At 31.5% G+C, this 50,414-nt stretch carries 49 protein-coding genes, 1 rRNA gene and 1 pseudogene (1 of these 51 only partly in view); 38 read left to right on the forward strand and 13 right to left on the reverse strand.

The window, feature by feature from the left end; genetic code table 11:
• The 7 genes from BDW31_RS07010 to BDW31_RS07040 all read left to right on the forward strand — a co-directional run.
• Positions 1–37, forward strand: partial view of an NETI motif-containing protein gene (locus BDW31_RS07010; RefSeq protein WP_070631709.1) — the 3' portion only. 134 nt of this gene lie to the left of the window's left edge; only the last 37 of its 171 coding nucleotides appear in the window; the start codon falls outside the window, past its left edge; the stop codon is at positions 35–37.
• Positions 38–315: 278 nt separating this feature from the next.
• Entirely contained in the window at positions 316–1,611 is a 1,296-nt protein-coding gene (gene purB / locus BDW31_RS07015) for an adenylosuccinate lyase (RefSeq protein ID WP_037551163.1), read from the forward strand.
• A gap of 94 nt (positions 1,612–1,705) precedes the next feature.
• The gene (locus tag BDW31_RS07020) at positions 1,706–2,008 is read left to right on the forward strand and encodes a YerC/YecD family TrpR-related protein (RefSeq protein ID WP_011275350.1); all 303 of its coding nucleotides are present in this window, start codon (positions 1,706–1,708) and stop codon (positions 2,006–2,008) included.
• Between the two features lie 276 nt (positions 2,009–2,284).
• Complete coding sequence (gene pcrB, locus BDW31_RS07025) at positions 2,285–2,980, forward strand: heptaprenylglyceryl phosphate synthase (protein WP_037551162.1); 696 nt, start codon at positions 2,285–2,287, stop codon at positions 2,978–2,980.
• Positions 2,977–5,172 carry a DNA helicase PcrA gene (gene pcrA / locus BDW31_RS07030; RefSeq protein ID WP_110709434.1) on the forward strand — a complete coding sequence of 732 codons (2,196 nt, stop codon included), beginning with the start codon at positions 2,977–2,979 and terminating at the stop codon, positions 5,170–5,172. Before pcrB ends, pcrA begins: the two co-directional genes overlap by 4 nt.
• Positions 5,173–5,175: 3 nt before the next feature.
• Positions 5,176–7,179 carry an NAD-dependent DNA ligase LigA gene (gene ligA, locus BDW31_RS07035; protein WP_110709436.1) on the forward strand — a complete coding sequence of 668 codons (2,004 nt, stop codon included), beginning with the start codon at positions 5,176–5,178 and terminating at the stop codon, positions 7,177–7,179.
• Between the two features lie 12 nt (positions 7,180–7,191).
• Complete coding sequence (locus BDW31_RS07040; RefSeq protein WP_110709438.1) at positions 7,192–8,397, forward strand: CamS family sex pheromone protein; 1,206 nt, start codon at positions 7,192–7,194, stop codon at positions 8,395–8,397.
• A 59-nt stretch (positions 8,398–8,456) separates the two neighbouring features.
• Here the strand turns inward: BDW31_RS07040 and putP are convergent, their stop codons facing one another.
• On the reverse strand, positions 8,457–9,995 hold the full coding sequence (putP, locus tag BDW31_RS07045; protein WP_110709440.1) for a sodium/proline symporter PutP: 1,539 nt from the start codon (positions 9,993–9,995) through the stop codon (positions 8,457–8,459).
• A gap of 465 nt (positions 9,996–10,460) precedes the next feature.
• Here putP and gatC point away from each other — a divergent pair, with 465 nt between their 5' ends.
• The 7 genes from gatC (at position 10,461) to dinB (ending at position 18,238) form a co-directional block, all read left to right on the forward strand.
• Positions 10,461–10,763: an Asp-tRNA(Asn)/Glu-tRNA(Gln) amidotransferase subunit GatC gene (gene gatC, locus BDW31_RS07050; protein WP_037551155.1), complete on the forward strand. Its 303-nt coding sequence runs from the start codon at positions 10,461–10,463 to the stop codon at positions 10,761–10,763.
• 1 nt (position 10,764) lies between these two features.
• Positions 10,765–12,222, forward strand: coding sequence for an Asp-tRNA(Asn)/Glu-tRNA(Gln) amidotransferase subunit GatA (gatA, locus tag BDW31_RS07055; protein WP_037551153.1), 1,458 nt, complete (start codon positions 10,765–10,767; stop codon positions 12,220–12,222).
• A gap of 12 nt (positions 12,223–12,234) precedes the next feature.
• Positions 12,235–13,662, forward strand: a complete 1,428-nt coding sequence (gene gatB, locus BDW31_RS07060) for an Asp-tRNA(Asn)/Glu-tRNA(Gln) amidotransferase subunit GatB (RefSeq protein ID WP_053025090.1) — start codon at positions 12,235–12,237, stop codon at positions 13,660–13,662.
• Positions 13,663–13,910: 248 nt separating this feature from the next.
• Positions 13,911–14,903 (forward strand): diacylglycerol kinase, encoded by a 993-nt coding sequence (locus BDW31_RS07065; protein WP_037537988.1) that lies wholly within the window; start codon positions 13,911–13,913, stop codon positions 14,901–14,903.
• A 102-nt stretch (positions 14,904–15,005) separates the two neighbouring features.
• Complete coding sequence (rlmD, locus tag BDW31_RS07070; RefSeq protein ID WP_110709443.1) at positions 15,006–16,370, forward strand: 23S rRNA (uracil(1939)-C(5))-methyltransferase RlmD; 1,365 nt, start codon at positions 15,006–15,008, stop codon at positions 16,368–16,370.
• A gap of 127 nt (positions 16,371–16,497) precedes the next feature.
• A complete protein-coding gene (locus tag BDW31_RS07075; RefSeq protein ID WP_037551145.1) occupies positions 16,498–17,046 on the forward strand; it encodes a DUF3267 domain-containing protein in 549 nt (182 codons plus the stop codon).
• A 115-nt stretch (positions 17,047–17,161) separates the two neighbouring features.
• Positions 17,162–18,238, forward strand: coding sequence for a DNA polymerase IV (gene dinB, locus BDW31_RS07080; RefSeq protein WP_037551143.1), 1,077 nt, complete (start codon positions 17,162–17,164; stop codon positions 18,236–18,238).
• A gap of 55 nt (positions 18,239–18,293) precedes the next feature.
• Here the strand turns inward: dinB and BDW31_RS07085 are convergent, their stop codons facing one another.
• Both BDW31_RS07085 and ftnA read right to left on the reverse strand, forming a co-directional pair.
• Entirely contained in the window at positions 18,294–18,845 is a 552-nt protein-coding gene (locus BDW31_RS07085) for a 3'-5' exonuclease (protein ID WP_110709445.1), read from the reverse strand.
• A gap of 256 nt (positions 18,846–19,101) precedes the next feature.
• Positions 19,102–19,602 (reverse strand): H-type ferritin FtnA, encoded by a 501-nt coding sequence (ftnA, locus tag BDW31_RS07090; protein WP_011275365.1) that lies wholly within the window; start codon positions 19,600–19,602, stop codon positions 19,102–19,104.
• 195 nt (positions 19,603–19,797) lie between these two features.
• Between ftnA and murT the strand changes: the two genes are divergently transcribed.
• Entirely contained in the window at positions 19,798–21,108 is a 1,311-nt protein-coding gene (gene murT, locus BDW31_RS07095; RefSeq protein WP_110709447.1) for a lipid II isoglutaminyl synthase subunit MurT, read from the forward strand.
• A gap of 2 nt (positions 21,109–21,110) precedes the next feature.
• The gene (gene gatD / locus BDW31_RS07100) at positions 21,111–21,830 is read left to right on the forward strand and encodes a lipid II isoglutaminyl synthase subunit GatD (protein ID WP_016931023.1); all 720 of its coding nucleotides are present in this window, start codon (positions 21,111–21,113) and stop codon (positions 21,828–21,830) included.
• 64 nt (positions 21,831–21,894) lie between these two features.
• On the opposite strand, the gene BDW31_RS07105 is transcribed toward gatD, so the two are convergent.
• On the reverse strand, positions 21,895–22,884 hold the full coding sequence (locus BDW31_RS07105) for an FUSC family protein (protein ID WP_110709449.1): 990 nt from the start codon (positions 22,882–22,884) through the stop codon (positions 21,895–21,897).
• Positions 22,885–23,035: 151 nt separating this feature from the next.
• On the opposite strand from BDW31_RS07105, the gene map reads away from it, so the two are divergent.
• On the forward strand, positions 23,036–23,788 hold the full coding sequence (gene map / locus BDW31_RS07110) for a type I methionyl aminopeptidase (RefSeq protein ID WP_016931021.1): 753 nt from the start codon (positions 23,036–23,038) through the stop codon (positions 23,786–23,788).
• A gap of 115 nt (positions 23,789–23,903) precedes the next feature.
• Here the strand turns inward: map and BDW31_RS07115 are convergent, their stop codons facing one another.
• Positions 23,904–24,662 carry an SDR family oxidoreductase gene (locus BDW31_RS07115; protein WP_240566268.1) on the reverse strand — a complete coding sequence of 253 codons (759 nt, stop codon included), beginning with the start codon at positions 24,660–24,662 and terminating at the stop codon, positions 23,904–23,906.
• Between the two features lie 169 nt (positions 24,663–24,831).
• Positions 24,832–25,836, reverse strand: a pseudogene (locus tag BDW31_RS07120) (HoxN/HupN/NixA family nickel/cobalt transporter).
• A gap of 213 nt (positions 25,837–26,049) precedes the next feature.
• On the opposite strand from BDW31_RS07120, the gene BDW31_RS07125 reads away from it, so the two are divergent.
• From BDW31_RS07125 to vraR, 4 genes are read left to right on the forward strand one after another with little or no spacing between them, the layout of a single operon-like run.
• Positions 26,050–26,436, forward strand: coding sequence for a hypothetical protein (locus tag BDW31_RS07125; protein WP_110709451.1), 387 nt, complete (start codon positions 26,050–26,052; stop codon positions 26,434–26,436).
• A gap of 24 nt (positions 26,437–26,460) precedes the next feature.
• Positions 26,461–27,162 (forward strand): cell wall-active antibiotics response protein VraT, encoded by a 702-nt coding sequence (gene vraT, locus BDW31_RS07130; protein ID WP_011275374.1) that lies wholly within the window; start codon positions 26,461–26,463, stop codon positions 27,160–27,162.
• Positions 27,159–28,205, forward strand: coding sequence for a sensor histidine kinase VraS (vraS, locus tag BDW31_RS07135; protein ID WP_110709453.1), 1,047 nt, complete (start codon positions 27,159–27,161; stop codon positions 28,203–28,205). The genes vraT and vraS overlap by 4 nt, the downstream gene beginning before the upstream one ends.
• On the forward strand, positions 28,195–28,824 hold the full coding sequence (gene vraR / locus BDW31_RS07140) for a response regulator transcription factor VraR (RefSeq protein ID WP_037551137.1): 630 nt from the start codon (positions 28,195–28,197) through the stop codon (positions 28,822–28,824). Before vraS ends, vraR begins: the two co-directional genes overlap by 11 nt.
• Positions 28,825–28,886: 62 nt before the next feature.
• Here vraR and BDW31_RS07145 read toward each other — a convergent pair whose 3' ends face one another.
• From BDW31_RS07145 to BDW31_RS07155, 3 genes are all read right to left on the reverse strand, one after another.
• Complete coding sequence (locus BDW31_RS07145; protein WP_053026912.1) at positions 28,887–30,098, reverse strand: YihY/virulence factor BrkB family protein; 1,212 nt, start codon at positions 30,096–30,098, stop codon at positions 28,887–28,889.
• A 198-nt stretch (positions 30,099–30,296) separates the two neighbouring features.
• On the reverse strand, positions 30,297–30,581 hold the full coding sequence (locus BDW31_RS07150) for a YtxH domain-containing protein (protein ID WP_037551134.1): 285 nt from the start codon (positions 30,579–30,581) through the stop codon (positions 30,297–30,299).
• A gap of 5 nt (positions 30,582–30,586) precedes the next feature.
• Positions 30,587–31,051, reverse strand: coding sequence for a low molecular weight protein-tyrosine-phosphatase (locus BDW31_RS07155; RefSeq protein ID WP_037551133.1), 465 nt, complete (start codon positions 31,049–31,051; stop codon positions 30,587–30,589).
• Between the two features lie 141 nt (positions 31,052–31,192).
• On the opposite strand from BDW31_RS07155, the gene BDW31_RS07160 reads away from it, so the two are divergent.
• Genes BDW31_RS07160 through BDW31_RS07170 form a run of 3 tightly spaced genes read left to right on the forward strand, consistent with a single transcriptional unit; the run spans position 31,193 to position 33,229 of the window.
• Complete coding sequence (locus BDW31_RS07160; RefSeq protein ID WP_076689932.1) at positions 31,193–31,402, forward strand: DUF1128 domain-containing protein; 210 nt, start codon at positions 31,193–31,195, stop codon at positions 31,400–31,402.
• A 13-nt stretch (positions 31,403–31,415) separates the two neighbouring features.
• Positions 31,416–32,663, forward strand: coding sequence for an aminopeptidase (locus tag BDW31_RS07165; protein ID WP_037551132.1), 1,248 nt, complete (start codon positions 31,416–31,418; stop codon positions 32,661–32,663).
• Between the two features lie 32 nt (positions 32,664–32,695).
• Complete coding sequence (locus BDW31_RS07170) at positions 32,696–33,229, forward strand: acyl-CoA thioesterase (protein WP_070582094.1); 534 nt, start codon at positions 32,696–32,698, stop codon at positions 33,227–33,229.
• 132 nt (positions 33,230–33,361) lie between these two features.
• Here BDW31_RS07170 and yfkAB read toward each other — a convergent pair whose 3' ends face one another.
• Complete coding sequence (gene yfkAB, locus BDW31_RS07175; protein ID WP_180535414.1) at positions 33,362–34,501, reverse strand: radical SAM/CxCxxxxC motif protein YfkAB; 1,140 nt, start codon at positions 34,499–34,501, stop codon at positions 33,362–33,364.
• A gap of 153 nt (positions 34,502–34,654) precedes the next feature.
• On the opposite strand from yfkAB, the gene BDW31_RS07180 reads away from it, so the two are divergent.
• From BDW31_RS07180 to BDW31_RS07210, 7 genes are all read left to right on the forward strand, one after another.
• Positions 34,655–34,816 carry an SE1561 family protein gene (locus BDW31_RS07180; RefSeq protein ID WP_011275386.1) on the forward strand — a complete coding sequence of 54 codons (162 nt, stop codon included), beginning with the start codon at positions 34,655–34,657 and terminating at the stop codon, positions 34,814–34,816.
• An 89-nt stretch (positions 34,817–34,905) separates the two neighbouring features.
• Positions 34,906–35,424, forward strand: coding sequence for a type 1 glutamine amidotransferase domain-containing protein (locus tag BDW31_RS07185; protein ID WP_085060334.1), 519 nt, complete (start codon positions 34,906–34,908; stop codon positions 35,422–35,424).
• A gap of 289 nt (positions 35,425–35,713) precedes the next feature.
• On the forward strand, positions 35,714–36,526 hold the full coding sequence (gene sgtB, locus BDW31_RS07190) for a monofunctional peptidoglycan glycosyltransferase SgtB (RefSeq protein ID WP_037551125.1): 813 nt from the start codon (positions 35,714–35,716) through the stop codon (positions 36,524–36,526).
• 206 nt (positions 36,527–36,732) lie between these two features.
• Positions 36,733–37,536 carry a recombination regulator RecX gene (gene recX, locus BDW31_RS07195; RefSeq protein ID WP_037551123.1) on the forward strand — a complete coding sequence of 268 codons (804 nt, stop codon included), beginning with the start codon at positions 36,733–36,735 and terminating at the stop codon, positions 37,534–37,536.
• A complete protein-coding gene (locus tag BDW31_RS07200; RefSeq protein ID WP_053026914.1) occupies positions 37,529–37,843 on the forward strand; it encodes a YfhH family protein in 315 nt (104 codons plus the stop codon). Before recX ends, BDW31_RS07200 begins: the two co-directional genes overlap by 8 nt.
• Positions 37,844–37,858: 15 nt before the next feature.
• Positions 37,859–39,370, forward strand: coding sequence for an ATP-binding cassette domain-containing protein (locus tag BDW31_RS07205; protein WP_110709455.1), 1,512 nt, complete (start codon positions 37,859–37,861; stop codon positions 39,368–39,370).
• A 209-nt stretch (positions 39,371–39,579) separates the two neighbouring features.
• Complete coding sequence (locus tag BDW31_RS07210; RefSeq protein WP_258365734.1) at positions 39,580–40,170, forward strand: teichoic acid transporter; 591 nt, start codon at positions 39,580–39,582, stop codon at positions 40,168–40,170.
• Between the two features lie 56 nt (positions 40,171–40,226).
• Here BDW31_RS07210 and BDW31_RS07215 read toward each other — a convergent pair whose 3' ends face one another.
• Complete coding sequence (locus BDW31_RS07215; protein ID WP_037551119.1) at positions 40,227–41,204, reverse strand: metal-dependent hydrolase; 978 nt, start codon at positions 41,202–41,204, stop codon at positions 40,227–40,229.
• Between the two features lie 143 nt (positions 41,205–41,347).
• Here BDW31_RS07215 and mutY point away from each other — a divergent pair, with 143 nt between their 5' ends.
• The 3 genes from mutY (at position 41,348) to BDW31_RS07230 (ending at position 44,960) form a co-directional block, all read left to right on the forward strand.
• The gene (gene mutY / locus BDW31_RS07220; RefSeq protein WP_037551116.1) at positions 41,348–42,394 is read left to right on the forward strand and encodes an A/G-specific adenine glycosylase; all 1,047 of its coding nucleotides are present in this window, start codon (positions 41,348–41,350) and stop codon (positions 42,392–42,394) included.
• Between the two features lie 122 nt (positions 42,395–42,516).
• Positions 42,517–43,059 carry a nucleoside tri-diphosphate phosphatase gene (gene ntdP, locus BDW31_RS07225; RefSeq protein ID WP_011275396.1) on the forward strand — a complete coding sequence of 181 codons (543 nt, stop codon included), beginning with the start codon at positions 42,517–42,519 and terminating at the stop codon, positions 43,057–43,059.
• 164 nt (positions 43,060–43,223) lie between these two features.
• A complete protein-coding gene (locus tag BDW31_RS07230; protein ID WP_085060329.1) occupies positions 43,224–44,960 on the forward strand; it encodes an ABC transporter ATP-binding protein in 1,737 nt (578 codons plus the stop codon).
• A gap of 184 nt (positions 44,961–45,144) precedes the next feature.
• On the opposite strand, the gene BDW31_RS07235 is transcribed toward BDW31_RS07230, so the two are convergent.
• Positions 45,145–46,239 (reverse strand): FUSC family protein, encoded by a 1,095-nt coding sequence (locus BDW31_RS07235; protein ID WP_011275398.1) that lies wholly within the window; start codon positions 46,237–46,239, stop codon positions 45,145–45,147.
• Positions 46,240–46,394: 155 nt separating this feature from the next.
• Positions 46,395–47,684, reverse strand: a complete 1,290-nt coding sequence (locus BDW31_RS07240) for a glutamate-1-semialdehyde 2,1-aminomutase (RefSeq protein ID WP_110709459.1) — start codon at positions 47,682–47,684, stop codon at positions 46,395–46,397.
• A gap of 81 nt (positions 47,685–47,765) precedes the next feature.
• On the opposite strand from BDW31_RS07240, the gene bcp reads away from it, so the two are divergent.
• The 4 genes from bcp to BDW31_RS07260 all read left to right on the forward strand — a co-directional run.
• On the forward strand, positions 47,766–48,221 hold the full coding sequence (gene bcp, locus BDW31_RS07245; protein ID WP_037551109.1) for a thioredoxin-dependent thiol peroxidase: 456 nt from the start codon (positions 47,766–47,768) through the stop codon (positions 48,219–48,221).
• Between the two features lie 5 nt (positions 48,222–48,226).
• On the forward strand, positions 48,227–49,177 hold the full coding sequence (locus BDW31_RS07250; RefSeq protein WP_110709461.1) for an NAD(P)-dependent oxidoreductase: 951 nt from the start codon (positions 48,227–48,229) through the stop codon (positions 49,175–49,177).
• Positions 49,178–49,270: 93 nt separating this feature from the next.
• On the forward strand, positions 49,271–49,723 hold the full coding sequence (gene perR / locus BDW31_RS07255; protein ID WP_011275403.1) for a peroxide-responsive transcriptional repressor PerR: 453 nt from the start codon (positions 49,271–49,273) through the stop codon (positions 49,721–49,723).
• Positions 49,724–50,321: 598 nt separating this feature from the next.
• A 16S ribosomal RNA gene (locus BDW31_RS07260) occupies positions 50,322–50,414 on the forward strand; the annotation flags it as partial.

Genomic DNA, 50,414 nt, shown 5'->3' on the forward strand with positions numbered 1-50,414 from the left:
AAGACAGGATATTCAATTTGTTGGTAAAAAGCTTTGATTTAATAATGTGAATTACAACTCAAATTAATTTTATTAAGAGTGAAAAGAAGCTAAAGTACAACTTCTTTTTACTCTTTTTATTATCGGATTATTGTTAGATAAGTGTATTATTTAGATAAAATCCATTATACTAAGTTTGTAAAAAAAAAGATTTATACATTTGATTAATTATCTGTTAAAATAAAAATGAAGTTGTAAAAACGAACCTTTCCTAATATTTTACGTTTAATGTACAGTTTTAAAATATAAATTTATACATAGAATAGGAGTTTAGAAATGATTGATCGTTATTCAAGAGAAGAAATGGCAAATATTTGGACTGATCAAAATAGATATGAAGCTTGGTTAGAGGTTGAAATCTTGGCCTGTGAAGCTTGGAGTGAATTAGGCCACATTCCTAAAGAAGATGTAAAAAAAATTAGACAGAATGCTAAAGTAGATGTGAAACGTGCGCAAGAAATAGAACAAGAAACAAGACACGATGTTGTGGCATTTACTAGACAAGTATCGGAAACGTTAGGTGACGAACGTAAATGGGTTCACTATGGCTTAACTTCTACAGATGTTGTTGATACAGCGCTAAGTTATGTTATAAAGCAGGCCAACGAAATTATTGAGAAAGATATTGAACGTTTCATAAAAGTTTTAGAAGAGAAAGCTAAAAATTATAAATACACATTGATGATGGGACGTACACATGGTGTACATGCTGAACCGACTACATTTGGTGTTAAAATGGCATTATGGTATACAGAAATGAAACGTAATCTAAAGCGTTTCAAAGAGGTACGTAAAGAAATAGAAGTTGGTAAAATGAGTGGTGCAGTTGGTACATTTGCTAACATTCCTCCTGAAATAGAACAATATGTATGTGACCATTTAGGTATTGATACTGCACCCGTTTCTACTCAAACATTACAACGTGACCGTCATGCATACTATATCGCTACACTAGCACTGGTAGCTACATCTCTTGAAAAATTTGCGGTAGAGATACGCAATTTACAAAAAACAGAAACACGTGAAGTTGAAGAAGCGTTTGCAAAAGGTCAAAAAGGGTCATCAGCTATGCCTCATAAAAGAAATCCTATTGGTTCAGAAAATATAACAGGTATTTCAAGAGTGATTCGAGGTTACATTACAACGGCTTATGAAAATGTGCCTTTATGGCACGAACGTGATATTTCTCACTCTTCAGCTGAACGTATAATGTTACCAGATGTTACAATTGCTTTAGATTATGCTTTAAATAGATTCACTAATATTGTTGATAGACTAACTGTTTTTGAAGACAACATGAGAAATAATATCGATAAAACATTTGGACTAATCTTCTCACAACGTGTATTACTAGCGTTAATTAATAAAGGCATGGTTCGTGAAGAAGCATATGATAGAGTGCAGCCTAAAGCAATGGAATCTTGGGAAACTAAAACACCATTCCGTCAATTAATAGAAAAGGATGAGTCTATCACTAATGTGCTTTCTAAAGAAGAATTAGATGAATGCTTCAACCCTGAACATCATTTAAATCAAGTTGATACAATCTTTAAACGTGCAGGTTTAGAGTAATAAGTTAACGGTTTTCAATAAAAATACTACACTTTAACTATTTAATGCGTTAAAATGAGATTATATTGAAAACGGATTATAGGGGTTGTTTGAGATGCAAATAGAGAAATTACGAGGACAAGCGTTAGATGAACTTTTTGATGCAATTCTTACACTTGAAAATAGAGAAGAATGTTATCAATTCTTTGATGATTTATGCACTGTCAATGAATTACAATCATTATCTCAAAGATTACAAGTTGCTAAGATGATTAAACAAGGGTATACTTACGCAACAATCGAAAAAGAATCTGGTGCTTCTACAGCAACAATATCTAGAGTAAAACGATCATTACAATGGGGTAATGACGCATATACAATGATATTAGAACGATTAAATATAGAAACAAAAAAATAATAATACGTTTAACATATATTTATAAATTGAAATGCTCCCTTCAAAATTGACAATAATTTGGATATTTTGATGGGAGCATTCTGTTTTATATTGAATTTATACAGGCTAATAGTAAGTAAACAACTTTTAATTTACTTAATTTTTAACAAATAAACTTATAAGATATTAGGTCTTTCGTTCTTTAAAAGACAGTATAGATTCTAATGATTCTGTTTAGAATTGGTACACCAAAAATGATATAATTTAGTGTATGTTAAAAAAAGGAGTTAAAGGAATATGTATGACATTAAAGCGTGGCAACATGTGTTTAAATTAGATCCCGCCAAAGAAATAAGTGATAATGATTTAGATTCACTATGTATGTCAGATACTGATGCTATCATGATTGGTGGCACAGATAATGTTACCGAAGATAATGTCATTCATTTGATGAGTAGAGTAAGAAGATATCCATTACCATTAGTCCTTGAAATATCTAATATTGAGAGTATTATTCCTGGTTTCGATTTTTATTTTGTACCAACAGTTCTAAATAGTAAGGATACTACATATCATAATGGGATGATGCATAAAGCTCTAAAGCAATTCGGATTCATGGTTAATTTTGATGAAGTCGTATTAGAAGGGTATTTAGTTTTAAATCCTGATAGTAAAGTAGCACAATTAACGCAATCAAATACTAATATAGATATTGAAGATGTAGAGGCATATGCGCAAATGGTTAATGAGATGTACAAACTACCGTTGATGTACATAGAATATAGTGGTCAGTATGGCGATATTGAAAAAGTGGAAGCCGCATCCAGATTATTAACGAATACACAATTGTTTTATGGCGGTGGCATTACATCTATAGAACAAGCCAGAGAGATGGCACAATATGCTGACACTATTATAGTAGGTAATATTATTTATGACGATATTAAAAAGGCTATTAAAACAGTAAAAATAAAAAAGGAGTCTAATAAATGAATTCATTAGTTAATAATATGAATAAAGAGCAAAGTGAAGCGGTAAGAACTACAGAAGGTCCATTACTAATTATGGCCGGCGCTGGTTCAGGTAAAACGAGAGTATTAACACATCGTATCGCCTATTTATTAGATGAAAAAGACGTTTCTCCTTACAATATATTAGCAATTACTTTTACAAATAAAGCAGCTAAAGAAATGAAAGAACGTGTTGAACAATTAGTAGGGGAAGAAGCACAAGTGATTTGGATGTCTACATTCCACTCTATGTGCGTAAGAATATTAAGACGTGATGCTGATAGAATAGGCATTGAACATAATTTTACTATTATTGATCCTACTGACCAAAAATCCGTCATAAAAGACGTTCTAAAAAATGAAAATATTGACAGTAAACGCTTTGAACCAAGAATGTTTATTGGGGCGATTAGTAACTTAAAAAATGAACTTAAAACACCAGAAGATGCAATTAATGAGGCTAATGACTTCCATTCGCAAATGGTAGCTACTGTTTATAGTGGATACCAACGTCAATTGACTCGAAATGAAGCACTTGATTTTGACGATTTAATTATGAAAACAATTCAGTTGTTCGAACGCATTCCAGATGCACTTGAATATTATCAAAACAAATTCCAATATATTCACGTAGACGAATATCAAGATACAAATAAAGCACAATATACATTAGTAAAGTTGTTAGCTAGTAAATTTAAAAATCTTTGTGTGGTTGGTGACTCAGATCAGTCAATTTATGGTTGGAGGGGTGCAGATATTCAAAATATCCTATCTTTTGAAGAAGATTACCCTGATGCTAAAACGATATTTTTAGAACAAAATTATCGTTCTACAAAGACCATCCTGACTGCTGCAAATGAAGTCATTAAACATAACTCAGAAAGAAAGCCTAAAGGCCTGTGGACTGCAAATACAGGTGGCGAAAAAATTAAATATTATGAAGCAATGACTGAGCGTGATGAAGCTGAGTATGTGGTTAGAGAAATAATGAAACACCGTAAAGCTGGAAAAGATTATAGTGATATGGCAATACTTTATAGAACCAATGCACAATCACGTGTTTTAGAAGAAACATTTATGAAATCTAATCTTCCTTATACGATGGTTGGAGGCCAAAAATTCTATGACAGAAAAGAAATTAAAGACTTATTAAGTTATTTGAGAGTAGTAGCTAATAGTAATGATGAAATTAGTTTACAACGCATAATCAATGTTCCAAAACGAGGTATAGGACCTTCATCAGTTGAGAAAATTCAACGCTATGCGAATGATAGCAATATAAGTATGTTTGACGCATTGGCAGAAGTAGATTTTATTGGTCTTTCAAAAAAAGTAACTCAAGAGTGCATTAAATTTTATGAACTAATTCAAAGCTTAATTAAAGAACAGGAATTTTTAGAGGTAAGTGAAATTGTTGTTGAAATATTAGATAAATCTGGGTATAGAGATATGCTTGAACGCGAACAAACACTGGAATCACGTAGTAGACTTGAAAATATAGATGAATTTATGTCAGTGCCTAAAGATTATGAAGAGAATACACCATTAGAAGAACAATCCTTGATTAACTTTTTAACGGATTTATCACTAGTAGCAGACATCGATGAAGCTCAAATTGAGAGTGGCGTAACCCTTATGACAATGCACTCAGCGAAAGGTTTAGAATTTCCAATTGTATTCCTTATGGGAATGGAAGAATCGCTATTTCCACATATTCGTGCAATTAAGAGTGATGATGACCACGAAATGGAAGAAGAACGTCGGATTTGTTATGTAGCAATAACAAGAGCTGAAGAAGTTCTATATATTACGCACGCGACGTCTAGAATGTTATATGGACGCTCACAATCTAATATGCCTTCAAGATTTTTACGTGAAATCCCGGAAGAGCTATTAGAGACACCATCTAAGCAACAGCGTCAAACGATTACCCCAAAAACATCATCCAAACAACCTAAGCGTGGATTTAGTAAACGTACAACGTCTTCTAAAAAACAAGTCTCTGCTTCTGATTGGAAAATAGGAGATAAAGTTACGCACAAATCATGGGGTGAAGGCATGGTAAGTAACGTTAATGAGAAAAATGGCTCAGTTGAATTAGATATTATATTTAAATCAGAAGGACCAAAGCGCCTATTGGCTCAATTTGCCCCAATCGAGAAAAAGGAGGATTAATTTATGGACAATATCCAAAGTCGTGTGAATGAATTACATGATTTATTAAATCAATATGGTTATGAATATTATGTGCAAGATAATCCTTCAGTGCCAGATAGTGAATACGATAAATTATTAAGAGAATTAATAGATATAGAAGAGGCACATCCAGAATTTAAGTCACCTGATTCTCCTACTGTACGTGTAGGAGGGGAGGTGCAATCTTCTTTCGAAAAAGTCAATCATGATACACCAATGTTAAGTTTAGGTAATGCTTTCAATGAACAAGAATTACGTCGTTTTGATCAACGTATTCGTGAACAAGTCGGTAGTGTTGAATATATGTGTGAATTGAAAATTGATGGATTAGCTGTGTCCCTTAAATATGTAGAAGGTCGCTTCGTTCAAGGTTTAACTCGAGGGGATGGTACTACAGGTGAAGATATAACTGAAAATTTACGCACCATTCATGCTATTCCATTAAAGATTAATGAACCATTAAGTTTTGAAGTTCGTGGCGAAGCTTACATGCCTCGTAGTTCTTTTATAAGACTAAATGAAGAAAAAGAAAAGAATGAAGAACAACCATTCGCTAATCCACGAAACGCAGCAGCGGGATCGTTAAGGCAACTTGATCCCAAATTGGCAGCTAAACGTAAATTAAGTGTATTCTTATATAGTGTTAATGATTTCACAGATTTTGATGCAACTACTCAGAGTGGTGCGTTGGATGAATTAGATCGTTTAGGATTTAAGACAAATCATGAACGTATGCGCGTGGGTGATATTGAAGGTGTATTAGAATATATTGAGAAATGGACAAAACAACGTGAACAATTATCCTATGATATTGATGGCATCGTTATAAAAGTGAATGACATTGAACAACAAGATGAAATGGGATACACTCAGAAATCTCCAAGATGGGCGATTGCATATAAGTTTCCTGCCGAAGAAGTGGTAACAACATTACAAGATATTGAGTTAAGTATTGGTAGAACAGGTGTTGTAACACCAACTGCGATTCTTGATCCTGTAAGAGTTGCTGGGACAACTGTATCTAGAGCTTCTTTACATAATGAAGATTTAATACATGAGAGAGATATCAGAATTGGGGATAGTGTAGTAGTTAAAAAAGCTGGCGATATAATTCCAGAAGTAATGAAAAGTATTACGGAACGCCGACCTGAAGGTACATTACCGTATTCAATGCCAACACATTGTCCGAGTTGTGACCATGAGTTGGTAAGAATTGAAGGGGAGGTTGCATTACGTTGTATAAATCCAAAGTGTCAGGCTCAACTTGTAGAGGGGCTGATTCACTTTGTATCACGTCAAGCCATGAATATTGATGGCTTAGGAACTAAAATTATACAACAACTCTATCATCACAATGTGATTAAAGATGTGGCCGACATCTTCTACCTAACGGAAGACGATTTATTACCTTTAGAGCGTATGGGTTCCAAAAAAGTTGAAAATCTACTAAAAGCGATTGAAGATGCTAAAGCCAACTCTCTAGAGCATCTATTATTTGGTTTAGGAATACGTCATCTAGGAGTTAAAGCAAGTCAAGTTCTAGCTGAAAAATACGAAACAATGGATAGACTACTTGAAGTAACTGAAGAAGAACTTATTAATATTCATGATATTGGAGATAAGTTAGCTCAATCTGTTGTGACATATTTAGAAAATGAAGATATTAAAGCATTAATTGAAAAATTAAAATATAAAAATGTCAATATGGTTTATAATGGAATTAAAACTTCTGATATAGAAGGGCACCCTGATTTTAAAGATAAAACAATTGTTTTAACAGGTAAATTACAACAACTGACAAGAAAAGAAGCATCTGCCTGGTTAGAATTACAAGGCGCAAAAGTTACAAGTAGTGTAACTAAAAAAACAGATTTAGTAATTGCTGGTGAAGATGCAGGTTCTAAATTAACTAAGGCAGAAAAGTTTGATACTGAAATTTGGACAGAAGAGCAATTCGTGGCTAAACAAAATGAAATATCAAGTTAGAGGAGAACGGCAATGAAGCGGACCCTATTCTTAATTATAACGTCGATTGTGTTGTTAACGGCATGTGGCAATAACAATGATAATAAAAATAACCAATCTGTGAATAAACAAGAAACTAAAACTGACTCAAATAATGTGAAAACAATAGCAACAGATAAAAACGTACAAGGTGATAATTACCGCACGATTTTGCCATTCAAAGAAAGTAAGGCCCGTGGTGTATTACAAGATAACATGGCAAATAGTTACAATGGTGACGATTTCGAAAGTGGTTTATTGACACTAAGCAAAGGTGTATTTCCAACTGATGATTACCTTTATCAAGACGGACAATATCTAGATAAAGATACTCTTAATAGTTATTTAAATTCCAAATACACTAAAAAAGAAATAGATAAAATGAGTGAAAAAGAGAAAGAATCCAATAAAGCTAGTGAGAATTTAGGATTAAATCCATCACACAAAGGTGAGGATGATCCAGAAAAAATCGCAGAACAATCTCCAGCTTATTTATCTAATATTCTTGAACAAGATTTTTACGATAGTGGGGATACAAAAGGAAAAAATATTAAAGGTATGACAATTGGCCTAGCCATGAATAGTGTTTATTATTATCAGAAAGAGAAAGATGGAGAGACTTATAGCAAAGAACTTGATGATAAGGAAATTGAAAAACAAGGTAAACAAATGGCTTCAGAAATCTTAACAAGATTGAGAGCCAATGATGATTTAAAAGATATTCCTATTCATTTTGCGATTTATAAACAATCCGATCTAAATTCAATTACACCGGGAGAATTTATTGCTAATACTACAGTTGATGATGATCAAACTAAAATTAATAAATGGAAAAAAATTGATCAAGTGTCAGCATTATTACCATCTTCAACAGCAAAAAAATACAATGAAAATTTGAATAATAATTTTAAACAATTCAACGACAACCTACAATATTACTTTACTAACTTCACTCAAGCAGTAGGTAAAGTTAAATTTGACGGTAAAAAACCAACACAATTAACTATAGATTTACCTATTGATTATTATAGTCAAGCTGAAACGATTGGTATTACTCAATATGTTACAGAACAAGCTAGAAAATATTTTGACAACATCGATAGCTATGAAATTCGAATTAAAGACGGAAATACACCAAGAGCTTTAATTAGTAAATCTAAAGAAGATAAAGAGCCTCAAGTTCATATTTATAATAATTAACATAAAAACTACGGATAACGCCTACAAATTGGGTTATCCGTAGTTTTTGTTTAATATTATTATTTTTCACGAACAATAGATTTAACTTTTTCAATATCTCTTTCAACAAAGTCACCTGGATTTTGAGTCAATAAACTCACAACATATGTAACGATGACACTAACGATGAATCCTGGAATAATTTCATACATTCCGAAAATTTCATTTATACCCGCTAAAGGTTTTATCCAAGCAATCCATATAATTACCACAAGGGCACCTGCTACCATACCGCTGATAGCACCAGCTCGTGTTAGCTTTTTCCAATAAAGTGAGAATAATACTAACGGACTGAAAGAAGCTCCAAAGCCTGCCCATGCGTTACCAACTAAGTTAAGAATTGTATCATTTGGAGACCAAGCAATCGCAATTGCTACAATTGCCACAACTAATACCGACAATCTACCAACTAACACGAATTCTTTTTGATGTGTTTTCGCACGCTCTTCACCACGTATTAATTTATAAAAGTCTTCAGTTAATGAACTTGATGTTACTAATAGTTGTGATGAGATTGTGCTCATGATAGCTGCAAGAATGGCAGCCAATAAGAACCCGCCTACTAAAGGATGAAATAGAATTTGACTCATAATGATGAATAGTGTCTCAGGATCATCCATCTTAATATGATTATCTGGAATGAATGCGATACCAGTTAATCCTACGCCTACAGCACCAAGTAAACCTACAGTCATCCAACTTATACCTAAACGGCGAGCTTTAGGTAGCATTTTATGTGACTTAATAGACATAAATCTAACGATGATATGAGGTTGTCCAAAATAACCTAGACCCCATGCAAATAATGAAACAATACCTAGGAAGGTTGTGCCTCTAAATAAATCCATATTTGTTGGTTTCATTTCAGCAACTCGAGAAAACGTATCCCAACCATTAAGTTGTAACATTGCAACAATAGGGACCATAACCATTGCAATTAACATGATTACACCTTGGAAGAAATCAGTTATAGATACAGCTAAATATCCTCCGAAGAAAGTATAAGCGATAACGATAACTGCAACTAAAATTAATCCAAAATGATAATTTAGTCCAAACGCGCTTTCAAATAGTTTACCACCTGATACAAACCCAGAGTGCGTATATAGAGTAAAGAATATAACTATTATTAAACCAGAAATAATTTTAATAATATTTTCTTTATCGTTAAGTCGATTTTTAAAGAAATCTGGAAGGGTGATTGCATCACCTGCCACTTCAGTATAAACTCTCAACCTTGGTGCAACTACTAGATAGTTAACATATGCACCTAATGTGAGACCAATTGTTATCCATATTGCTGATAAACCAGTACTATAGACTGAACCTGGTAGCTCCATTATCATCCAGCCACTCATATCTGATGCACCTGCAGATAAAGCTGTGATATATGGGCCGATACTACGTCCACCAAGCATATAATCACTTAAATTACCTGTAGCTTGTTTGTAGCCATAATATCCAATGATAAGTAAAATAATAAAATAAATCGCAATCATTATGTATGTTTGCCAATTGGTATTAACTTGACTAGACAAGCTTGCTCCTAAAATAAGCATAAAGAAATACCCCCTTTTTTTATATGATATGAAGATTTAGATGACTTATAAACATTGGTAAATTTCAATTACATGAGTATGTAATTTTTTCAAATAATTTAGTTACATGTAATATTATACAATGTTGTGAATGGTTTAGAGAAGTGTAAATTTTAATTTTTAAAAAAATAAACACTTTTAAAGCAAGATAGTAAGCGTTTTCAAAATGTAAAAATGTTTATTGATTTTATTATACGTAACATGCATATTAAAGATTATAAATATTTTTGATATAAAATTTAGGTCATTATTATCGTTAAATTAATAATTGAGTTACATTATTTGTAAAGCATTTATTAATTACTTACCTATGAATTAATCATCAATAATGTCATGAAGTTATGTTGTCTCAATAAATATTTAGATTTTTAAGTGAAAATTTGATACAATTTTATGATGAATGAGTAATAAGGAGGCTTTTAATAAATGACTAAAGTTACACGTGAAGAGGTTGAACATATAGCACATTTAGCAAGACTTCAAATTTCTGAAGAAGAAACTGAAGAAATGGCTAATACACTTGAAAGTATCTTAGATTTTGCTAAACAAAATGACACAGCAGATACAGAAGGTATTGAACCAACTTATCATGTATTAGATTTACAAAATGTGTTACGAGATGATGAAGCAATCGAGGGCATTCCTCAAGAACTTGCATTAAAAAATGCTAAAGAGACAGAAAATGGTCAATTTAAAGTACCATCTATCATGAATGAGGAGGAAGCTTAAGATGAGTATTCGTTATGAATCAGTTGAAAAATTATCAGAAATGATTAAAAACAATGAGATTAAGCCTTCAGAAGTTGTCAAAGACATCTATGATGCAATTGAAGAAACGGATCCTACTATTAAATCATTTTTAGCACTAGATAAAGATAATGCTATTAAAAAAGCAAAAGAATTAGATGAATTACAAGCAAAAGGCCAAATGGAAGGTAAATTGTTTGGTATTCCTATGGGAATTAAGGACAACATCATTACTAAAGATGTGGAAACAACATGTGCTAGTAAAATGTTAGAAGGTTTTGTTCCAATCTATGAATCTACTGTAATGAACAAACTACATGATGAAAATGCGATTCTAATCGGTAAACTAAACATGGATGAATTTGCTATGGGTGGTTCTACTGAAACATCATATTTCAAACAAACTGTTAACCCATTCGATCATACAGCTGTTCCAGGTGGTTCGTCAGGTGGTTCAGCAGCAGCAGTTGCTGCAGGTTTAGTACCATTCAGTCTAGGTTCAGATACTGGTGGTTCAATTCGACAACCAGCAGCATATTGTGGTGTAGTGGGTATGAAACCAACTTATGGGCGTGTATCACGTTTCGGTTTAGTTGCTTTTGCATCTTCATTAGACCAAATTGGTCCAATTACAAGAAATGTTAAAGATAACGCTATCGTTCTAGAGACAATTTCAGGTGTTGATAGAAATGATTCTACAAGTGCACCAGTTGAAGATGTTGACTTTACTTCAGAAATTGGTAAAGACATTAAAGGCTTAAAAGTTGCTTTACCAAAAGAATATTTAGGTGAAGGTATCAATGATGATGTTAAAGAAGCTGTTAAGAATGCAGTTGAAACACTTAAATCTCTAGGTGCAGAAGTTGATGAAGTATCACTTCCAAATACGAAATATGGTATTCCATCATATTATGTTATCGCGTCATCAGAAGCATCAGCGAACTTAGCTCGCTTTGATGGTATACGTTATGGCTACCATTCAAAAGAAGCCCAATCATTAGAAGAATTATATAAAATGTCTAGATCAGAAGGATTTGGTGCTGAAGTTAAGCGTCGTATCTTCCTAGGTACATTTGCATTAAGTTCTGGTTATTATGATGCTTACTATAAAAAATCACAAAAAGTTAGAACATTAATCAAGAATGACTTTGATAAAGTTTTTGAAAACTATGATGTTGTTGTAGGTCCAACTGCACCAACTACTGCGTTTAACTTAGGTGATGAAATCGATGATCCTTTAACTATGTATGCTAATGACTTATTAACTACACCTGTTAACTTAGCTGGTTTACCAGGTATTTCTGTTCCTTGTGGGCAATCAAACGGTAGACCAATTGGCTTACAATTTATCGGTAAACCTTTTGATGAAAAGACGTTATATCGTGTGGCATATCAATATGAAACACAATTCAATTTACATGACGCATATGAAAAATTATAAGGAGTGGAAATAATGCATTTTGAAACAGTTATCGGACTTGAAGTTCACGTTGAGCTAAAAACAGACTCAAAAATGTTCTCTCCATCACCAGCACATTTTGGAGCTGAACCTAACTCAAATACAAATGTTATTGATTTAGCATATCCTGGTGTATTACCGGTTGTTAATAGACGTGCTGTAGACTGGGCTATGCGTGCATCAATGGCTTTAAATATGGATATCGCTACAAATTCTAAATTTGACCGTAAAAACTATTTCTATCCAGATAATCCTAAAGCTTATCAAATTTCTCAATTTGATCAACCAATTGGTGAAAATGGTTATATTGATATTGAAGTAGATGGTGAAACAAAACGTATTGGAATCACACGTCTTCACATGGAAGAAGATGCTGGTAAATCAACACATAAAGATGGATACTCTTTAGTAGACTTAAACCGTCAAGGTACACCATTAATTGAAATTGTATCTGAACCAGATATTAGATCTCCTAAAGAAGCTTATGCTTACTTAGAAAAATTACGTTCAATTATTCAATATACAGGTGTATCAGACTGTAAAATGGAAGAAGGCTCATTACGTTGTGATGCCAATATTTCATTACGTCCTTATGGACAAGAAGAATTTGGTACAAAAACTGAATTGAAAAACCTAAATTCATTTAACTATGTTAGAAAAGGTTTAGAGTACGAAGAAAAACGCCAAGAAGAAGAATTATTAAACGGTGGTACAATTGGACAAGAGACACGCCGCTTTGATGAATCAACTGGTAAAACAATTCTTATGCGTGTTAAAGAGGGCTCAGATGACTACCGTTACTTCCCTGAACCTGATATTGTACCTTTATACGTAGATGAAGAATGGAAAGAGCGTGTACGTCAAACAATCCCTGAATTACCAGATGAGCGTAAAGCTAAATATGTAAATGATTTAGGTTTACCTGAATACGATGCGCACGTATTAACACTTACTAAAGAGATGTCTGATTTCTTTGAAGGTGCTATTGAAAAAGGTGCAGACGTTAAGTTAACTTCAAACTGGTTAATGGGTGGCGTTAATGAATATTTAAATAAAAACCAAGTTGAGTTACAAGATACTAAATTAACACCAGAAAACCTTGCTGGTATGATTAAACTTATTGAAGATGGTACGATGAGTAGTAAAATCGCTAAAAAAGTTTTCCCAGAATTAGCTGAAAATGGTGGCGATGCTAAACAAATTATGGAAGATAAAGGTTTAGTTCAAATTTCTGATGAAGCTACTTTAACTAAATTCGTCACTGAAGCTTTAGATAATAACCCTCAATCTGTTGAAGATTATAAAAATGGTAAAGGGAAAGCAATGGGCTTCTTAGTTGGTCAAATTATGAAAGCATCTAAAGGCCAAGCTAATCCTCAAAAAGTAAACCAAATATTAAAACAAGAATTAAATAAACGTTAATTAAAGATTTAAACATAATGAACTAAAGCATCATTTAAGGTTTGTTTCCTATCATGGTTAGGGAACAAGCCTTTTAATTTTGGTGTGTGGTGTTTTTAGTTCAATTATTTTTAATGTTATAACTGCTATGATTATTTAATTGTATATAGTGTAATAAATGTATTTTAAAGATTATTGATTTAAATACTTCCAACTCTCTTATAAATCATTTAATATAAGAATATGTATAAAAAGATGAGGGATAATTTATGAGAAAACGTGCAAGAATCATTTATAATCCAACTTCTGGAAAGGAACTTTTTAAAAGAACTTTACCAGATGTTTTAATTAAATTAGAACGTGCCGGGTATGAGACAAGTGCTTATGCAACTGAGCGTGAAGGCGATGCAACGCTTGAAGCTGAACGTGCACTTAAAAGAGATTATGATATTATTATAGCAGCTGGTGGAGATGGCACACTTAATGAAGTTGTTAATGGCATAGCTGAACAGCCCAATCGCCCTAAATTAGGTATCATCCCTATGGGGACAGTGAATGATTTCGGTAGAGCCTTGCACTTACCAAGTGATATTATGGGCGCTGTTGATGTTATTATTGATGATCACACGACTAAAGTGGATATAGGAAAAATGAATAATCGTTATTTCATCAATTTAGCAGCTGGTGGTCAATTAACTCAAGTTTCTTATGAGACGCCAAGTCGATTAAAGTCAATTGTAGGTCCCTTTGCGTATTATATTAAAGGATTTGAAATGTTACCTCAGATGAAAGCTGTAGATTTGCGTATAGAATATGATAATCAAGTTTTTCAAGGTGAGGCATTATTATTCTTATTGGGACTGACAAACTCAATGGCAGGATTTGAGAAATTAGTTCCAGATGCTAAGTTAGATGACGGGCATTTTACATTAATTATTGTAGAAAAGGCTAACCTTGCTGAACTAGGGCACATCATGACCTTAGCATCTCGCGGAGAACACATTAAACATCCAAAGGTTATTTATGAGAAAGCTAAATCAATTAATATCTCATCCTTTACTGAAATGCAATTGAATGTAGATGGTGAATATGGTGGTAAATTACCAGCTAATTTCTTGAATTTAAAAAGACATATCGAAGTATGTACGCCAAAAGATATATATAATGAGGAATTAACTGAAGATCAACAAGTCGAAGATGGTATTATTGAAGAGAAGCCATCGAATGAAGAAATTATTAAAAACAATGAAATATCAGAGTAAATTATACAGTTGAAGAGGTTGAGCAATAGTTTTGATGTCTTAGGTATGAAAAACAAAACCAAGATTAAACTACTCTAACCTCTTTTTATGTGGGGTGAAATAATGGAAACCATAATTAAAAATGAAATGAAACAAGGTAACGTTGTTGATTTAACACATGAAGGGCATGGCGTCATTAAAATCGACCGTTATCCGATATTTGTGCCAAATGCGTTAATTGGTGAGGTGATTAAATATAAAATTATAAAAGTAAAGAAAAATTTTGCTATTGGTAAACTTCTTCAAGTTATTAAACCAAGTGAACAACGCGTGGAACCGCCATGTAAATACTATTGGAAGTGTGGTGGTTGTCAATTGCAACATATGACGTATGATGCCCAATTGGCTATGAAGCAGTCACAAATTACCAACTTATTCCATAGAAAAGCACAATTTAGTAATACAATCATTAACAAAACTATCGGTATGAATCATCCTTGGCATTACAGAAATAAATCACAGTTGCCAATTGGTAAAGATAGAGATGGAAAAGCAATTATAGGATATTATCGACAAAGAAGTCACGATATTATAGATATGGATAGTTGCTTAATTCAAGATGATATACACCAAGATATTATGAATCACGTCAAACAATGGATTATTGATTACGATATTAGTGTTTATAATGAGAGTACAAAAAAAGGACTTTTAAGACATTTAGTTATTCGCACAGGCTATTATTCTGATGATAAGATGGTCGTTTTTGTAACAAATGGTAAAAATTTCCAGCAAGCTTCAATTTTAGTTGAAAAATTAAAAGAAACTTTTCCTAACATAGCTAGCATTAAACAAAATATTAATAATAGTCATTCCAATGTAATTATGGGGCAACAGTCTGTAACGTTATACGGCAAAGATAAGATTGCTGATCAACTTAGTGATACTACATTTAAGATAAGTGACCAATCATTCTATCAAATAAATTCTTCTCAAACTGAAAAATTATATCAAAAAGCAATAGAGTATGCGCAATTGACAGGTGAAGAAACAGTTCTTGATACATATTGCGGTATTGGTACGATAGGTTTATATATGGCGTCAGTAGCGAAACATGTTTATGGTGTTGAGGTCGTGCCGTCAGCGATTAAAGATGCACAACAAAATGCGACTTTAAATGGATTTGAAAATACAACTTTTGTCTGTGGAAAGGCAGAAGAAGTCATTATAAAATGGAAACAACAAGGTATCAAACCAGATGTTGTTATGGTAGATCCCCCGAGAAAAGGGTGCGATGAAACTTTCTTACAAACACTGCTTAAACTAAATCCTAAGCGTATTGTCTACATTTCTTGTAATCCATCTACGCAACAAAGAGATGCTCAAATATTAGATTCACAATATGAATTGCAAGAAATTACACCAGTCGATATGTTTCCTCAAACAATACATGTAGAGACAGTTGCATTATTTGAAAGAAAATCTTAAACGTAAAATTTTAATACAAATATTAAGAAATGGTTACAGAGCATTAAATCTTATAAAAAAGGTTTTTTTCTTAACATCGACTGTATATACTATGATTGAAAATTAACAGAGATTGGAGGTCATTATTGTGCAGAAAATTGATTTTTCTCCAAATAGAATCAACTTACCTAAATTTATGGCAACTCAATTAGTAGTAATTTTATTTATGATAGTGTTTACTTATAAATGGGCATTCATGTTTACAACCATTCATGAACAAACATTTTTAGCTAACTTATTATATGGTATTTTAGGTTTTATAGTTATTTTAGGACTACATGAACTGATTCATAGAATTTCATTTTTTATCTGTTCAAAAGGAGAACAGCCTCATTTTAAATATAAAAAAGGTTTTTTATTAGTACATATTTCCAAAAAATATTTTAATAAATGGCAATATTGCACAATAATGCTAGCTCCAATGTTTATATTAACAGGAGTATTAATGTTTATATTCAGTATTTACACATACTCCTCAATTATTATTATGTTAAGTATACATATTGGATATTGCTTAATTGATTTATATTTAGTAGGTATTACATTTACTAATAAATTTGAATATGTACATCCATCAGATGAAGGTTTAATTATGTATCATCAAAGACCTATACAAGCTAATGACGAACTTGAATAAATTGTGAGTCTCAATATAATTATTTATGTGCACATTTCATGAGTTTTGTTGCTAGTCACATTATAATTATATTGAGGCTTATTTTATTTTGGTTTATTTTAAAAGAGGTGAGACGATGGCTGAAAGAAGGATTATTCATATAGATATGGATTACTTTTTTGCACAAGTAGAAATGCGAGATAACCCTAAATTAAAAGGTAAACCTGTAATTGTAGGTGGTAAGGCAAGTACTCGTGGTGTGGTTTCTACTGCTTCTTACGAGGCTAGAAAATATGGGGTTCATTCTGCAATGCCAATGTCTCAAGCACATAAATTATGTCCTAATGGATATTATGTAAGAGCAAGATTTGACGCTTATAGAGAAGCCTCTGCCGTTATAATGTCTATATTTAAAAGTTATACAGATATTGTAGAACCTATGTCATTGGATGAAGCGTATTTAGATATTACTCACCTTGTTAGACCTGACTTGTCTGCATCTAAAATCGCAATGTTTATTCGACGCGATATATTTGAACAAACTGGATTAACTTCTTCTGCAGGTATATCGTATAATAAATTTTTAGCAAAATTAGCAAGTGGTATGAATAAGCCTAATGGCATGAAGGTTATCGATTATAATAATGTAAACGATATTTTAATGAATCTTGATATTGGTGACTTTCCAGGTGTGGGTAAAGCATCGAAAAAAGTCATGCATAACCATGATATATATACAGGTAAAGATTTGTATGATAAAACTGAATTTGAATTATTACGTTGGTTCGGAAAAAGAGGTCGTGGCTTATATCTTAAAGCTCGAGGAATTGATCATAGTGAAGTAAAAGCAACGAGAGTGCGTAAATCCGTGGGTACTGAACGAACATTTTCAACTGATGTGAATGATGATGAAGAAATTTTACAAAAAATATGGGAATTATCTGGCAAGACTGCAGAACGTCTATCTAAGTTACAAAAATCAGGTAGTACCGTAACAGTTAAATTAAAAACGTATCAATATGAAACATTTTCCAAACAAAGAAGTTTGAGAAAGGCAGTAAGTAGAGATATTGATATATATAACGTAGCTTATGATTTGTATAACGATTTGAAGGATCCTGATGTTCCAATAAGGTTAATCGGTGTAACGGTTGGCAATTTAGAACAGTCAACATATGAGAATATGACGATTTATGATTTTATAGAAAGATAAAGGTTCATGATGATATTAGCAATTAAACTAAACCAATAATTGCAATTTATGTGGGTTAACCTTTATCTTTTAAATTTTTGCCATAAATTTGGAGCATACTTTGTAAATTGTCATAGTGTTTTAATAATCTAAACGTAATCATTGCACAAGCTTTAGCATCGTTGAGTGCATCATGATGACCGTGAAAATCTAATTTATAATGTTTCATTAAATGTTTTAGTCCGTAGCGATATGCATCAATTGTACGTTTAGCAAGTTGATATGAACAGAAGTAAATCATGGAGGGTGTTTCTATATTTAACTGTTTTAAACTTTGATGAAGTACATTCATATCAAAAGCAGCATTGTGAGCAACAACAGGTAATTTACCAATAAATTGCATCATATAAGGGAATACATATTCAAAACTGGGAGCTTCATTCACGTCTTCAGGTGTAATACCGTGAACCTCAATATTCGTCTGAGAGAAATAATCAAAAGGGTTAACTAAAGTATAAAAAGATTCCACAATCTCATTGTTAACTACTTTGACCATACCAACTGAACAGATACTTGTACGTTTACCATTTGCAGTTTCGAAGTCTAATGCTATAAAGGCATTTTCCATTCCTAACACTGTCCTTTCAAGTATTGATTCTTTTATTTTAGCTAAAAATATAAATTTATTTCCAGAATGTTGCATTCATAAAATAAAAAAAGAGTAGAAATGAATTCATTTCGAATTCATTATCCACTCCATTAATATTTATGAGTCTTGAGAATAACTAGCATTATACCTTTTTGTGCATGTTAGTTAGTTACAATGTACTAGGCAAGCAATAAAAATAGTTTGTCTCAATCACAATTAAACCTTGAGATAAAAGTTATTCTTCATCAAATGAACGAGCTGCTAATTCTTTTTCATATAAATATAAAGTATTGCAGTCATCACCAATACGATTTAAATAATCAATATGTGTTTCAAATGTTGATTCTTCTTCAACTTGCTCATCTAAGAACCAGTTTAAGAAAGAAATCGTAGCATAGTCTTTATCTTTTTGAGCTATTTCAGATAAATTGTAAAAACGACGAGTAACATCTTGTTCCTGTGCTAATCCATCTTTAAATGTTTCAAGGATAGATTTAAATTCAGTTTTAGGCGCTGGTATTGATTTAAATTCAGCATGTTCACCACGATCATTGATATAATCATAGATTTTTTTACCGTGGAAACGTTCTTCTTTAGCTTGTTGGATATAGAAGTTAGCGAAACCTTCATATGAAGCATCATCGCAATAAGCTGCCATTGCCATATAAGCATGAGCTGCGAAATATTCATGGTTCATTTGATCATTAAGTGCTTCTAACAAGTCTTTACTTAGCATAATTAAGTCACCTCTATTTAAGATTTTATAATTGATTTTGCCTTTGTTCATTAAAAGTATAACAAATCTATTCTCATTAGTAAATAATAATTATTATAATCTAGAATGTAACTTGCTATTTTTAATTGAGAATGTTTTTTGTTATACCCTTTACGTGTTATAATTATTCATGTGATTTATATGAGGAGGAAGCACATGAGACAATGGACTGCAACGCACTTAGCGAAATTGGCTCGTAAGGCTAGTATCGCTGCTGGGAAAAAAGGAACAGATTTACCGGGACAAGTTGCCCGCAAAGTGGATCAAAATATATTAAGAAAATTAGCTGCACAAGTAGATGACATCGTCTTTATTAGTGGGACTAATGGTAAAACGACGACATCTAATCTTATAGGACATACATTAAAAGCAAATCATATTGATATTATACATAATAATGAAGGTGCTAATATGGCAGCAGGTATCACATCTGCCTTTATCATGCAAAGCACTAAAAATACTAAAGTAGCAGTTATTGAAATCGATGAAGGATCTATTCCTCGAGTTTTAAAAGAAGTCACTCCATCAATGATGATATTTACTAACTTCTTCCGTGATCAAATGGATCGATTTGGAGAAATAGATATAATGGTAAATAACATAGCTAAGTCAATTAGTAATAAAGAAATTAAATTGTTACTCAATGCAGATGATCCTTTTGTAAGTCGACTTAAAATAGCTAGTGACTCTATCGTTTATTATGGTATGAAAGCACACGCACATGAGTTTGAGCAAAGTACTATGAACGAGAGTAAGTATTGCCCAAATTGTGGCAAATTATTAGCATACGATTACATTCATTATAATCAAATCGGTCATTACCATTGTTCATGTGGATTCAAACGTGAATTACCTAAATATGAAGTTTCATCATTCACAGTATCTCCGTTCTTAGCATTAAATATAAATGAAACAACATTTAATATGAAAATTGCTGGAGACTTCAACGCTTATAATGCATTAGCTGCCTATACTGTGTTGAGAGAATTAGGGCTCAATGATGAGTCTATTGGAATTGGTTTCGAATCATATACTTCAGATAATGGTCGTATGCAATATTTTAAACTTGATCATAAAGAGGCTATGATTAATTTAGCTAAGAATCCTGCAGGTATGAATGCTAGTTTATCAGTAGGAGAACAGTTAGAAGGTAAAAAAGTATATGTCATTAGTCTAAATGATAATGCTGCTGATGGTCGTGATACTTCTTGGATTTATGATGCCGATTTCGAGAAATTAAGCGAACAAGATATTGAAACGATCATTGTTACAGGGACTCGAGCTGAAGAATTACAATTACGTCTGAAATTAGCCGAAATAAATGTTCCAATTATACTTGAAAAAGATATTTATAAAGCAACTGCAATGACAATGAATTATGAAGGTTTCACTGTAGCTATTCCTAACTACACATCTTTATCTCCAATGTTAGAACAACTTAATCGTTCATTTAAAGGAGGGCAATAAATATGAATGAATTAACCGTTTATCATTTTATGTCAGATAAATTAAATTTATATAGTGATATAGGAAATATTATTGCACTCAAACAAAGAGCAAAGAAACGTGGTATTCAATTAAATGTAGTAGAAGTTAACCAAACTGAAGGTGTGACGCTTGATAATTGTGATATCTTCTTTATCGGCGGTGGCAGTGATAGAGAACAAAGTATTGCTACTAAGGAATTAAGCAAGATAAAGACTACACTTAAAGATGCTATTGAAGATGGTATGCCAGGATTAACGATTTGTGGTGGTTATCAATTTTTAGGAACAAAATATATTACGCCTGATGGAACTGAACTTGAAGGTTTAGGTATCTTAGATTTCTATACTGAATCACGAACTGAACGATTAACTGGTGATATAGTAATCGAGAGTGATACATTTGGAACGATAGTTGGCTTCGAGAATCACGGTGGTCGAACACATCATAATTTTGGTACGTTAGGACATGTTACGGTTGGTCACGGTAATAATGATGATGATAAACAAGAAGGTATTCACTATAAAAATTTATTAGGAACATATTTACATGGACCTATCCTTCCAAAGAATCATGAACTGACTGATTATTTATTAGAAAAAGCCTGCGAACGTAAAGGTATACCTTTTGAACCTAAGCAATTAGATAACACTGAAGAAGAAGCGGCTAAAAGAGTTATTATAGAAAGATCATCAAAAAAATAACAAATATAATAAGCAATTAAAAATGACGTACCGGATTTATAGAAATTTTCCAGTACGTCATTTTTTATTTGTCATTATATCTACTATCTAATAATTTATAGATTAGAAGTATTTCATAAATGACATGACTCTTGATTTGATTCTGATCAAATTTTTCTAAGCGTTTAACAGAAGATTTAAGTGTTGATGCAGATGAGCGGTGAGGTTCAAAATGATTGCTTTTGATAATATTATTGACGCTATTACTAATTTTAATAATAGCTATTTTTTCCTCAGGTGTAAAAACTAAATGTATGTGCTTAGGTAAATATATAATATTTGATAGGTGAGTAGCCAGTAATCTATCGATATAGGAACGGTTCGAAATATTTTTTAATCGTTTCCATTCATCTTCTTTGTTTTTATGATAACGTAATTCGTCTTTTTGATAGCCAGTTAAAGTTTCAGTCTTGTTTATAACACCCATCAACTTATTTAAAAGATCATTACTATGATCACAATCAAATTTTCCTAATAATAATTCGTTACATCTTGAAGAGAACAACTCATACATTTTATATTCGGATTGCGTTAAATTATCTTCAATTTGCTGATAATATTGAGGAGGCAGAACTATAAAATTGACCAATCCTGCTGTAACCAAACCGATTAATGCAGTTAATAGTCTTGAAAAAAAGTTGAATAAATAGGCGTCGTGTATGCCAGGTATCATGGCAACCGATGTTAACACCGCAACAGTAGTACCAACTTGCAGGTTTAATTTAGTACAAACTAAGATAGTAAAAAGTGCACTAAATGTATACGTTAAAGCCGATTGGTCACCAAAAATAAAAGTAAAAAGTACAGCAAATAATGCACCAATTACCGTTGCGGGCAATCTTCTATAACCTTTTTTTAATGACGCCTTTGCAGTAGGTTCGATAGTTACAATAGCAGTTAATATAGCGAAGATTGGAGTGAGATCAAGCATCAAACAAAATAGCGATGTTAAAAAGGTCGCTAGGCCAGTTTTGATTGTTCTCGCTCCTATAATTTTCTTGTACCATTTATCCATATGATAAATCCTCTCGTTGTACGAAAATAACAATTATAATTTTATCTTTTAAACAGAAATTATTTTGCGCTTCATTTTTTGTATGTTTAGTATATCAAAATTTTTTTGGTATAATAAGGTGTAATCACAATTTAAAAAGGAACGGGATATTATGATTATAAAAACAGAAGAAGAATTACAAGCCTTAAAAGAGATAGGTTACATTTGTGCTAAGGTTAGAGATACTATGCAAGAAGCTACTAAACCTGGTATTACAACTAAAGAATTAGACAACATAGCTAAAGATTTGTTTGAAGAACATGGTGCTATTTCAGCACCTATTCATGATGAGAATTTCCCTGGACAAACATGTATAAGTGTTAATGAAGAAGTAGCCCATGGCATTCCTGGCAAACGAATCATCCGTGAAGGAGATTTAGTTAATATAGATGTATCAGCTCTAAAAAATGGTTATTACGCTGATACTGGTATTTCTTTTGTTGTGGGTGAAGCAAGTGACCCACTTAAACAAAAAGTATGTGATGTTGCACTAATGGCATTTGAAAATGCAATGGCAAAAGTTAAACCTGGAACTAAATTAAGTAATATCGGTAAAGCAGTACATGCAACAGCACGTCAAAATGATTTAACTGTCATTAAAAATCTAACTGGGCATGGTGTAGGTCAATCACTACATGAGGCGCCTAACCATGTTATGAACTATTATGATCCTAAAGATAAAACTTTACTTAAAGAAGGGGTTGTAATTGCAGTAGAGCCATTTATTTCTTCTAAAGCAACTTTTGTAACAGAAGGTAAAAATGAATGGGCCTTCGAAACTAGAGATAAGAGTTTTGTCGCTCAAATCGAACATACGGTTATCGTTACTAAAGATGGACCATTATTAACTACAAAAATTGATTAATTTCATATTTAATTACTATTAATTAAAAATTCGATATATATATAAATTAACCAGTAAAAGAGATGACAACGCTCATTTACTGGTTTTTTAGTTTATACTAGTTAGTTTTATAAAGTTATTTAACTAATAATTTATAGACTTGTTTCTGCTGTTGTTTGCCATCTGGGTCTAGTTTGGTTTTAATTTTTGTGAAAGTTTCATACCAATCAGATGTACGCGTTCTGATAGGTGGTTCTTTCATTTCAATTGTTTTTAAAATGACTTGCGCAACTTCATGTGAACTTTGAGAAGCATCATGCCCATAATTTTCTTTAATACCACTAGTATATGAATTGTATAAGTGCGTATATTCATCTTCTTGTATGCCACCAGTTTGAGTTAAGTGGTTCATAATGTTGGGCATAAATTCAGGTTGTATGCCTCTGGGTTCAATAATAGTAAATTTAATATTGAATTCAGGTTGAATATAACTTGCTAAAGATTCTGTATAACCTTCAACACCAAACTTAGCGGCACAATATATTTCGTTGAAAGGTTGTCCAACTAGGCCTCCAACTGACGAAATATTGATAACACGACCTTCTCTTTGTGATCTCATGATTGGTAATACAGCTTTGGTCATTCGAATAACAGCCATTAAATTTAAATTAAGTTGCCAATTTATTTCTTCATCGGTTGCTTGTTCTGTAGTTTTATTAAAGCCGGCGCCAGCATTGTTAATCAAAATGTCTATACGACCTTCTTCTTGTATAATGAATTCAACAGCAGATTTAATACTATCTAATTTGGTTACATTCAATTCTAAAATGGTTAGGTCTACATTTCTTTTAGTAGCTTCATTTTTTAAATCTATTTGTTTTTCTAAATTACGCATCGTGGCATATACTTGAAATCCTTTTCAGCAAGCATGAGTGATGTTTCAAATCCTAGTCCTGATTAAGCACCAGTAACTAGAGCAATAGTTTTAGTCATAACATAATCTCCTTTGTGAAAGTCAATAAAGTATTAACTATTCTACGAATAATGTCCAAGAAATGAATCTATTAAGACCATCGTTGTTCAACTTTGCCAAATTTCCAAATTAAAGTAGAAATGAGCCAACTGATAATAAATAAAATCACTAAAATATAACCTATATTATCAAATTGTATGTTTTCAATAAATTCCCAGATAGAACCTTTTAATTGAAGCTTACCAACTAGTATTTGTAGTAATTCAACAGTGCCAATTAATAGCGCAGCGATAACAGATATAGCAGTAATTGTAATATTGTAATAAATTTTTCGAATAGGAGTGAAGAATGCCCAATTATAAGCAGAAGTCATAAGTATACCGTCTAATGTATCTAGCAAACTCATTCCGGCAGCAAACAATATAGGTAAAGATATTATACCTACGAATGAAATTGCTTGCTGTGATGCACCTGAAGATAAAGATAGCAATGAGATTTCACTAGCAGTATCCAATCCTAAAACAAATAGAAAGCCTGGTGGCAAGACATGCCAAATATGACTAATAAATTTAAAGTATGGTCCGACCATGCGAGAAACAAAGCCACGTGTATCTAATAAATCATTTAACTTCTCATCATTAATTTTGTCTTTGCGAAACTTTAAAAATAAAGTTATTAAAGAAATTAATATCATTAGATTTAATATACCTATGATAATTAAAAATGTTCCTGAAACGAGAGTGCCAATAATTCCACCAATTTCTTGAAAGTGGGGTAATGCATCTTTAGCCTATTTAAGTTAAATGCCTAAAAAGACAGCCATAAAAAAGACTACTGTCGAATGTCCAATTGAGAAGTAGAAACCTACACATACTGGATTACGTTATTGTTGGAATAATTTACGCACTGTATTATCAATAGCAGCTATATGGTCTGCATTAAAAGCGTATCGAAGTACTAATGTATAAGCAAATAATCCCATACCTAGTAGTAAATGATTAGTATTTGCTAAATAGAGGAGGCCAAAACACAGAATGTGAAGTGAAATCACAATAAGTACATAAGGAAGCCAATTAAGACGATGTGTGTTAATCATTGATGTTACCTTCGTTCAAAAATAAATATAATTAATCATAGACCTGTTTAAGTTGAAAATAAAATTTGAGGTGTAACTTACATGAATTTTATATAAATTCTATAGAAATAATAAACATCGTACTAAAGTATGAGAGTAAGATGGTCCTAGAGCCTATATGAGTTTGAGTCACTTTAAACTATAATTGAGCTTAATCAAGGACGAGGTGGTTCTATGAATTATATGGACTTATATTTACAACACTTTCTTAAAGTAGTTATTAAACAAAACATTAATGATTACAAAATCAGTTTAGATCAAAAATTAAAGAGCATTGAAAATTACATTGAATATTTAAAAGAAAAGAAAACGCAAATGAATAAGTTGATTGACAGTTTAACTGCAACATTAGAAAATAAATATATTGATATAACTAATACGTATAATATTAAACATGCACAAGAAATTAATAATTATGAAATTGAAGGTCTTAAAAGACAACTTGATCTATTTGAAGCCTATTGTGCAAAAATTGAAGCGGATATTCATCGTTGCTCTAAAGAAAAGATCACAACACAAGGCCAATGTGACATAATTGAACAAATGAGTGTAGTAGCTTAATTGAAAGGAATAGGAGGCGACACATTGACTCGAAAATATATATCGACAGAGTTATTAATCATATTTACGGCATTAATGATTATTGCCAATTTTTATTACATCTTTTTTGAGAAAATAGGCTACCTATTTGTATTACTTTTGGGATGTATATTAGTTTATGTAGGCTACCTTTACTTTCATAAAGTAAGGGGTCTCTTAGCGTTTTGGATAGGTGCATTGCTTATAGCATTTACTTTATTGTCGAATAAATATACCATCATAATATTATTTGTCTTTCTAGTTATCGTAATCATTAGATATCTCATTTTTAAGTTTAAACCTTTAAAAGTGATTGCTTCAGAAGATGAAGTTACATCACCTCAATTTATTAAACAAAAGTGGTTTGGAGAGCAACGCACACCTGTATATGTTTATAAATGGGAAGATGTACAAATTCAACATGGTGTTGGTGATATACACATTGATATGACAAAAGCTGCAAATATTAAAGAGAATAATACAATAGTAGTAAGACATATTTTAGGGAAAATTCAGTTAGTGGTACCATTGAATTATAATATTAATTTACACATGGCTGCTCTATATGGAAATGCTTATTTAAATGGCCAATCGTATAAAGTTGAAAATAATCATATCCAAGTTGAAGAGAAGCCTAAAGAAGAGAATTATAATGTCAATGTTTATGTTTCAACATTCATAGGAGATGTTGAGGTGATTTATCGATGAACCACTACTTAAGAGCTATCGGTTCAATGCTTATATTAGTTTATAGCATGTTAACCGCGTTCTTATTTATAGATAAAGTATTTGTTAATATTATCTATTTCCAAGGTATGTTTTATACTCAAATTTTGGGGATACCTGTTTTTCTATTTTTAAATTTAGTCATCATTTTACTTTGTATTATTGTAGGTTCAATTCTCGCATATAAAATTAATCAACAAAATCAGTGGATTAAGTCGCAAATTGAACATGCCATTGAAGGAGAAACAGTAGGTATTAATGATCAAAACATTGAGCTTTATAACGAAACCATAGACCTTTATCAAACATTAGTTCCGCTAAATCAAGACTTGCACCGTTTACGAATGAAAACGCAAAACTTGACTAATGAAAACTACAATATGAATGATGTCAAAGTTAAGAAAATCATTGAGGATGAACGACAGAGATTAGCTCGCGAGTTACACGACTCTGTAAGTCAACAACTTTTTGCAGCAAGTATGATGTTATCTGCAATAAAAGAAACAAAGTTAGAGGCACCGCTTGATCAACAAATACCAGTTTTAGAGAAAATGGTACAGGAGTCTCAACTTGAAATGCGCGCATTATTACTTCATTTAAGACCTTTAGGGCTAAAAGATAAATCACTAGGTGAAGGTATCAAAGATTTAGTTATTGATTTGCAAAAGAAAGTGCCTATGAAAGTCATACACGATATTCAAGATTTCAAGGTGCCTAAAGGTATAGAAGATCATTTATTTAGAATTACACAAGAGGCTATATCAAATACGTTAAGACATTCAAATGGAACAAAAGTCACAGTGGAATTATTTAACAAACAAGATTATCTATTACTTCGAATTCAAGATAATGGTAAAGGATTCAATGTTGACGAGAAATTAGAGCAAAGTTATGGATTAAAAAATATGAGAGAACGCGCATTAGAAATTGGTGCGACATTCCATATTGTATCGTTACCGGATTCTGGAACGAGAATAGAAGTTAAAGCACCGTTAAATAGGGAGGATGATAATAATGACGATTAAAGTATTGTTCGTTGATGACCATGAAATGGTTAGAATTGGGATATCAAGTTATCTATCAACACAATCTGACATTGAGATAGTTGGAGAAGGGGAATCTGGTAAAGATGCCATTGCAAAAGCTCATGAATTAAAACCTGATTTAATTCTTATGGATTTATTAATGGATGACATGGATGGCGTTGAAGCAACTACTCAAATCAAAAAAGATTTGCCACATATTAAAGTTGTAATGTTAACTAGTTTTATTGAAGATAAAGAGGTATATAGAGCATTAGATGCGGGTGTAGATAGCTATATTTTAAAAACGACTAGTGCTAGTGATATAGCCGACGCAGTACGCAAAACTTATAATGGTGAATCTGTATTTGAACCTGAAGTTTTAGTTAAGATGCGTAATAGAATGAAGAAACGTGCAGAATTATATGAAATGCTGACTGAGCGTGAAATGGAAATTTTATTATTAATTGCAAAAGGGTATTCAAATCAAGAAATAGCGAGTGCTTCTCATATTACAATTAAAACCGTTAAAACTCATGTAAGTAATATATTGAGTAAATTAGAAGTACAAGATAGAACACAAGCCGTAATTTATGCATTCCAACATAATTTGATTCAATAAAAAAGGTTGAGGCGATAAACCGTTGCCTCAACCTTTTATTAATTTAATTAGTAATTAAACACTTATTTTTTATTATCATCGTCATTATTAGTAAATTTATCTTTAATTTTCTCAGTTAATGAAGCATCTTCTTCATCTTTATCTTCTGGATCTTTATCGACTTTATAGTCTTCATCTTTGCCAGTAGCTGTATGTTTATATTCATAAGTAGTATCTTCATTATAGTGGTTCTGGTTATTATCATCATGGTCGAGCGCTGCTTCTTCAGGGGTTTGTCCTTTAATAACATGTCTCTGATGGATGATTGCATTAATTTCAGCACCAATAATAATGATAAAACTTGTTAAATATAACCAAATTAATAAGATAATAATACCTGCGATACTGCCATAAGTCTTAGAGTAGTTTCCAAAATTTGAAATGTAGAAACCAAATGCGAAAGACCCAAGTAACCAGATAACTGATGTAAATATAGCTCCTGGTAATACTGATTTTAGTTTAGTTTTAACGTTTGGAGCTACTGAGTATAGAATTGTAAATAGAATCAAAATAATAATTAATGGTAATACAACTCTAATTAAACTAAAGATCCATTTAACTTGACTATCTAATCCAAGAGGACCGAATAAGAAATGAGCAATAACTGACCCCATAGTAGGTAATGCCATGGCAACTAAAAATACGACGCCTAACACAATTGTGAAAATAACACTTAGTATCTTTAAAAGAATACCATTTCTATTATCTTCAACATCATAAGCTACATTGAATGAATTCATAATTGCAGTCATACCATTTGAAGCTGACCAAATTGCTAAGATTAACCCGATAGAAAGTAAACCGCCACTAGAATTTTTAGTGACATCGCTAATTACATCTTTAATAAGATTCGATGTGTCAGCAGGTGCATTACTTAATAAACCGGTGATTTGGCTTTGGTCTAAGTTAAATAATGGTAACAATGTTAATAGGAAAATTAACATTGGGAACATAGCTAATATAAAATGATAAGTCATTTGTGCTGCTAAGCCTGAAGCGTCATCTTTGCCTATTCGATAAATTAAATAAGAAAGAAAATTAGATTTTTTTGTATACTTAGCTGGTTTGTTTAACCGTGAAACGAAAAAGACTTGATTCTCTTTTTTTGGTTCTTTAGATTGAAATTCTTGAGGCTCTACATATGTACGATCAACATTAATTTTATCTTGATTCTTCTCTTGCTCGTCTTTAATAGAGTTAAGATACTTCGAGTTTGATTTATTTTCTTTTGACATAACAATCTCCTTTGCTTTAACCACATACATTAATTTAAATAGTAAAATAAGCGGGACAGAAACCTGTTATATAATAAAGATTTCATTGTCCCGCCTTACTATGAGTGAAAAACAAAAATAATATTTTACTTATCACTTTCAGTTAGTTTTTATTTTAACTAAAGTTATAAAAGAGATTTAGCTAAAATAAACAATCAATTATTGACCAATGCGTTTATTCTTACGTTCAACGAAAGTATCTTTAGCATCTTTAATTGATTTTTCTAATTCTGGGTTATTGCGACGAATTTCTTCAATTGTATCTTTCCAATATAATACTTCGTCTTTAATAGAATTGAATTTAGAAGGTTTGCGTGTACGATTACCTTCTTTAACATCTTTTACAGATTGAACTAAAGCGTTACGTGTTGATTTGTCAGCTAAAGTAGCAGCACCACCAACAATAGCGCCAATTAAAATACCAGGAATTAATTTGTTTTCCATTTTATTTACCCCTCTTTCAAATTTGCATCTTTGACGATGAAATCAATTAGATTGTCACAAGATGATTGTACCATTTCATATACACCTTCAAAATTATTAGTGTAATAAGGATCTGGCACATCACTCTCTTCCATGTTACTAAATTCGAGCAATTTGAACAATTTTCCTTTTATATTAGGATTGATGTTTTGGATATTATCAACATTGCTCTGATCCATAGCAATAATATAATCAAAATCATCACTTGATTCAAATAACTCACTAATCATACCATCAAAAGGTATATTATGGCGATTAAGAATATCTTGAGTACCTTCATGAGGAGGTTCTCCAAGGTTCCATTTACCTGTTCCTCTTGAATAAACGTTAACGCCTGAAATGTTTCTATCTATCAAACGTTGACGCATGATTGCTTCAGCCATAGGAGAGCGACATATGTTTCCTAGACATACAAATGCTACATCTACCATATTCTATTCCCCCTAATTAATCCTATATAAACCATTTTATATTTATTTTAAAATTTTATAAAGACATAATAATACTATATCCGATAAAAGTTTGTTAAATTATCATACTTTGATAGAATATTGTATTAAAGAGGTGATAACGTGAGTCAAAATAATAATGAAACAATGATTGCAGATATTAGAAAAAAATTAAATATTGTTAATCAAGGTTTGTTAAATCCGGCTAAATTTAAAAATGCCAATCAGCATGATATAGAAGAAATTCATAATTTTGTTATGTCTAAAGATTCTTTTTCACCAAGCGAAGTTACAGCAATTGCTGATGAGTTGGGGAACTTACGTCAAGATTAGGGAGGATGATGATATGACTTCATTAAGTTATAACAAGAAATTACAACAGTATGCAGAATTATTAGTTAAAATAGGTATGAATATACAACCTAAACAACCTGTTTTTATTAGATCTTCAGTTGATGCCATCGATTTAACACGTTTAATTGTTGAAGAATCATATAAAGCTGGAGCTTCAGACGTAAAAGTAAATTATTCAGATTCTAAATTAAATAGACTTAAATTTGAGTATGAATCAGTAGATTACTTTGAAAATCATGCAGTTAAATCGTATGAAGTAGATGAACGAATGGATTATGCTAATCGTGGCGCTGCAAATTTAGCTTTACTTAGTGGTGATCCAAACTTGCTAAATGGTATAGACCCTGAAAAACTTAAAGCCAATCAAATGAGTTATAGTCAAGCATTCAAAGGATATATGGAAGGAAGTCAAAAGAATGAGTTTCCATGGGTTGTTGCTGCTTTTCCTTCTAAAGATTGGGCTAGACGTGTTTATCCAGATTTAGATGAAGAAATTGCATTAGAGAAGTTTATTGATGAAGTGTTTGATATCGTAAGAATTGACGGGAACGATCCTATTGAAAATTGGAAAAAACATATAGAAAACTTAAGTGTACATGCTAAATTGATGCAAGAAAAAAATTATAAAGCGTTACATTATCAATCCGAAGGGACAGACTTAGTTGTAGGACTTCCTAAAGGACATATTTGGGAAGATGCTACGAGCTATGTTAATGGCAATCAACAAGCTTTTATAGCTAATTTACCAACTGAAGAAGTTTTTACAGCACCTGATCGTAACAACGTTAATGGATATGTAACAAATAAACTACCATTAAGTTATAATGGTACAATCATCGATGGCTTTACATTAACGTTTAAAGATGGACAAATTGTAGATTTCAAAGCAGATAAAGGCGAAGATGTGCTTAGAGATTTGATCAATACTGATGAGGGTTCTAAGCGACTAGGAGAAGTCGCTTTAGTACCTGATGATTCTCCAATTTCAAATCGTAATACTATTTTCTACAACACGTTATTTGATGAAAACGCATCATGTCATTTAGCCATTGGTTCGGCATATGGCTTTAATGTTGAAGGTGGTACTGAAATGACGACTGAAGAAAAAATTGCCAGTGGTCTTAATGATTCAAATGTCCATGTTGACTTCATGATAGGAAGTGCAGATTTAACGATTTATGGAATTAAACAGGATGACACTAAAGAATTAGTGTTTAAAAACGGCAATTGGGCTCAATAAAAATAGAAATTAAAATAAAAGGGGTATAACGCATGTCAAATTCTCAAGGTATTCGTAAATCAATGTCTGAATCAAAAAGTTATAAAGCTAAACAAGTATTTCCTCAAGACACCAATCATCACCATACAATGTTTGGTGGTTCATTGATGGCTAACATAGATGAAATTGCAGCCATTACTGCAATGAAACATGCTAATGCCCAAGTAGTCACAGCATCAACTGATTCTGTAGATTTTTTAAGACCAATCAAAACAGGAGATATTACTTCTTATGAAGCGATGGTTAGTTATGCAGGTACAAGTTCAATGGAAGTTTGTGTTCAAATAATTATTGAGGATGTATTAAATAAAGAAAAACATTTAGCAGCCTTAAGTTTCTTAACTTTTGTTGCATTAGATGATAATGGTAAGCCAGTCCAAGTACCAGATGTCTATCCAGAATCAAAAGTTGAAAAATGGTTCTATGAAAGTGCGCCTAAGCGTGTACAACGTAGAAAAGATAGAAGAGAAGAAAGTAAAAATACTATTGAATTTTTATCAAATGCACAACATATTGAAGAATTATAAATCACGGACAAGTTAAACGTTGTAACTAGTATATTATAATTCTCATAAAACAGAACTAAGCACCACATAAAATTATTCTAAAACTCACTTTATGTGGTGCTTATTTTATAGATATATGTGAATTATTGATGCTTAACTAAAAATATTTTCTGTGTGCATTTCTATTTCTTTCTGTTTGAAATCAGTGTTTGGATAATACATGTTTTTCACTAATACATTAGGGCCTAAACAATGAAATGCCTCACAATGACAATTTAAAGATTTTGCTAAATCTGAAGTGAGCCATTTATTAAATACATCAGTCAATTTGTCTGTTTTTATATTTGAGATGGTACCATTTTCATCTCCAAAGTCTGTTACAATGACATCTCCACTAAACACATTTACATTTAAGCGACTTCGTCCATCAGGATCATTTCGTGTTGTCACATTTTTTGCATCTCTTAAGCGTTGTAATAGTGCTTGATCATTTTCGTCATTAATACATGGATAGATAGGTAACGTACCAAACAGCATCCATACATTCTCATCTCGAATATCTAATAAATGATGAATTGCTTGTTTCATTTCTTTTAGAGAAAGAACATTTAATTGACTTGCGAAATCTGCTGGGTACATAGGATGAACTTCATGACGACTGCATTTCATATCATTAACGATTTCTTTATGAATTTTATCTAAGTAAGGTAAAGTACTCTGATTTAACATCGTTTCAGCTGAAACAAACATACCTTGACTTGATAGGGTACTCGCATTATCTAACATCTGTTCATATAATTTTAATTTTGCTTTTAAAGGTGGTTGTTTTTTCATGGCCCCAAAGCCAACATCAGTAAATTCTTGTATAGTCCCCCAATTATGTGAAATGTGCATAACATCTATGTATTCCGCGATATCTAAATAACGATCTTGAGGCAACGTTAAATTAGAATTCATTTGAACATAAATACCTCGATTTTTCGCGTATTTTAATAAGGGTTTAACGATATTTTTAATTGATTTCTTTGAGAACATTGGTTCTCCACCCGTGATTGACATTGTTCTTAATTGAGGTATTTCATCTAAACGACGATAAATAATATCCATAGGTAATGCATCGGGATCTTTTGTTTGTAATGTATAACCAACTGCACAATGGCTACATCTCATATTACATAGCGTTGTGGTTGTAAATTCTATATTACTCAACGTCAACTGTCCGTAATCTTCAATATCGTTATAAGCTTCCCAAGGATCATTTGAAATTGAAATGGGTTTTTTCTGATTTGTCATCCACATATTTATTACTCCTAAACTAAAAAAATTCCTCTATTCGTTGCAAAAGTACATTAAACATTATTAAGATTATATCCCTTTTTGTCAAATTCTGTTAGGATAAAATTAACGTATTGTTAAATAAAATCATATAAAAAAGGAGAAACATTTATGAATGAACAACAAACAATGGAACAAATTAAAACGAGATTATCAAAATTCTTAGAAGATATTGATCATGTTAATCCTGATGAAGTAAGTGTTGAAGACATTGATGAATGGATTGGGTTACTAGATCAATTAGAAGAAAAAGTAAAACAAGTGTCTAACTAAATAATAACCGGTTAAGTTCAACTATGTTTAATAACCTTCTATTTCGTCTATATAATAAATATAATTCGAACAAGAAAGGTGATTAGTACATGACTAAAAAAGTAGCAATTATCTTATCAAATGAATTTGAAGATATTGAATTAACTAGCCCTAAAGAAGCAATTGAAGAAGCTGGTTTTGAAATAGAAATCATTGGTGATACTGCAAATGCTGAAGTAGTAGGTAAGCATGGTGAAAAAGTTACTGTAGACGTAAGTATTGCTGATGCTAAACCAGAAGATTATGATGGACTTCTAATACCAGGTGGATTCTCACCAGACCATCTTCGCGGAGATGCAGAAGGTCGATATGGTACGTTTGCTAAATACTTCACTAAAAATGATGTTCCAGCATTTGCAATTTGCCACGGACCTCAAATTTTAATTGATACTGATGATTTAAATGGACGTACGCTAACAGCTGTACTTAATGTACGTAAAGATTTATCAAATGCTGGTGCAAACGTAGTAGATGAATCAGTTGTAGTTGATAAAAATATCGTAACTAGTCGTACACCAGATGACTTAGACGATTTTAACAGAGAAATTGTTAAACAACTTCAAGCATAAATCTTGTTGATGTAAAGCTTGAATATTATTCGATATAATCTTATACGTCAATTTTACAAATTCACAGTATTTAATGAACTGAGAAGAGACTTTAATATGTTCCTTCTCGGTTCTTTTTTTATTCAAAAATTTAGTTATAGTAATTTAATGACTTAACTTCAGATATTGGTCTCATAGTCATATATTCTCATACACCTTGGGACCGATTTTTCGCTTTAAGTATGGCTTATTATAAGAACTACTGTTAAACTCTCAAATATAGAGTGAGTTTAAGTAAAGGAGCTACCGCATGAAAAGAAGCCAAAGAATGAACAACTCGCCTGAGAGACATTCACAATACCGTAATGAACCACATTACAATACGTATTATCAACCTGTAGGTAAACCACCTAAAAAGAAAAAGAGTAAACGCATATTTTTACGTCTGTTTATTATATTTATCATCATATTTGCATTGTTTATCGGATTAATGTATTACTTATCTTCTAGAGCAAATGTTGATGACCTTAAAACTATTGAAAATAAAAGTAGTTATGTATCTGCAGACAATATGCCTGATTATGTAAAAGGTGCATTTATTTCAATGGAAGATGAACGTTTTTATAAACACCACGGTTTTGATGTAAAAGGTACAACACGAGCATTGTTTTCAACGATAGGGGATAGAGATGTTCAAGGTGGAAGTACAATTACGCAACAAACTGTGAAAAATTATTATTATGATAATGAACGTTCTTTCACTAGAAAATTAAAAGAATTGTTTGTAGCACATAAAGTAGAACAACAATATAGTAAAAATGAAATATTGAGCTTCTATTTAAATAATATTTATTACGGTAGCGATCAATATACAATCGAAAGTGCCGCCAATTACTATTTTGGTACGACAGTAAATAAAAATAGTGATAGTATGTCTCAAATTACAGTATTACAAAGTGCGATATTAGCTAGTAAGGTCAATGCACCTAGTGTTTATGATATAAGTAATATGTCTGTTAACTTTAAAAATAGAATTAAAACAAACCTTGAAAAAATGAAACAACAAGAATATATATCTGATAGCCAATATCAAGAGGCATTAAGTCATCTAAATAACTATTGAATTGTTTTGCTTGCGTATATATAAAATTCGTAATTATAATTTAGTCTTCATAAAGTAGTCATAATTTAAATGAACTTTATGAAGACTTTTTATATAGGTAAAACATTTTGTGTAATGCGATAAGTGATATAAAATAATGTTTGTTAGAATATTTTAAACTGAATGAGTTAATAGAGAACATATATAGAAGTTAAGGTGGTGGGTATATGACTAAAATTACGAAAATAGAAGTACAAAAGAATAACAAAGAGCGATTTAATTTATTCTTGGATGAAGTATTTGAAATGGGAATAGATATCGATACACTTGTAAAGTTTAATTTAAAAAAAGGTCAAATTCTTGAGCCATCAGATATGGAGAATATTCAAAAGTATGAGCATTATCGTTTAGGTATTAATATGGCAATTCAATACTTATCATATAAAAAGAGAACTGAAAAAGAAGTGCGACAACATTTGCAACAAAATGAAATAAGTGACATAGCGATCCAACAAGTTATAGATTATTGTTACAAAGAATCGTATATTAACCATGAAGATTATGCTGAAAGCTTAAAGAATACCATGATAAACACTACTGACAAAGGTCCTGAAATTTATAGACAGAAATTATATCAAGTTGGAATTGAACCTAATATTATAAATACATATGTTCCGATTTACGAAGAAGAGCAATCATTTGAAGCGGTAATTGAAGTTGCCAAAAAAGTTATGAAAACTAAAAAAGGCCCTGAAATTAAAATACGTCAAAAGGTACTTCAAAGTCTGATTCAAAAAGGATATTCTATGGATGTTGCACAACAGGCAATAGCTGAATTAAATTTTGAACAAGATGAAAATATATTAGATGATTTATTGCAAAAAGATCTTGAAAAAGTATATACAAAACAAAGGCGTAAGTATGACGGACAACAATTAGTAATGAAGACGATAGAGTCACTTATGAGAAAAGGATATAAATATGATAAAATTAAATCAAAATTAGAAGAAAGTGGTATTTCAGATGAATGATAAAAAGCTAAGTGAAATGTCTGAGCAAGAATTAAGATATGAAATACAAACATATAAAGAAAAAATGCGTAAAGCTGAAATGAATGGCATCATGAATGAGTACGATGTATATCAAAGTAAAGTTATCATTGCTGAAAGTTACTTAGTCGATTGTACTAAGGTAGTGCTCGGTAGAATGTATAAACTTAATGATGGAAGCGACCAATACTTCAAAGTCGAACGATTAAAAGGTGTATTTGCATGGGGATATAGAATTAATAGTAAGACCCCTGAAGAAGGATTGCCACTCGCTTTATTAAAAATTTAGAAGGATGTAACATGAATGGGAAGTTCAATAGTCTTAAAAATGCTCAATGTCACGCATTATTATAGAAGTAAGAAAAATAGAAAGTGGTATTTACCATTTGGTTATGCCGCAGAAGACATAGAATTAAACAATATTTCACTACATATATATCAAGGTGAGGCTTTAGCTATTATTGGCGAGCCAGGGGCTTCTAAAACTTTATTAGGTAGGATAATGGCTAGTGACATTAAACCTGATAGAGGTAAAATTAATAAATCGGTCTCTACTTATTATGGTGATATAAAAGACAAACATTTAATACATATAACAGTGCGACAATATGTAAAAGAAATTCAAAGATTATTTTCTTACGAAACAACATCGCACAGTGTTGATCAAATTATCAAATTTGCACATTTAGATGATAAGTCTACGTTTAATATAAATATGCTTAGTCACTCTGATTTTGCACAATTAATCTTAAGCATTGCACGTGTATGTCGAAAAGAATTGATTATTTTAAACCATATCATTGAACATCTTGATGAAGACTTTTTAGAGAAAGCAAAACAATTGTCGAAAGACTATGTTAACGATAATAATTCGTTAGTATTCATCGATAATGATCTTGGAAAAGTTGAAAAAGTAAGTAATTATGTAGCATGGATTTCACATGGGCAAGTGAGGATGGAAGGTTCACTAAATCAAGTTTTACCTGTGTTTAAAGAACATGAGCAAGATCGAATGGGTATAGGAAATGATGAAGAACAGCAAAATTTTGATTTAGATTGGAAAGAAAGTCGTAGTCGACTCCCTGAAATGAGCTATAACTTTAAAAGAGTAGAAAGATATAGACATGCGAAAGTTCCTGATTTTGTCGTGAGGTTTTGGACAATTTTGATTGCAAGCTTGATTTGTTTGGCCATCGTTGGAGCATTAGTCATTAACAACATTGGGCGCTTTGATGTTCCTATAATTGAAGCTCAAAAGAAAGTTGAAAATAAAGACTCATTTGAGGAAAAATTGGCATATGGAATCGTATTAGACGACTCGATAACGTTAAATGGTGATTCTAATACAAAAGTTCCTAAATACGCACTTTTAACATTAACAGGTGAAAATTCAAAAAAATATCGTGTTAATATCGATAATCAAGATTATGTTGTAGAAAAACATAAACTACAATATTTTAACCCAGCAGCTTTATATGAGTCGCATTCATTTAAAAAATTATCTCCATATATGAAATCAAATTATAGTAATTTTGTAGATTATTATAATAGCCATTTACATAAAAAACATGATCGAGTTAAAAAATCACTTGTTCCCGATAAGGATTCTAGATATGTTGTAGGAGTAACGCAACAACCAGTTGAAATGTTGTTTAATGATCAAGATAAATTAACAGGATTTGTTTTTCCAATAATTAATAAAGATGAACTTAAAGATAAATATCATATTAATCAAGATTTATGGATTGTTAAGTCAGGTGATGGATATTTAATCGCAGATATGAAAAATAGTAAGTGGATATACATTGAATTGTAGGTGTAAAAATGATAGATAACATTTTATTATATATAAAACTTTTCCCATCACTAATAAAGTTTACTAAGCAACGTATAATAGATACTTGGAAATGGTTTGCAATTCTCTTAATTGTTGAACTTGTCTTAGTATTAATAGCACTAATTATACTGTCGTTTATTGAGATTGAAGATCTTAGTAAAGCTAGGTGGCTATATAGAATTTTTGCTATGATTACATTTGCTACAATGTTTGCGACAATTTTTAAATCTTTTAAAGAGTATAGTCAAGATTATTTAATAACTAAGTCGTTCCAATCAACACCTTTGATAATTACAGTTGCGAACACACTTATCGGAAGTTCTATTTGTTGTATATTATCAATTATTACTTTATTGTTTAAACCAGTGAATCTCGATGCATCTTTCATTGCATTTATTGTATTTTATATAATGATGATTCTATTTATAATATTCATATCTGTTACTTTAGGATTGTTAGATATTATATATAAAAATATGACTATGATATTCTGGTTAGCTGTAGTTATAAACTTTTTTATAGTACCTATTATTTTTATTCCTTCTGCAAATGAGAATTTAATGATTCAATTGTTAAAGTTAAATCCTCTGTTTTATTTAATTGATGGATTAGCGACTTCTACGATTTATGGCGTAGTGAATATGTATAATATTTCATATCATATCTATTTCATTTTAATAATAGTAACGATTGGAGCAATTAATTTTATGCTTATGAGATATGTAGCACATTCAAAATATAAATACTCCTCTAATATAATTGCGACAAAAAATAAATAAAAGAGTGAATCAGAATCATAGTGTCGTTTATGGTTCTGGTTCACTCTTTTTAAAATTTAATTAGAATATAATTTTTTTTGTAATTTTTCTTCAGTGAAAACCCATCCTATATATGAGTGATCTATATTGTTATCATTATCGACATGTGCTATTGCTGCAAAACTATAGTGCCCTTTATTTAAATAGCGTAAATCTATTAGACGAACTTCTGTAGTGTCGTCATCCAGCTTACGAGTTTGCCATCGATAAATTGATGAGAAGTTTAGAAATGTTCTAATGTCTTTATTACTTTTAATCTGCCAGAGTAGAGTATCTGGAGAAAATTTCTGTCGTTTAACTTTATCACTAAAGACAACATATCGACCAAATGCTCTTCCAACATAATCATGTTCTTCTGTTTGAATAGCAACGCGCCATTCCATGAATTTCATCGTAGGTGCCACAAATATTTTAACAGGATTATGTTGTGCTTTTATCTGGCTTAATGCTTGCTTTTTAATGATACTCTGCATTTTGAAACGAATAATATAATAAATGATGAATATACCAATAATTGGAAAGAATACTATGAATGGATGTACACCGAATAACCAAACGACAATCCCTACACAAAGTATAATAAATATGATTGGATCGAATGTATTAATAACACTTAATTGAATCCACTTGTTTGTGAGTGGACGCAAAGCTTGAGTACCATAAGAATTAAATATATCAACAAACACATGTAAAAATACTGCTAACTGTGCCCATAACCATATATGCGTTGTATCTACTCCTTGGAATAAAACATAAATAATAAATGTGATCAGTATAGGCCACAAAATTGTAAATGGTATAGAATGAGTGATACCACGATGGTGTGAAATATATGTGGCGTTATTTTTCAATTTTAAAACGGTGTCACCATCTGGAATTAACGATCCGGCAATTAAGGTTGTAGCAGTAGCTGCCATAGTATTTGCCATAGCTGGATCTTGACTAGCTAGAGCAGTTAATCCAACACCTATTGCTATATGCGTGGCTGTATCCATAACGTTCACTCTTTTCATGTTAATTTAATATATATTATAATCTAAAAATTGAAATAACGAAATTAAGAAACTTATTAAAATAATATTAGTTTGCTATAAACTGATTAGATGAAATAAATAATTAGATTGGAAAGGATGTAAGTATGTTAAATGAATCTACATTTAAAAAGAATTTAATACAGTGGTTTAATGAAAATCAAAGAGAAATGCCGTGGCGTGAGACTTCTAATCCATATTATATTTGGTTGAGTGAGGTTATGCTTCAACAAACACAAGTTAAAACCGTTATTGACTACTATCATAAGTTTATTAGCCGTTTTCCAACCATAGAAGACTTGAGTCAGGCAAATGAAGATGAAGTGCTTAAATATTGGGAAGGTTTAGGTTATTATAGCCGTGCACGTAACTTTCATACTGCTGTAAAAGAAGTGGCATCTGAATACAATGGCGTCGTTCCTTCAACACCAGATCAATTTGGAAAACTTAAAGGCGTTGGTCCATATACACAAGCAGCTGTATTGAGTATAGCATTTAATAAACCTTTAGCAACCGTTGATGGTAATGTCTTTCGAGTATGGTCTAGATTAAATAATGATCAAAGAGATATTAAATTGCAATCAACACGAAAGGCATATGAAAAAGAATTACAGCCCTATGTTTATCATCATTCTGGTACTTTCAATCAAGCAATGATGGAATTAGGCGCATTAGTTTGCACACCTAAGAATCCGTTGTGCTTATTCTGTCCTGTTCAAGACAATTGCAGTGCTTTCAAAGAAGGGACTGTGTTAAATTTACCAGTAAAAACTAAAAACATAAAGAAGAAAACGATTCAGCAACATGTATTTTTAGTTAGAAATGCAAAAGGGGAATATTTAATTGAGCAACGACAAGAGCGATTGTTAAATGGTATGTGGCAATTTCCTATGTTTGAAGCACCAAATGCATTGGAACAATTAGAGAATAAATTAGGAACGTCACTATCGATAGCTGAGGAAATAGTATTTAAACTTAAACATCAATTCACTCATATGACTTGGGATATTAAAGTATATAGTGTAATTGAGACAGTATCTCTTTCTAAAAAAATGATGGAAGACTATAAACTTGAGTGGATGAATTTAAATCGCCGTGATGAATATACATTACCTGTATCAATGGATAAAATATATAAATATATAAATGGTTGAAAACATAAATTTATAGTTGATTTTTGGAGGCTATATTAAAAATAGTAACGCATCTTTAAAGACTTAATTAAAATTATGATATAATCTAAAGTGCGAAAATTACTAAAAGGGTGGTGTGGAGTATGGTAAAAGAATCCATACCTAAAGAAGGAGAAAATATAAAAATTCAAAGTTACAAACACGATGGTAACATTCATCGAGTATGGTCTGAAACGACGATTTTAAAAGGAACAGATCATGTTATTATCGGTGGAAATGATCATACTTTAGTTACTGAAAGTGATGGTCGCACGTGGATTACTCGAGAACCGGCAATCGTTTATTTTCACTCAGAATTCTGGTTTAACGTTATTTGTATGTTTAGAGAAGATGGCATTTATTACTATTGTAATCTTTCATCACCATTCGTTTGTGATGAAGAAGCTTTGAAATATATTGATTATGATTTAGACATTAAAGTTTATCCTAATGGTAAATATCATCTGCTAGATGAAGATGAGTATGAACAACACATGAATCAGATGAATTATCCACACGATATCGATGTTATTTTACGCCGTAATGTAGATATTTTACAGCAGTGGATAGAACAAAAGAAAGGTCCGTTCGCCCCTGATTTTATAAAAGTTTGGAAAGAGCGTTACAAAAAAATTCGAAATTACTAAGCATAAAAGATGTAATTGCTACATATATGTTTTATAGTACTTGAGTAATAATAAGCAGAGGTTGAATTTACTTTAAAGTTGCAAAAGGAGATGCTTGCAATTGAAAGTTTCAACCTCTATTAATTTTCTAAAAAATTGAATTGAAAATTATAGGGGGGACTAGTATGATACGACGCTATTTAGAATTTGTTAAACCTTACAAATATCGTATAATAGCGACGATAATTATCGGGATTATAAAATTCGGCATTCCTATGTTAATTCCTTTACTTATCAAATATGCAATTGATGGCGTTATTAATAATAGTGCACTTTCTACGAATGAAAAATTTCAACATCTAAGTGTAGCTATCGGCATAGCTTTATTTATATTCTTAATTGTGAGACCACCAATCGAATACTTACGTCAATATCTTGCACAATGGACGAGTAACAAGATTTTATATGATATTCGAAAACAATTATATAATCATTTGCAAGCTTTAAGTGCTAGATTTTATGCGAACAATCAGGTAGGGCAAGTTATTTCAAGAGTGATAAATGATGTAGAACAAACTAAAGATTTTATTTTAACCGGTTTAATGAACATATGGTTAGATTGTATAACAATTGTCATTGCACTATCCATCATGTTTTTCCTAGATGTTAAGTTAACTTTCGCAGCTATATTCATCTTTCCATTCTATATTTTGACAGTGTATTTCTTCTTCGGTCGTTTAAGAAAATTGACTCGTAAACGTTCGCAAGCTTTAGCTGAAGTACAGGGATTTTTACATGAACGTGTACAAGGTATGTCTGTCATTAAAAGTTTTGCGATAGAAGATAATGAAGCTAAAAACTTTGATCATAAAAACCAACATTTTTTAAATCGAGCATTTCAACATACGTCATGGAATGCCTACTCATTTGCAGCAATTAATACTGTGACAGATTTAGGACCAATTATCGTTATTGGCTTCGGTGCCTATTTAGCCATTAATGGTTCAATCACTGTTGGTACACTTGCTGCATTTGTAGGATACTTGGAACAATTATTCGGACCACTGAGAAGATTGGTTTCTTCTTTTACGACACTAACTCAAAGTTTTGCATCAATGGATAGGGTATTCCAATTGATGGATGAAGATTACGATATAAAAAATGGTATTGGCGCTCAACCTATTGAAATTAAACAAGGGCATATTGAGTTGAAGAATGTAAGTTTTAAATACAATGAAGATGAATCGACTATACTAAAAGGTATAAATCTTAATATTAATAAAGGTGAAACAGTAGCTTTTGTAGGTATGAGTGGTGGTGGTAAGTCAACCTTAATTAACTTGATACCTCGCTTCTATGATGTATCTGAAGGTGAAATATTAATAGATGATCATAATGTTAAAGACTTTCTTACTGGTAGTTTAAGAAATCAAATTGGTCTAGTCCAACAAGATAATATTCTTTTCTCAGATACAGTGAGAGAAAATATCTTACTAGGTCGCCCAGATGCTACTGAGGAAGAAGTTATTGAAGCAGCTAAAATGGCAAATGCGCATGAATTTATAATGAATCTTCATGATGGCTATGATACTGAAGTAGGGGAGCGAGGCGTTAAATTATCTGGTGGTCAAAAACAACGTCTTTCAATTGCAAGAATCTTTTTAAATAATCCACCAATTTTAATTTTAGATGAAGCCACATCAGCATTAGATTTAGAAAGTGAAGCAATTATACAGGAAGCATTAGATGTATTAAGTAAAGACAGAACTACACTCATTGTTGCACATAGACTATCAACAATTACACATGCAGATAAAATAATTGTAATGCAAAATGGTGAAATAGTAGAAACAGGAACGCACAAAGAGTTGATTGAAAAACAAGGTGCTTATGAGCATTTATATAGCATACAAAATTTATAGTAAAAAATGAGCTTGTGGCATAATTCAATGCCTCAGGCTTCAAATATATATGCAGTAGTTGACTGGTTAAAATGCACTTGTAACAATCTATTTTAATTCTAGTCAACCTTGCCGGAGTGGTCGGGGGTCAACAAAGAGAATTTCATAAAGAAAATTTTACAAGCTTCGTAACCCCATTTTCTTGTTATAAATCAAAATCCTCATCAGCAATATCTATATCAGTGTCATTGCGGTGATAAGTGAAGAAACTTAATCTTAATCGATCTAAATGTTCTAAATAATAACGATATTCTTCTATTGTAGCAATAATTTGCATGATATTTGAATATGAATATTCTACTTGATAAGGGTTTTGAATTAACTGTTGTTGAAAAGCATCCATTAGATCTTTCTTTTGAGGATTCATGATTTGATTATCAAAATGTTCCACATTGTAACGAGCTTTTTTCGACAAGCTTTTTAAAATTTGTTCGTGGTAGGCTGTTAATGAATCTAATTCTAATTTTATCTGGAAAATTAAATTGTAATTTAGATTGTGAAGATCATTCTGATATCTAGCCATACGATTTAGTACTTCATAAGCTTGTCTTGTAGTGCCTACAACTTCTTTAAATAAAATTTTCTTTCTATTTTGTTGGAAGGCAGCCTTTCTAGTTAATGCTTTTTCTTCATTATAGTAATTAAAAATCTGTTCAAGTTTTGATATACGTGATTCTATTTGTTCTCCATCTTCTTTTATCTGATGATAGTCAGATGCGTCATTTAATACGAGTTTAAACCAAATGAAAATGTCAGAAGCAATATTCACTGAGTTGTGATATATCTTAGTTTCAAATTTGGGTGGTAAAAATATTAAGTTAACTACAGAAGCGCTGACAACACCAATCATTACTAGTATAAATCTAAATGCTGCAGTGACATAGAATGACCCAGTATGTTGTCCCATTATAATAAGCGCTGTTACGCCAGCTAATGTAGCAACGTGAGCTAAATTTAATTTATATAATATAGCAATTAATAAAATGACAGTAACACCCATAATAACGATATTTTTTCCAAATATTGTTACCATTATGACTGCTAATAAAGCACCAATGACATTACCTGTAGCTTGTTCTGAAATAGTTTTAATAGAACGGTAGATATTAGGTTGCATAGCAACAATCGCACTAATTCCTGCTACAGATTTTAAACCGACATTATCAGGTAAGAAAGACGCTATAAACAAAGCAAGAATAATTGCAATACCAGTCTTTAGTATACGAGCTCCTAGCCTCAACTATAACGCTCCTTTAAATATATTTTTATAATAATATTTTAAACTAGTATACACTTGAAGACTGAATAGATACAAGTTTTTGTTTTGATTAATAAAAAACCTACAATAAAGGCAACGTTATAATTCACGCTCCTTTATTGTAGGTTAAAAATTTGCTATTTCATTTGACTAAACGCATAATCAGCAGCTTTAAGTGTCTCATCAATGTCTTTTTCAGTATGCTCTGTAGTTAAGAACCATGCTTCAAATTTTGATGGAGCTAAATTAATACCTTGGTTCAACATTAATTTAAAGAACTTAGCAAATGCTTCTCCATCTGAATTCTCAACTTGCTCATAATGTGTGATTTTTCCATCTGTGAAGTAAAGTGTTAAAGAGCCATATACTCTATTAATAGTTGCTGTAATATTATATTTATCAATTAGCTCTAATAGACCATCTTCAAGTCGTTTTCCTAATTGATCTAATCTTTCATAAACACCTTTTTGTTCTAGTACTTCTAGTAATGCGATACCTGCTCTCATAGAAAGTGGATTACCTGCCATCGTTCCAGCTTGGTAAGCCGGACCTAATGGGGCAACGTGTTCCATGATATCTTGTCGACCACCATAGCCACCAATTGGAAGTCCACCCCCAATTATTTTTCCGAATGCAGTTAAGTCTGGATATACATTTAATAGATCTTGGGCTGCACCATAGTGGAAGCGGAATGCAGTAATAACTTCATCATAAATCACCAATGCACCATAATCGTGAGTAATTTCATTAACTTTTTCCAAGAAACCTGGTTGTGGTTCAACCATACCAAAATTACCAACAATTGGCTCAACTAGCACAGCAGCTACTTCGTTTCCCCAATGTTTCATAGCTTCTTTATATGATTCAATATCATTAAACGGTACTGTAATTACTTCTTTAGCGACACTTTCTGGAACACCTGCAGAGTCAGGAGATCCTAATTGTGATGGACCACTACCAGCAGCTACTAATACTAAATCAGAATGACCGTGATAGGAACCTGCAAATTTAATAATTTTATTTCTCTTTGTATAAGCTCTAGCAACACGAATCGTTGTCATAACTGCTTCAGTTCCAGAGTTTACGAATCGTATTTTTTCAAGTGACGGAATAGCTTCTCGTAATTTTTTACTAAATTCAATTTCTAATTCTGTTGGCGTGCCATAAAGTACACCTTTAGCTGCTTGATCTTGAATAGCTTTAGTTATATGAGGATGAGCATGACCTGTGATAATAGGACCATATGCTTGTAAATAATCAATAAATTTATTGCCATCAACATCATACAAGTATGCGCCGTGTCCTTCGCGCATTACAACAGGAGCACCTCCACCAACCGCTTTATAAGAGCGTGATGGTGAATTAACGCCACCCAAAATATATTCATTTGACAATTGTTGTAGACGTTCACTCTCAGTGAATTTCATCTTATTTCAACCTCTCTTAGTTTAATATTCTTCCGTATTATCGTATCATATAATTAATATAATTAAGAAATAGGTGATATGATGCTCAAAAAAGGTCAAAAATTTCCAGAATTTAAATTAGAAAATCAGAATGGTGAATGGATTACTAATGAGACAATAAAAGGAAGTAAAACAATTATTTATTTTTATCCACGTGATAATACTCCAACTTGTACAACAGAAGCATGTGACTTTAGAGACAACTTAGAACAATTTAATGACTTGAATGTTCAAATATATGGAGTCAGTGGTGATACTAAGAAAAAACATCAAAATTTTATTGCAAAACATAATCTTAATTTTGATTTATTAGTTGATGAGGATTTTCAATTATCTAAAGCAATAGGTGTCTATCAATTGAAAAAATCATTTGGTAAAGAATCAATGGGTATTGTTCGCACAACATTTATTATTGATGAGGATGGCGTTATCATCGATGTCATTGAAAAGGTTAAAGTAAAAACACAAATTGAAGAACTAAATCAAATTTTGGGGTGAAATCAATGAAAATAGTTAGTTTAAAGCGATTAGGAGAAATAGAAGCTTCACTTATAAACAACTACCCGGATTTAGAATTTTACTTTTTCAAGAATGCAATAGATATACCGACAGAACTTAAAAATGAATTAGAGATATTGATTGGCTATGATAGTGGCGTTGATAAGAACTTTATTAATGCTTGTCCAAACTTAAAATGGATCTCCTGGTATGCTACTGGTGTTAATAATCTACCATTAGAAGTTATTAAAGAAAAAAATATTATTTTAACTAATACTAGGGGAATACAGGCTAAACAAGTTTCAGAATTTGTTTTATCCTTCATACTTGATGACTATAAGAAAATGCGCACATCATATGTTAATCAAGTAAATAAAGTGTATGATTCTAAACTAACTGGTAAACGATTGAGCGATGAAAAAGTATTAATACTAGGAACAGGATCGTTAGCTCAACAAACCGTCAAATTACTCAAACCGTTTGAATTGGAAATAATCGGTATAAGTAAATCCGGTCATCATAAAGATGGTTTCGATAATATTTATACAATAGAAGATTTAGAATCACATTTAAATAAAGCTGATATTATTATTAATACATTACCTGAAACTCAAGAAACATATCATTTATTGTCAGAGAGACATTTCAAAATTATGAATGAAAAATGTTTATTTATTAATGTAGGTAGAGGAACCATTGTTGAGGAAAAAATACTTATTAAAGTTTTAAGCCATAACTTAATTCGACATGCATATTTAGATGTATTTGAAAATGAACCATTAGATGAAAATAATGAATTATATAAATTAGATAATGTGACGATTACAGCACATATAACAGGAAATGACAAAAATACAAAAAGTGATGCTACAAAACTATTTGAGAGGAATTTGGATGATTTTCTCAATAAAAATGATGTAATTGAGAATAGAGTCGATTTATATAAAGGTTATTAACGGAAATCGTTCGTACTTATTGACATCACACTTTGGAAACAGTTATATTAATATCAAGTAATAATTATTATTAAGTAGAAAGTGGTGAATCATATGAGTGCAGAATTAGAGTCTATTGATCATGAGTTAGAAGAGTCAATTGCAGCCCTAAGAAGAGCTGGTGTAAGAATTACACCACAACGTCAAGCCATCATTCGTTATCTCATTGCATCTCATTCACATCCAACTGCGGATGAAATTTATCAAGCACTTTCACCTGATTTTCCAAATATTAGTGTTGCGACTATATATAATAATTTAAGAGTGTTTAAAAGTATTGGCATAGTTAAAGAGTTAACATATGGAGATGCATCAAGTCGATTTGATTTTAATACTCATAATCATTATCACGTTATCTGTGAGAAATGTGGCAAGATTGTAGACTTTCATTATCCTCAACTTGATGAAGTTGAACAACTCGCACAGCACATCACAGAGTTCGACGTAACACATCACCGTATGGAAATATATGGTATTTGTAAAGAATGCAAAGATAAAGAAGAATAGAAGTAATAGAAGCAATGGTACTAAACCATTGCTTTTTTTATTAAACTAGCTATAAATGAAAAATAGACACACCTTAAATGATTTATTAATCACGAAAATCATATACACTAGTAATTATAATAGATCCATCAACAAAATAATGCTAAAAATTGTGTAAATTATACTCTTAATTCAAAACAATACATTAGAGGTGAAAATTTAGCCATTATTATGTTACAAAAATGATTGACGTTCCTTTGCAAACTTGCTATTATGTAAAAGTCGTCAAAAACGAATGTAAACTTTCTTGTTTCAGAAATTAATTTCATTAAATTAATGTTAAGAAAGTGTAATTTTGACCATTGAAAAACTTTGAAAGACAATATAAGATATTATTTGTTGAAATAATCAATTAAGTTTTGAATAGAAGAATTTTTCAATAAAATAAAATTTAAAAAATTCTTGACATGATACAAAGATTATTGATATAATTAATAAATGTAGTTGCTTTAAATGAACATTGAAAACTGAATGACAATATGTCAACGTTAATTCCAAAAACAGTAACATATGTTACAAACACTATTTAGTATTATGAGCTAATCAAACATCATAATTTTTTATGGAGAGTTTGATCCTGGCTCAGGATGAACGCTGGCGGCGTGCCTAATACATGCAAGTCGAGCGAACAGATAAGGAGCTTGCTCCTTTG

This window comes from Staphylococcus sp. AtHG25, from assembly GCF_003217445.1.
Taxonomy (GTDB): domain Bacteria; phylum Bacillota; class Bacilli; order Staphylococcales; family Staphylococcaceae; genus Staphylococcus; species Staphylococcus haemolyticus.

Bases quoted from the DNA above. Each gene is read 5' to 3' on its own strand.
- purB (WP_037551163.1), top strand. From the start codon at position 316: ATGATTGATCGTTATTCAAGAGAAGAAATGGCAAATATTTGGACTGAT.
- BDW31_RS07020 (WP_011275350.1), top strand. From the start codon at position 1,706: ATGCAAATAGAGAAATTACGAGGACAAGCGTTAGATGAACTTTTTGAT.
- pcrB (WP_037551162.1), top strand. From the start codon at position 2,285: ATGTATGACATTAAAGCGTGGCAACATGTGTTTAAATTAGATCCCGCC.
- pcrA (WP_110709434.1), top strand. From the start codon at position 2,977: ATGAATTCATTAGTTAATAATATGAATAAAGAGCAAAGTGAAGCGGTA.
- ligA (WP_110709436.1), top strand. From the start codon at position 5,176: ATGGACAATATCCAAAGTCGTGTGAATGAATTACATGATTTATTAAAT.
- BDW31_RS07040 (WP_110709438.1), top strand. From the start codon at position 7,192: ATGAAGCGGACCCTATTCTTAATTATAACGTCGATTGTGTTGTTAACG.
- putP (WP_110709440.1), bottom strand. From the start codon at position 9,995: ATGCTTATTTTAGGAGCAAGCTTGTCTAGTCAAGTTAATACCAATTGG.
- gatC (WP_037551155.1), top strand. From the start codon at position 10,461: ATGACTAAAGTTACACGTGAAGAGGTTGAACATATAGCACATTTAGCA.
- gatA (WP_037551153.1), top strand. From the start codon at position 10,765: ATGAGTATTCGTTATGAATCAGTTGAAAAATTATCAGAAATGATTAAA.
- gatB (WP_053025090.1), top strand. From the start codon at position 12,235: ATGCATTTTGAAACAGTTATCGGACTTGAAGTTCACGTTGAGCTAAAA.
- BDW31_RS07065 (WP_037537988.1), top strand. From the start codon at position 13,911: ATGAGAAAACGTGCAAGAATCATTTATAATCCAACTTCTGGAAAGGAA.
- rlmD (WP_110709443.1), top strand. From the start codon at position 15,006: ATGGAAACCATAATTAAAAATGAAATGAAACAAGGTAACGTTGTTGAT.
- dinB (WP_037551143.1), top strand. From the start codon at position 17,162: ATGGCTGAAAGAAGGATTATTCATATAGATATGGATTACTTTTTTGCA.
- BDW31_RS07085 (WP_110709445.1), bottom strand. From the start codon at position 18,845: ATGGAAAATGCCTTTATAGCATTAGACTTCGAAACTGCAAATGGTAAA.
- ftnA (WP_011275365.1), bottom strand. From the start codon at position 19,602: ATGCTAAGTAAAGACTTGTTAGAAGCACTTAATGATCAAATGAACCAT.
- murT (WP_110709447.1), top strand. From the start codon at position 19,798: ATGAGACAATGGACTGCAACGCACTTAGCGAAATTGGCTCGTAAGGCT.
- gatD (WP_016931023.1), top strand. From the start codon at position 21,111: ATGAATGAATTAACCGTTTATCATTTTATGTCAGATAAATTAAATTTA.
- BDW31_RS07105 (WP_110709449.1), bottom strand. From the start codon at position 22,884: ATGGATAAATGGTACAAGAAAATTATAGGAGCGAGAACAATCAAAACT.
- map (WP_016931021.1), top strand. From the start codon at position 23,036: ATGATTATAAAAACAGAAGAAGAATTACAAGCCTTAAAAGAGATAGGT.
- BDW31_RS07115 (WP_240566268.1), bottom strand. From the start codon at position 24,662: ATGCGTAATTTAGAAAAACAAATAGATTTAAAAAATGAAGCTACTAAA.
- BDW31_RS07125 (WP_110709451.1), top strand. From the start codon at position 26,050: ATGAATTATATGGACTTATATTTACAACACTTTCTTAAAGTAGTTATT.
- vraS (WP_110709453.1), top strand. From the start codon at position 27,159: ATGAACCACTACTTAAGAGCTATCGGTTCAATGCTTATATTAGTTTAT.
- vraR (WP_037551137.1), top strand. From the start codon at position 28,195: ATGACGATTAAAGTATTGTTCGTTGATGACCATGAAATGGTTAGAATT.
- BDW31_RS07145 (WP_053026912.1), bottom strand. From the start codon at position 30,098: ATGTCAAAAGAAAATAAATCAAACTCGAAGTATCTTAACTCTATTAAA.
- BDW31_RS07150 (WP_037551134.1), bottom strand. From the start codon at position 30,581: ATGGAAAACAAATTAATTCCTGGTATTTTAATTGGCGCTATTGTTGGT.
- BDW31_RS07155 (WP_037551133.1), bottom strand. From the start codon at position 31,051: ATGGTAGATGTAGCATTTGTATGTCTAGGAAACATATGTCGCTCTCCT.
- BDW31_RS07165 (WP_037551132.1), top strand. From the start codon at position 31,416: ATGACTTCATTAAGTTATAACAAGAAATTACAACAGTATGCAGAATTA.
- BDW31_RS07170 (WP_070582094.1), top strand. From the start codon at position 32,696: ATGTCAAATTCTCAAGGTATTCGTAAATCAATGTCTGAATCAAAAAGT.
- yfkAB (WP_180535414.1), bottom strand. From the start codon at position 34,501: ATGACAAATCAGAAAAAACCCATTTCAATTTCAAATGATCCTTGGGAA.
- BDW31_RS07180 (WP_011275386.1), top strand. From the start codon at position 34,655: ATGAATGAACAACAAACAATGGAACAAATTAAAACGAGATTATCAAAA.
- BDW31_RS07185 (WP_085060334.1), top strand. From the start codon at position 34,906: ATGACTAAAAAAGTAGCAATTATCTTATCAAATGAATTTGAAGATATT.
- sgtB (WP_037551125.1), top strand. From the start codon at position 35,714: ATGAAAAGAAGCCAAAGAATGAACAACTCGCCTGAGAGACATTCACAA.
- recX (WP_037551123.1), top strand. From the start codon at position 36,733: ATGACTAAAATTACGAAAATAGAAGTACAAAAGAATAACAAAGAGCGA.
- BDW31_RS07200 (WP_053026914.1), top strand. From the start codon at position 37,529: ATGAATGATAAAAAGCTAAGTGAAATGTCTGAGCAAGAATTAAGATAT.
- BDW31_RS07205 (WP_110709455.1), top strand. From the start codon at position 37,859: ATGGGAAGTTCAATAGTCTTAAAAATGCTCAATGTCACGCATTATTAT.
- BDW31_RS07210 (WP_258365734.1), top strand. From the start codon at position 39,580: ATGATTACATTTGCTACAATGTTTGCGACAATTTTTAAATCTTTTAAA.
- BDW31_RS07215 (WP_037551119.1), bottom strand. From the start codon at position 41,204: ATGGATACAGCCACGCATATAGCAATAGGTGTTGGATTAACTGCTCTA.
- mutY (WP_037551116.1), top strand. From the start codon at position 41,348: ATGTTAAATGAATCTACATTTAAAAAGAATTTAATACAGTGGTTTAAT.
- ntdP (WP_011275396.1), top strand. From the start codon at position 42,517: ATGGTAAAAGAATCCATACCTAAAGAAGGAGAAAATATAAAAATTCAA.
- BDW31_RS07230 (WP_085060329.1), top strand. From the start codon at position 43,224: ATGATACGACGCTATTTAGAATTTGTTAAACCTTACAAATATCGTATA.
- BDW31_RS07240 (WP_110709459.1), bottom strand. From the start codon at position 47,684: ATGAAATTCACTGAGAGTGAACGTCTACAACAATTGTCAAATGAATAT.
- bcp (WP_037551109.1), top strand. From the start codon at position 47,766: ATGCTCAAAAAAGGTCAAAAATTTCCAGAATTTAAATTAGAAAATCAG.
- BDW31_RS07250 (WP_110709461.1), top strand. From the start codon at position 48,227: ATGAAAATAGTTAGTTTAAAGCGATTAGGAGAAATAGAAGCTTCACTT.
- perR (WP_011275403.1), top strand. From the start codon at position 49,271: ATGAGTGCAGAATTAGAGTCTATTGATCATGAGTTAGAAGAGTCAATT.